At 42.4% G+C, this 57671-nt stretch carries 50 protein-coding genes, 2 tRNA genes and 3 rRNA genes (2 of these 55 cut by a window edge); 31 read left to right on the forward strand and 24 right to left on the reverse strand.

The genetic code is table 11. The annotated features are described in order from the left end of the window. The 5 genes from QYC40_RS17835 to rsgA form a co-directional block, all read right to left on the reverse strand. On the reverse strand, positions 1-787 hold the beginning of the coding sequence (locus QYC40_RS17835; RefSeq protein WP_301991591.1) for a YfhO family protein. The gene continues 1697 nt to the left of window position 1, outside the view; the window shows 787 of its 2484 coding nt (coding positions 1-787); it begins with the start codon at positions 785-787; its stop codon lies beyond the left edge, outside the window. A 579-nt stretch (positions 788-1366) separates the two neighbouring features. Continuing rightward, on the reverse strand, positions 1367-2053 hold the full coding sequence (locus QYC40_RS17840; protein ID WP_301991592.1) for a TrkA family potassium uptake protein: 687 nt from the start codon (positions 2051-2053) through the stop codon (positions 1367-1369). Positions 2054-2055: 2 nt separating this feature from the next. Next, entirely contained in the window at positions 2056-3840 is a 1785-nt protein-coding gene (locus QYC40_RS17845) for a TrkH family potassium uptake protein (RefSeq protein ID WP_301991593.1), read from the reverse strand. A gap of 54 nt (positions 3841-3894) precedes the next feature. Further along, positions 3895-5691 carry a hypothetical protein gene (locus QYC40_RS17850; RefSeq protein ID WP_301991595.1) on the reverse strand — a complete coding sequence of 599 codons (1797 nt, stop codon included), beginning with the start codon at positions 5689-5691 and terminating at the stop codon, positions 3895-3897. A 66-nt stretch (positions 5692-5757) separates the two neighbouring features. Next, entirely contained in the window at positions 5758-6678 is a 921-nt protein-coding gene (gene rsgA, locus QYC40_RS17855) for a ribosome small subunit-dependent GTPase A (RefSeq protein ID WP_301991596.1), read from the reverse strand. Positions 6679-6800: 122 nt separating this feature from the next. Between rsgA and polA the strand changes: the two genes are divergently transcribed. From polA to QYC40_RS17915, 12 genes are all read left to right on the forward strand, one after another. Then, positions 6801-9599 (forward strand): DNA polymerase I, encoded by a 2799-nt coding sequence (polA, locus tag QYC40_RS17860; RefSeq protein WP_301991597.1) that lies wholly within the window; start codon positions 6801-6803, stop codon positions 9597-9599. Between the two features lie 9 nt (positions 9600-9608). Beyond that, positions 9609-10721, forward strand: coding sequence for a toxin-antitoxin system YwqK family antitoxin (locus QYC40_RS17865; protein ID WP_301991598.1), 1113 nt, complete (start codon positions 9609-9611; stop codon positions 10719-10721). Positions 10722-10782: 61 nt separating this feature from the next. Continuing rightward, the gene (locus QYC40_RS17870) at positions 10783-11421 is read left to right on the forward strand and encodes a phosphatidylserine decarboxylase (protein WP_301991599.1); all 639 of its coding nucleotides are present in this window, start codon (positions 10783-10785) and stop codon (positions 11419-11421) included. A 32-nt stretch (positions 11422-11453) separates the two neighbouring features. Continuing rightward, positions 11454-12479, forward strand: a complete 1026-nt coding sequence (locus tag QYC40_RS17875) for a cell wall metabolism sensor histidine kinase WalK (protein ID WP_301991601.1) — start codon at positions 11454-11456, stop codon at positions 12477-12479. Positions 12480-12555: 76 nt separating this feature from the next. Beyond that, positions 12556-13203: a DUF47 domain-containing protein gene (locus QYC40_RS17880; RefSeq protein ID WP_301991603.1), complete on the forward strand. Its 648-nt coding sequence runs from the start codon at positions 12556-12558 to the stop codon at positions 13201-13203. Between the two features lie 31 nt (positions 13204-13234). Next, complete coding sequence (locus tag QYC40_RS17885; protein WP_301991604.1) at positions 13235-14251, forward strand: inorganic phosphate transporter; 1017 nt, start codon at positions 13235-13237, stop codon at positions 14249-14251. 231 nt (positions 14252-14482) lie between these two features. After that, positions 14483-15865: an OmpA family protein gene (locus QYC40_RS17890; RefSeq protein ID WP_301993717.1), complete on the forward strand. Its 1383-nt coding sequence runs from the start codon at positions 14483-14485 to the stop codon at positions 15863-15865. Between the two features lie 218 nt (positions 15866-16083). Continuing rightward, positions 16084-17490 carry a lipopolysaccharide assembly protein LapB gene (locus QYC40_RS17895; protein ID WP_301991605.1) on the forward strand — a complete coding sequence of 469 codons (1407 nt, stop codon included), beginning with the start codon at positions 16084-16086 and terminating at the stop codon, positions 17488-17490. Next, positions 17490-18236 (forward strand): shikimate dehydrogenase, encoded by a 747-nt coding sequence (locus QYC40_RS17900; protein ID WP_301991606.1) that lies wholly within the window; start codon positions 17490-17492, stop codon positions 18234-18236. The genes QYC40_RS17895 and QYC40_RS17900 overlap by 1 nt, the downstream gene beginning before the upstream one ends. Continuing rightward, on the forward strand, positions 18233-18805 hold the full coding sequence (locus QYC40_RS17905; RefSeq protein WP_301991607.1) for a gliding motility lipoprotein GldD: 573 nt from the start codon (positions 18233-18235) through the stop codon (positions 18803-18805). Before QYC40_RS17900 ends, QYC40_RS17905 begins: the two co-directional genes overlap by 4 nt. Before the next feature lie 15 nt (positions 18806-18820). Continuing rightward, positions 18821-19462, forward strand: a complete 642-nt coding sequence (locus QYC40_RS17910) for an MBL fold metallo-hydrolase (protein WP_301991608.1) — start codon at positions 18821-18823, stop codon at positions 19460-19462. Between the two features lie 4 nt (positions 19463-19466). After that, positions 19467-20696, forward strand: a complete 1230-nt coding sequence (locus tag QYC40_RS17915) for an ABC transporter permease (RefSeq protein WP_301991609.1) — start codon at positions 19467-19469, stop codon at positions 20694-20696. Here the strand turns inward: QYC40_RS17915 and QYC40_RS17920 are convergent. Both QYC40_RS17920 and QYC40_RS17925 read right to left on the reverse strand, forming a co-directional pair. Further along, positions 20693-21349, reverse strand: a complete 657-nt coding sequence (locus QYC40_RS17920) for a hypothetical protein (RefSeq protein ID WP_301991610.1) — start codon at positions 21347-21349, stop codon at positions 20693-20695. The genes QYC40_RS17915 and QYC40_RS17920 overlap by 4 nt on opposite strands. 70 nt (positions 21350-21419) lie before the next feature. Beyond that, complete coding sequence (locus QYC40_RS17925) at positions 21420-21695, reverse strand: NifU family protein (protein WP_301991611.1); 276 nt, start codon at positions 21693-21695, stop codon at positions 21420-21422. Between the two features lie 213 nt (positions 21696-21908). Between QYC40_RS17925 and QYC40_RS17930 the strand changes: the two genes are divergently transcribed. From QYC40_RS17930 to coaBC, 3 genes are read left to right on the forward strand one after another with little or no spacing between them, the layout of a single operon-like run. After that, positions 21909-22838, forward strand: coding sequence for an outer membrane protein assembly factor BamD (locus QYC40_RS17930; protein WP_301991612.1), 930 nt, complete (start codon positions 21909-21911; stop codon positions 22836-22838). Between the two features lie 29 nt (positions 22839-22867). Next, positions 22868-23194: a DNA-directed RNA polymerase subunit omega gene (locus QYC40_RS17935; RefSeq protein WP_301991613.1), complete on the forward strand. Its 327-nt coding sequence runs from the start codon at positions 22868-22870 to the stop codon at positions 23192-23194. 9 nt (positions 23195-23203) lie between these two features. Continuing rightward, entirely contained in the window at positions 23204-24403 is a 1200-nt protein-coding gene (gene coaBC, locus QYC40_RS17940) for a bifunctional phosphopantothenoylcysteine decarboxylase/phosphopantothenate--cysteine ligase CoaBC (protein WP_301991614.1), read from the forward strand. Positions 24404-24413: 10 nt separating this feature from the next. Here the strand turns inward: coaBC and QYC40_RS17945 are convergent, their stop codons facing one another. Then, positions 24414-25781: an RNA methyltransferase gene (locus tag QYC40_RS17945; RefSeq protein WP_301991615.1), complete on the reverse strand. Its 1368-nt coding sequence runs from the start codon at positions 25779-25781 to the stop codon at positions 24414-24416. Positions 25782-25836: 55 nt separating this feature from the next. On the opposite strand from QYC40_RS17945, the gene QYC40_RS17950 reads away from it, so the two are divergent. Further along, on the forward strand, positions 25837-26244 hold the full coding sequence (locus QYC40_RS17950; RefSeq protein WP_301991616.1) for an SRPBCC domain-containing protein: 408 nt from the start codon (positions 25837-25839) through the stop codon (positions 26242-26244). A gap of 381 nt (positions 26245-26625) precedes the next feature. Here the strand turns inward: QYC40_RS17950 and rrf are convergent. From rrf to QYC40_RS17975, 5 genes are all read right to left on the reverse strand, one after another. Beyond that, positions 26626-26737: ribosomal RNA gene (gene rrf / locus QYC40_RS17955) — 5S ribosomal RNA — on the reverse strand. 97 nt (positions 26738-26834) lie between these two features. After that, positions 26835-29716 (reverse strand): 23S ribosomal RNA (locus tag QYC40_RS17960). A 225-nt stretch (positions 29717-29941) separates the two neighbouring features. Next, positions 29942-30015, reverse strand: a tRNA-Ala gene (locus QYC40_RS17965). Positions 30016-30027: 12 nt separating this feature from the next. Beyond that, positions 30028-30104 (reverse strand) — tRNA-Ile (locus QYC40_RS17970). Between the two features lie 122 nt (positions 30105-30226). Further along, positions 30227-31755, reverse strand: a 16S ribosomal RNA gene (locus tag QYC40_RS17975). The 16S, 23S and 5S rRNA genes sit together here with 2 tRNA genes alongside, the layout of an rRNA operon. 1304 nt (positions 31756-33059) lie before the next feature. Between QYC40_RS17975 and QYC40_RS17980 the strand changes: the two genes are divergently transcribed. The 3 genes from QYC40_RS17980 to QYC40_RS17990 all read left to right on the forward strand — a co-directional run bounded on the left by QYC40_RS17980 (position 33060) and on the right by QYC40_RS17990 (position 35964). After that, a complete protein-coding gene (locus QYC40_RS17980; RefSeq protein WP_301991618.1) occupies positions 33060-33422 on the forward strand; it encodes a BlaI/MecI/CopY family transcriptional regulator in 363 nt (120 codons plus the stop codon). Between the two features lie 2 nt (positions 33423-33424). Next, positions 33425-35176 (forward strand): M56 family metallopeptidase, encoded by a 1752-nt coding sequence (locus QYC40_RS17985; protein ID WP_301991620.1) that lies wholly within the window; start codon positions 33425-33427, stop codon positions 35174-35176. A 170-nt stretch (positions 35177-35346) separates the two neighbouring features. Further along, positions 35347-35964, forward strand: coding sequence for a trimeric intracellular cation channel family protein (locus QYC40_RS17990; protein WP_301991621.1), 618 nt, complete (start codon positions 35347-35349; stop codon positions 35962-35964). Between the two features lie 21 nt (positions 35965-35985). Here the strand turns inward: QYC40_RS17990 and QYC40_RS17995 are convergent, their stop codons facing one another. Both QYC40_RS17995 and def read right to left on the reverse strand, forming a co-directional pair. Next, entirely contained in the window at positions 35986-37092 is a 1107-nt protein-coding gene (locus tag QYC40_RS17995; protein WP_301991622.1) for a hypothetical protein, read from the reverse strand. Positions 37093-37305: 213 nt separating this feature from the next. After that, on the reverse strand, positions 37306-37893 hold the full coding sequence (gene def / locus QYC40_RS18000; RefSeq protein WP_149527526.1) for a peptide deformylase: 588 nt from the start codon (positions 37891-37893) through the stop codon (positions 37306-37308). Between the two features lie 78 nt (positions 37894-37971). On the opposite strand from def, the gene QYC40_RS18005 reads away from it, so the two are divergent. The 4 genes from QYC40_RS18005 to QYC40_RS18020 all read left to right on the forward strand — a co-directional run bounded on the left by QYC40_RS18005 (position 37972) and on the right by QYC40_RS18020 (position 41272). Further along, positions 37972-38742 carry a hypothetical protein gene (locus QYC40_RS18005; RefSeq protein ID WP_301991623.1) on the forward strand — a complete coding sequence of 257 codons (771 nt, stop codon included), beginning with the start codon at positions 37972-37974 and terminating at the stop codon, positions 38740-38742. Positions 38743-38796: 54 nt separating this feature from the next. Next, the gene (locus QYC40_RS18010; RefSeq protein ID WP_301991624.1) at positions 38797-39969 is read left to right on the forward strand and encodes a Gfo/Idh/MocA family protein; all 1173 of its coding nucleotides are present in this window, start codon (positions 38797-38799) and stop codon (positions 39967-39969) included. Continuing rightward, positions 39948-40883, forward strand: a complete 936-nt coding sequence (gene miaA, locus QYC40_RS18015; protein WP_301991625.1) for a tRNA (adenosine(37)-N6)-dimethylallyltransferase MiaA — start codon at positions 39948-39950, stop codon at positions 40881-40883. Before QYC40_RS18010 ends, miaA begins: the two co-directional genes overlap by 22 nt. A 107-nt stretch (positions 40884-40990) precedes the next feature. Continuing rightward, a complete protein-coding gene (locus QYC40_RS18020; protein WP_301991626.1) occupies positions 40991-41272 on the forward strand; it encodes a hypothetical protein in 282 nt (93 codons plus the stop codon). Positions 41273-41334: 62 nt separating this feature from the next. Here the strand turns inward: QYC40_RS18020 and QYC40_RS18025 are convergent, their stop codons facing one another. The 4 genes from QYC40_RS18025 to QYC40_RS18040 form a co-directional block, all read right to left on the reverse strand. Continuing rightward, positions 41335-42888, reverse strand: a complete 1554-nt coding sequence (locus QYC40_RS18025; RefSeq protein ID WP_301991627.1) for an Rne/Rng family ribonuclease — start codon at positions 42886-42888, stop codon at positions 41335-41337. Between the two features lie 276 nt (positions 42889-43164). Next, on the reverse strand, positions 43165-44010 hold the full coding sequence (locus QYC40_RS18030; protein ID WP_301991628.1) for a tetratricopeptide repeat protein: 846 nt from the start codon (positions 44008-44010) through the stop codon (positions 43165-43167). A 10-nt stretch (positions 44011-44020) separates the two neighbouring features. Continuing rightward, on the reverse strand, positions 44021-44308 hold the full coding sequence (locus QYC40_RS18035) for an HU family DNA-binding protein (protein WP_149527532.1): 288 nt from the start codon (positions 44306-44308) through the stop codon (positions 44021-44023). A gap of 199 nt (positions 44309-44507) precedes the next feature. Then, entirely contained in the window at positions 44508-45578 is a 1071-nt protein-coding gene (locus tag QYC40_RS18040; protein WP_301991630.1) for an aminotransferase class I/II-fold pyridoxal phosphate-dependent enzyme, read from the reverse strand. A gap of 135 nt (positions 45579-45713) precedes the next feature. Here QYC40_RS18040 and QYC40_RS18045 point away from each other — a divergent pair, with 135 nt between their 5' ends. From QYC40_RS18045 to QYC40_RS18060, 4 genes are all read left to right on the forward strand, one after another. Then, entirely contained in the window at positions 45714-47861 is a 2148-nt protein-coding gene (locus QYC40_RS18045; RefSeq protein WP_301991631.1) for a carboxypeptidase-like regulatory domain-containing protein, read from the forward strand. A 96-nt stretch (positions 47862-47957) separates the two neighbouring features. After that, on the forward strand, positions 47958-48575 hold the full coding sequence (locus QYC40_RS18050) for a hypothetical protein (protein ID WP_301991633.1): 618 nt from the start codon (positions 47958-47960) through the stop codon (positions 48573-48575). A 5-nt stretch (positions 48576-48580) separates the two neighbouring features. After that, positions 48581-49606: a sensor histidine kinase gene (locus QYC40_RS18055; protein WP_301991634.1), complete on the forward strand. Its 1026-nt coding sequence runs from the start codon at positions 48581-48583 to the stop codon at positions 49604-49606. A 1-nt stretch (position 49607) separates the two neighbouring features. After that, positions 49608-50366 (forward strand): LytTR family DNA-binding domain-containing protein, encoded by a 759-nt coding sequence (locus QYC40_RS18060; RefSeq protein ID WP_301991635.1) that lies wholly within the window; start codon positions 49608-49610, stop codon positions 50364-50366. Between the two features lie 8 nt (positions 50367-50374). Here QYC40_RS18060 and QYC40_RS18065 read toward each other — a convergent pair whose 3' ends face one another. Then, positions 50375-50839: a hypothetical protein gene (locus QYC40_RS18065; RefSeq protein ID WP_301991636.1), complete on the reverse strand. Its 465-nt coding sequence runs from the start codon at positions 50837-50839 to the stop codon at positions 50375-50377. Positions 50840-50890: 51 nt separating this feature from the next. Then, entirely contained in the window at positions 50891-52621 is a 1731-nt protein-coding gene (locus QYC40_RS18070; protein WP_301991637.1) for a hypothetical protein, read from the reverse strand. Positions 52622-52903: 282 nt separating this feature from the next. On the opposite strand from QYC40_RS18070, the gene QYC40_RS18075 reads away from it, so the two are divergent. Further along, positions 52904-53461: a DUF4256 domain-containing protein gene (locus tag QYC40_RS18075; protein ID WP_301991638.1), complete on the forward strand. Its 558-nt coding sequence runs from the start codon at positions 52904-52906 to the stop codon at positions 53459-53461. 278 nt (positions 53462-53739) lie between these two features. Here QYC40_RS18075 and QYC40_RS18080 read toward each other — a convergent pair whose 3' ends face one another. Beyond that, positions 53740-54630 (reverse strand): phosphatidylserine decarboxylase, encoded by an 891-nt coding sequence (locus QYC40_RS18080; RefSeq protein WP_301991639.1) that lies wholly within the window; start codon positions 54628-54630, stop codon positions 53740-53742. 140 nt (positions 54631-54770) lie between these two features. Between QYC40_RS18080 and QYC40_RS18085 the strand changes: the two genes are divergently transcribed. Continuing rightward, positions 54771-55376, forward strand: a complete 606-nt coding sequence (locus tag QYC40_RS18085; RefSeq protein WP_301991640.1) for a hypothetical protein — start codon at positions 54771-54773, stop codon at positions 55374-55376. Between the two features lie 138 nt (positions 55377-55514). On the opposite strand, the gene QYC40_RS18090 is transcribed toward QYC40_RS18085, so the two are convergent. Beyond that, the gene (locus QYC40_RS18090) at positions 55515-55730 is read right to left on the reverse strand and encodes a hypothetical protein (protein WP_301991641.1); all 216 of its coding nucleotides are present in this window, start codon (positions 55728-55730) and stop codon (positions 55515-55517) included. 262 nt (positions 55731-55992) lie between these two features. Between QYC40_RS18090 and QYC40_RS18095 the strand changes: the two genes are divergently transcribed. Together QYC40_RS18095 and QYC40_RS18100 are read left to right on the forward strand one after the other, a co-directional pair. Then, positions 55993-56721, forward strand: a complete 729-nt coding sequence (locus QYC40_RS18095; protein ID WP_301991642.1) for an SDR family oxidoreductase — start codon at positions 55993-55995, stop codon at positions 56719-56721. 10 nt (positions 56722-56731) lie between these two features. Continuing rightward, entirely contained in the window at positions 56732-57391 is a 660-nt protein-coding gene (locus tag QYC40_RS18100) for a DUF6766 family protein (protein WP_301991644.1), read from the forward strand. A gap of 91 nt (positions 57392-57482) precedes the next feature. On the opposite strand, the gene QYC40_RS18105 is transcribed toward QYC40_RS18100, so the two are convergent. Beyond that, positions 57483-57671 carry the 3' end of a glycoside hydrolase family 130 protein gene (locus QYC40_RS18105; protein ID WP_301991645.1) on the reverse strand. It continues 1278 nt past the right edge of the window, so only the last 189 of its 1467 coding nucleotides appear in the window; its start codon lies off the right edge, out of view — the gene reads right to left on this strand; the stop codon is at positions 57483-57485.

A 57671-nucleotide genomic window follows, 5' to 3' on the forward strand; every position in this document is an offset into this window, starting at 1 on the left:
CGGTTTTCGTTAGATTCGATTTACCGCGGATGGTTTCTTTCGCATACTCGTAGGTAGGAAATAATACCGACGCATTAACCAATACCGCCAACACGACACCGATCAGCTGTAATACCGAGGCTTGTATGAATTTGTTGATTTTCTTATCACGGATAGCATAGTACAGCTCAAATCCTACTAAAACTAAGATACAAAGGAACAGGTAGTAAGTAATCTGCACGTGGTTTGCGCGAAGCTCCAAGGCCAAGAATAGCGCTAGGAGCGACGGTCCCCAAAAGCGGCTCCCGCGATAACATAAGATAACAGACGCTATGATAGGCGCCATATAGGCGATCGCATAGGCCCTACTGAGGTGCCCCGCTTCGACGTAAATAATATTATAGGACGAAAAGGCAATGGCTATTGCACCTAAGGCGGCGAGCCATGGCCGTATCTTCAATACACTAAATAGGAAATATCCCCCCAATAAAAAGAGCAATAACACATCCGATGGAGGAGGAAAAACCGCCCGAATCGCAGGTCCTATATGGGTCGTTAGGTTATTAGCATGATCATACCATATCTGATAAGTCGGCATACCGCCAAACATGGAGTTTGTCCACAAAGGTGTCTTCCCGTCCTTTTCTTTGTAATCGAAGATTTCCTTCTGGCTGCCTCTAGCTTGCATCACATCATGCTGTAACAACGTTTTCCCTTGCCACACCGGTGTAAAGTAGAATACAACCAACAGAAGGAAGATCCCTATGACAGATAGGTGATTCGCGTTTTCCTTAAACCAATTTTTCATTTAATGTATAGGATTATTGATATAGCCCCAAAAATATAGAATTGATTTCAATTATTGAGAACTAATTTGAGGTTAGATTTTAGACATTAGATAGGAGACATTAGCGTATGGTCGCTAGCCTGCTTGTTTCTTTTCTTGAAGTTGCGATAGATTTTAGTATAGAATCCTATGAGTCTGCTTCTGCTTAAAACCATTGTAAAGCCCTTTCAAACCCAATGCATAACCCAATCAAAGCCGCTCTGAAAGGGGTTTGATTGGGTTATGCATTGGGTAGTATATAGTAGTGAGTAGTTAATAGTTAGTAGTTAGTACTTAGTAGTTAGTAATTAGACCTAGGGCGGCAATAGTATTTAGTAGTTAGTACTTAGTAGTTAGACCCAATCCTGTCAATCCTTGCATCCTTTTTTTCCTGGTTCAAGACGAACGTTCCATTCCTTTCAAAACAAAAACATCCTTCCCTTCCTTCCAAAACAAAAACATCCTTCCTGTCAAAGCCAAACACATCTTTCCTGATTCAGACAGAAAAAACGAACAATTGTAGTCCGCTCTAGGTCTAAATACTAACTACTAACTACTAACCTAGCCTTTCTGTATCAAATTCTTGATATTGGAAAGTTCGCCGAAGAGTACGAGTAGATCATTTTCGCGCAATACGGTGTCGGATTTTGCAATTCCGGATGCTTCTTTTAAGACTTTGGTGGAGCCTTCGGCTGTGGTTCCGGTTTCGACCTGGACGGTGGTGAGGACGATAACTTTATACTTATTGGTCAAATCGGCATCTTTTAGGGTCATGCCGACGTATTTTGGTGGAACTTTGGTTTCGATAATGCTGTATTTGTCGGAGACCTTGAAGGAATCGACGATATCAATATTGTCCAAGCGCATGGCTAGACGCTCCGCCGCTTCTTCTTCGGGCATGATATATTCCTCAATATTCATTGCCTCCAGGACTGTTTTCTGCAAATCCGACACAATACGTCCGATGATACGCTTTACTTTGAGTTGCTTCAACAAAGCAACCGTCAATAAACTAGCGCCTTCCTCTTCGCCGATCGCAACAATAACGGCATTGCTGTCGCGCAAGGGCAGCGAGCTAACGGCTTCCTTATCGGTCGAGTCTAAACATACGGTATGGGTAATACGATCTTTTGTCTGCTCGACGATACTTAAATTCTTGTCTGCAGCAATCACTTCATGACCTAATTCAGTGAGGTGAATAGCCAATGATCTTCCAAAATGCCCAAGTCCCAGTACGATGTATTTCATGATTAAAACAGAATTTTTTCAGTTGGATAAATATAACTCTTGTTCTTCGTATTCTTAATAAAGGCTACCAGTAAAGTTAACATACCTACACGGCCAACAAACATGGTCAGCATCAGGATTATCTTACTCGTAGCTGATAAGGAAGCGGTAATCCCGAGTGAGAGACCACAGGTGGTGTAGGCTGATATGGTTTCGAACAAGAGCGGCACCATTTGCTGATTTGGATCGGAGAAATTCAGCAGAACAAAGCTCAGCATGATTGTCAATATGGATAATAAGATAATGGCGAAAGATTTATTGACTGACTCCGAAGCAATCTTTCTTTTAAAAATTTCGATGGATTCTTTCCCTCTAGCCAGTGCGACAATATTCATCAGAGCAATCGCTACGGTCGTAACTTTCACACCGCCCCCGGTAGATCCAGGGGACACCCCTATCCACATTAATGTAACGATCATAATGAGGGTAGGAATATTGATAAAATTGAGATCGACGCTATTAAATCCGGCAGATCTCGCGGAATTTGCCATAAATAACGAAGTGACCCAATCACCATATATGGTTTTATCGTCTATAAGGCTGTGGCTCTTCTCCAATAGAAAATATGACACTGTCCCCAACACGATAACAACTAAATTACAAAGTACGATAAAACGTGAATTGAATGAGAATACCTGCGGTTTATGTTTATAGTTTCGCTGCAGGATATATTTGCAGATCAGCGCATCGATACGCGTCTTGATCAGGGTATAGAAGTTGAATATTGTACCAAAGCCAAGGCTTCCGATGATAAACATTGAGGAAACTGCGAGCTGAAAATTATAGTTGAAACGGTAATCCTGATTGTTCACGCCTTCCTTAATAATGGTGAACCCGGAGTTACAGAATCCGGAGATGGCATGGAAAGCGGCAAAGAAAACACGTTCGCCTAAGCTGTCAAAGAGTTTCGGGTCTAAGGAGAAAAAGATAAGAAGTCCGCCGATAAACTCAAAGAGGAAGGTGATCAAAATGATGGTGATTAAGGTCGATATGACCGAATTCAATTTGTTTTCACCCAATATTTCACCGAACATCAATTGATTTTTAAAGGAGAAACCTCCGGAGAAGAAATAGCCAAAGAAGCCCGTAAAAGTCATGATTCCTAACCCGCCGACCTGGATGAGCGCCATTACAACGGCCTGTCCAAATAGTGAGAAGTTAGTAGAAATATCTGTCACCGACAGCCCCGTTATACAGACGGCACTTGTCGCCATGAAAAATGCATCGATAAAACTTAATGGTGCTTCCGTCGTTGTTCGTGGCAGCATCAGCAATACAGCGCCTAAGATAATGAGGCCCAAGAAACTGACAACAAAGAGTATGGTTGGGTTGAAATAGAAGTTATCGAAAAAAAGGCTGCTTCGGGAGAGTTCCGAGAGAAACATGATGGCTATACCCATATACAGCCATTCGTCTTTCGCGAATGTGCTGATCAGGCCTCCCGAATGCCGGGATAGTGTTACGACGAGAAAATAGGCGGTAATGACGACGCCGGAGTAATGTGAAACATTGATTTTTCTCGTTACCAATATGGAAGATACAGTTCGGATAGCTTCAAATAGAAACAAACCGTAATACATGAATACGACAATTTCTTTTGTGATATCAGCAAGAGCAGCATCCGTTATATAGCCTACGTGCAGCACCATCGTAATGGCGCAGACCAAACTTACATAGAACAGAACTTGATCGACCGCTTTGTTGTGGTATCTAAATATGAATCTGAGAAAACTAAAGATAGAGTCCATTCGCTACAAACTTAGGAATAAGCATTGAAATACAGGCTTCCTTTTCACGTGAAACTAGTTCTCTTTTTTCTCGTCTTTATCCTTTTTCTTGAAGATTCCTTTAAAGAAATTTCCTGTTTTCTTGATCACATTTTTGGATTCGTCGACAATATTCTTCGCTCCTTCAGCTGTTCCCATTAATTTCGCCTCGCGTTCTTTGCTTATTCCGGCACATTGTTTTATACCTTCCAGCAAGCTTTGCCAAAGCGTTTTAAAGAAGGTATGTTCAGGTACGCGACGGTAGTTTACTTTTCCGATATGATACTTTTCGTTGGCATCCGGATTACTATCGTTGATGAGTATCTGATTGACTAAGAATGAGGCGATACCTTTTTTCTCGTTGTCAGAACCCGGTTTATTTAATAAGCTGATCTTAAGATGGTCGTAATCGAATCTAAAGTCGCCCCAATTACGGTAATCGTTCGCTGACATGTTAAAACTAACCTTGCGAATATTGCCGGATGCGATTTCCACATTCAGTAGCGGTTTTAAGATTTTATTGAAAGCAGGAGCCTGCATCGGCCCTAATGTACCTTTATAGGTGTGTGCACCATCTTTGCTTAACATGTCGAAACCAAACTGGACGTTCAGATTTCCTGCGTTCATGATTTTTGCTGAAAGATTAGCCTTCATCTGCTTTTGCTGTTTCAGATGCAGGCTATCGTTGGTCAGATTGGTGATTGTTCCCCGAGCGTTGTTAAAGGTGATCACCCCTTCTCTGTTAAATTTTGCACTGTGCTCACCATAAAGAACATCGATATTATCCACGAAAACCGTGTCTATACGGATCAGCTTCTGCACTTTCATGAGTTGCTGATGCGGCGAACTTCCAATTTTCGAAACGCTCTTCTTTGGATATCGCTTATCATTATACAATGATACGGATCCGTTTTTAATCTGCACATGCTCAGCGATCGTCTGCTGATCATCGATAAGCTGTTTGAAATTGAGCTTTTCGAAACGAAGCGTATCAAATTTCATGACCGCCATCGTTACATTTTGCCCTCTTGTTTTAAAGTAGGCTGCTTTACTCATCTTCGGCGAGTACTCTACTTTCGTTAGCAGGACATTTTCTTCCTGGGTATTGATCTTCAAGCGGTCAAATTTCGCTTTGTAAATTCCGTTAGATAGATCGTAGGTAAAACCGGGCACATCAATTTCCACCATTTTGGTATAAAACAGGCGCGTAGAGTCGTCTATCGAGGTTTCGTCTACTAATACGTCATGTACATTAATGCCAATACTATCCAAAACGATGTCGCTTGACTTTCCTTCTTCGATCTTAGAAAATTTAAACTTGACGTTTTCGATTTTGATATCTCTTACATTGATCGCGCTGAAGACATCTTTGATATTGTCGTAAAGCGTTTTTGATTTTTTATCGACGATCGTATCGTTATAGGCATGATACTCCTGTATCATGTGAATATCCGGGGATTCAAAGTTGATGGTCTTGATAAATAGGGTTCTATTCTTTATGACATCCCAAAGATTGAAGCTTCTTACTTTTAATGCGGCCAACTTTATATGGTATCGGCTGTTTGGCGCAAGTTTATTCGCCACCATCTGCCTGTATACTGCAGAATCGGGAACCAATTCCGCATTTTTTAGTGTTACATTTCCTAACGCAACATTCAGATCCAGATCGTCATAGCGTAGAGAATATAGGCCATTTGTCGCATTTGCAACAGTTTCTTTGAGTTTTGTCTCTACAATGGGTTTCCAATTTCTACTATAATACCAGGCAACGCCCAATACTAGCAGTATAAGCCCAAGCAGCACTCCAATTATCCATTTCCAAACTGGTTTCATAATTTTCTATACGGTTTTTGCCATAATATCCTTTAGCAGAAACAATAATATAGTAAATATGTTTAGTTAGTTGCGATTATTTTCGTTGTTATAGATACTGATATAGCTATCGTAACGCGATGGTTCAATTTCTCCGGCTTCTACAGCCTGCAGTACGGCACAACCCGGCTCGTTTATGTGCCTGCAATTATGGAACTTACATTGATTGAGAAGGGCTCGCATTTCAGGGAAGAAATGTGACAATTCCTGAGGTTCTATATCGACTATTCCGAGCTCACGAATTCCTGGGGTATCGATTAATTTGCCTCCAAATGGAAGATCGATCATCTCGGCGAAGGTTGTTGTATGCTTACCTTTATCGGACCAGTCGGATATTTCTCCGGTTTTCAGATCCGCTTCCGGAACCACAGCATTGACTAAGGTTGATTTTCCTACGCCCGAGTGGCCGGAAACCAAGGTCGTTTTATCTTTTAACAAGGCTCTGACTTCTTCAATATGCTCGCCCTCCAATGCCGATACAGCATAGCAGGGATAACCAAGCTGCTCATAAAGTGCCATAAATTCTGCCAATAGCTCCAATCCTTCATCACTAAAAAGGTCGAGCTTATTGAATATCAAGACTGCAGGTATGCTATATGCTTCTGCGGTAACCAAAAACCGGTCGATAAATCCGGTGGATGTCGCTGGTGAAGCGAGTGTAACGACGAGTATTGCCTGATCCAGGTTTGCACCAATAATCTGGGTTTGTTTGGATAGGTTGACAGATTTTCGGATGATGTAATTTTTCCGAGGTTCCAATTCATTGATTACGCCGTTCTGCTGACCGGGTTCCAGTTCAAACTCCACCCAATCGCCGACGGCAACAGGGTTGGTGCTTTTGATACCATGTGTTCTAAACTTCCCTTTGATTCTACATTCATAGCGAACATTGTCGGGTCCAAGAACCTGATACCAACTACCTGTAGATTTAGTTACTAAACCGCGCATACAAAATCCCTCTTTCCTGTTAAATCTGTCATTATTCTACGCAAAAATGGAAAAAATTTATTAATCTTTACGTCTATTTGAATTTGTTAACTTTGTTGTTAGCGCATTAATAAAAAACGATTTTGAAGAAATTATTCCTTTTAGATGGAATGGCATTAATATACCGTGCGTATTTTGCATTGAGCAAAACACCTCGATTAACGTCATATGGGTTGAATACGGGTGCTATTATGGGTTTTACAAACACCTTATTGGATGTTTTAAAAAACCAGAAGCCTACCCACATTGCTGTTGTCTTTGATACATCAGCTCCTACAAACAGACATATTGAATTTGAGAGCTATAAGGCACAACGTGAGCAGATGCCTGAAGATCTTGCTGCATCAATTCCTTACATCAATCGATTAATCGAGGGATTCAATATCCCGATTATTTCGATGGATGGTTTCGAGGCCGACGATATAATCGGTACGCTTGCAAAAAAAGGAGAGCAAGCAGGATTCACCGTTTATTGCATGACCCCGGATAAGGATTTCGGACAATTGGTATCTGATAATATCTTTATTTATAAACCTGCCCGCATGGGGAATGGTGCAGAAGTGTTGGGTGTTCCCGAGATTTTGGAGAAATGGGAAATCAACAATGTGCATGAGGTTATTGATATTTTAGGACTTTGGGGCGATGCTGTGGATAATATCCCAGGTATTCCCGGTGTTGGAGAAAAAACGGCTAAGAAGCTGATCCAGGAATTCGGGTCGATTGAAAATCTGATACAGAGCACAGATAAGCTGAAAGGGAAGTTGAAAGAAAACGTGGAAAATTTTGCCGAACAGGGCTTAATTTCTAAGAAACTGGCGACAATTTTATTGGATGTGCCGGTAGATCTGGATGAGAAAGCATTGGAGTTAGAGGATCCGAATCGTGAGGTATTGGAGTCTTTGTTTGCTGAACTGGAGTTTAGAACCCTAGGCAAGCGCGTTTTTGGTGATGATTTCTCGATTGGCGAATCGCCTGTTTCCAAGTCGGCGCAGATGGATTTGTTCGCTCCACTACCAGACAATGAGCGTTCGCCAAGTCAAGCTATTGCTGATGAGGTTCCGACTACATTGAATACGATTTCAACGACTCAGCATCACTATAAGTTATTGGACCAACCCGATCAACAAAAGGAACTTGCCGAGAAACTGAATTTGGCGGAGTCTTTTTGTTTTGACACGGAATCGACGGGATTAGATGCAATGACCGCCGAACTAGTGGGTATGTCGTTTTCTATTACGCCTTTTGAGGCGTATTATGTGCCCGTATCGGCGAATCGTGAGGAGGCGCAAGCTACAGTTGATTTGTTTAAGCCAGCATTGGAGAACAAATCTGTTCAAAAGATAGGTCAGAATTTGAAGTACGACCTATTGATCCTTGCGCGTTATAATGTTCGTGTGGCTGGACCGTTATTCGACACGATGCTTGCGCATTATTTGATCGATCCGGACACCCGCCACAATATGGATCTCCTTGCAGAGACCTATTTGAAATATACACCAGTTTCTATAACCGAGTTGATTGGTGCAAAGGGTAAGAACCAAGGAAATATGCGTGATGTGGAATTGGAGAAGATCAAGGAGTACGCTGGCGAGGACGCGGATATTACTTTACAGCTGAAAGAAGTGTTTCAACCCTTACTAAGTTCTACAGAGACGCTGAAGCTTGCAGAAGAAGTAGAGTTTCCATTGGTCTATGTATTAGCGGAGATTGAAAAGAATGGGGTTAAGATTGATGAACAGACGCTAAGACAGTTTTCGGTTGATATTGAGGCTGAGGTTTCGAAGCTGGAATCAACTATTTATGAAAAAGCAGGTGTGGTATTTAATATTGCCTCGCCAAAGCAGCTGGGGGAAGTTCTTTTTGACAAACTACAATTAGATCCGAAAGCAAAAAAGACAAAAACAGGTCAGTATAAAACCGGTGAGGATGTTTTATTGGCTTTAGCCAATAAGTCGGACATTGTTAAAGATATTTTAGATTACCGACAGTTGCAGAAGTTGAAATCGACTTATGTTGATGCGCTTCCAAGCTTGGTCAATCCTGCAACAGGGTTAATCCACACCTCCTATAATCAGGCTGTTGCAGCAACCGGTCGTTTAAGTTCGACGAATCCGAACTTACAAAATATTCCTATTCGTACCGAGCGAGGCCGCGAAGTGCGCAAGGCTTTCATTCCGCGCCAGGCGGGTTGGACTTTACTCTCTGCCGATTATTCGCAGATTGAGCTACGATTGATCGCGGAATTAAGTCAGGACGAAAATATGTTGGACGCTTTCCAGCAGGGATTGGACATTCACCGTGCCACGGCGGCGAGAGTTTATGGCGTAGAACTTGAGGAGGTGACCTCGGATATGCGTAGAAATGCGAAGGCTGTGAATTTTGGGATAATCTATGGACAATCGGCATTTGGTCTATCGCAAAGTTTGGGTATCCCTAGAAAGGAAGCTGCAGCAATTATCGATCAGTATTTTGCACAGTACACGGGCATCCGTAAGTATATGGGTGATATTATCGAATTCGCAAAGGAGCGCGGCTATGTGGAGACCTTGTTAAAACGCAGACGATATCTACGCGATATCAACTCAGCGAATATGACCGTTCGAGGGTTTGCGGAGCGAAACGCGATCAATGCACCGATCCAAGGTTCGGCTGCTGATTTGATCAAGATAGCGATGATCAATATTCAAAAGGATATTGAAGAACAGGGTTTAGCAGGCAAGATGATTATGCAGGTGCATGATGAGCTTGTTTTTGATGTTCCTGAACATGAGGTTGAACAGTTTAAAGAAATAATCGCTAATCGAATGAAAAACGCGATGAAATTAAATGTTCCAATTGAAATTGAAATCGGCCAGGGAAGTAACTGGCTAGAGGCACACTAATTTTTATTCATGAGATATTTACTCGCTTTATTATTTACAATTCAGGGCATATTAGCTACTGCTCAAGAGGCAAAGTCTGTTTATTTTGAACGCACGGCTGATAGTCTCATTCGTTTCTACTACGACATGAACTATTATCTTGTTGATAAGAATTGTGAATTTAAAGCGATTGAGCGTGTCGCTGATTTTGACGTGCGTACGAGTAAATTCGTTGGTAAGCTTGTTGATTATTATCCCAACGGGCACCGCATGCTGGAAGGCTCCTATGTAGATGGCCGCAAAGAGGGTCTTTTTACAGCCTATCATCCGAATATGCAGATCAAATGGCGTGCAACTTTTGTTAATAATGTACCGCAAGGGGATTGGGAATATTTCTATCCCGATGGAAAGCCTTTGATGACGGTAAATTATAGTAGTACGGGTTCAAAGATGGTTCATTACTATGACCAACGCGGCGTGCAGCGTGTGAAAGATGGCGACGGAAGTTATAATTTTCGTGTCCCCTATCCCGGATATAATCCTTATGGTTTTCCATTTATCCGCTTTAAAGGGAAATTCAAAGCTGGTCTCCCGAATGGCTTATGGAGCATTTTCTATGAAAATGACAAAAGAAGCGAATTAGCAGCGGTTGAAAACTATCAGAATAATCGATTGGTTCGCGCTGAAGATTATTTTACTGGCGAGGTTTATAAGACTCAAAGGTTTCCGATTATTCCCATGGTGGATTTTACTCGCGCAGAAGCCATTATTTCTAAGCAGTGTAATTATGATGATTTTTCGGGATTCCTTATTTACCTCATCGATTATTTCAATAATTCTTTTTCGAACATTCAATTTCCTGCTTTGAACGAATTAAGTTTCAGCTATGAGGTTGATTTGTCTAAGGATGGCGTAAAGCGGAAAATCAAGATAATCGACAATCCATTCGCCTCAAATGAAGAGTTAGCGAATGCTTTTGAGCAGGTTGTTTCCTCCATGGAGTATTATCCGGCATCTTTTAAGCAGGGTGAATATATCGCTGATAAATTAGTGGTGAATGGTAAAATAATGATTGATGAGAATAAAACGCTTGGGTTCCATTCGATCACGATAGAACGCGAGAATGAGCAAAAGATAGAGTAATAAGTAGCCTGAGTATAGGAGAGTTGATTTGCAGATTATATATTTGCGTAAATACATATATATGAGATTTCATAAAGAAGGGTATACCAGTTTAGCGTTAGTTGTGTTGTTCTTTTTCCTAGTTAGCGCCTTTGCGCATTATTACGATGCAAGTGCTTTCGTTAAAGGACTGATCTATTGTGTCTCTGGATTACTGCTATTGTTTGTATTGTTTTTCTTCCGTAGCCCTGTGCGGACAATCAAGCTGGACAATTCACAAGTCTTTTCACCCGTTGATGGGACCATCAGTGGTATTGTAGAAACGAATCAAACAGGAGCAGGCGAAGAAAAAAGAGTGAAGTTATCCATATCTGTATCTCCGTTAAATATTCGATCAACTAAAGCTCCAATATCAGGTAGAGGGGTTTTAGTAGACAGCAAGCAGGCCGCATCTTCTAATGCTGCGATTGCGCATGAGGGTAACGGCTTAACCATCAAGAGTAAAGATGGAGCAGAAGTTACGTTAGTTCAACATGGCGGCGTGTTAGCAGGGCCGGTTTTCTATGTTGATCCGGATAAACATGATATCCAGCAAGGTCAGGAGCTTGGCTCCATTAAATTTGGTTGCCGCGTGGATTTAATCTTGCCCTCTTCAGCAGTCCTGATGGCAAAGAAAGGTGAGCAAGTGATTTCTGGAAAGTCTGTCCTTGCAAAAATTTAAATAAGCATTCAACATTTATCCGTGCGTCCATTATGAATTTCCGCACCCTCATACTGATTATTAGTTTGATATTCTCGCTTTTGCTGGCGGGAATGAACTATTATTATGAACGTCATTTACCGACTTTCGCCTTTATTGCAATCATCAGTTTTGTACTTTCCTTCTCACTTCTGAATTATGTCTTTCAGAAATTTGTATATGAGCGGATCAAAGCTGTCTATAAATTGATACATAACCTGAAACTTGGGAAAGAGTTGAAAGATGCCTTAGGAGATCATAAGTCGGATGACCCTATTGGCGATGCGGAGAAGGAAGTTCGTGATTGGGCGAAACAAAAGACGATCGAGATCGATCAGCTTAAAGCACAGGAAAAGTTTAGAAAGGAATTTCTATCCAATATCTCCCATGAATTTAAGACCCCCCTATTTGCCATTCAAGGCTATATCGAAACCCTACAGGACGGCATGATCGAAGACAATCCGGAGATGGCGGTTTCCTTTCTGAACAAAGCCGCTCGTAATCTAGACCGATTGAGCTATTTGATTCATGATCTGGACGAAATTGCAAAATTGGAGTCTGGGCAGGTCATTGTCAGCAAGGAAAAGTTCGATATTCAAACTTTAGTACGGGAAACGATCGATTATTTAGAAGATAAGGCATTGGAGAATAACATCTCCCTAAAGTTCCTTCCGAAGAACAATCATCCGATCTTGGTGAAAGCGGACCGAAAAAAAATTCAGCAAGTTTTAGTAAATTTAATTGACAACTCCATCAAGTACGGGACGAAGGGGGGCAAGACACAGATTAGTACTATTCCCCTGATCGATCAGATACTTATCGAGATAACCGACAACGGTCAAGGCATCGAAGAAAAGAACCTTTCTCGTGTGTTTGAGCGTTTTTTCCGGACAGATAAGAGCCGTTCGCGCGATATTGGAGGGTCGGGACTAGGTCTTGCGATTGTTAAACATATTATTGAAGCCCACCAACAAAACGTGCATGTTCGGAGTACAGAAGGGATCGGAACGACGTTTTCATTTACCTTAGAAAAGGCCTAAGAAAGAGCTGTTGCAGAAAACTTAACATTAACTTAACATTAAGTCCATATTTTTGCGCTACTAAAATTAAAAGTATATGTCTTTGAACAGCATTTTTCAGTATTTTGTCCCTAAGGACAAAAAATTCTTTCCGTTATTTGAGCAAGCTGGCTCAAATTTAATCGAGATGGCCAAACTCTTGAAGGAAAGTGTTCATACATCTGATTTACAATTGAGAAAGAACAATTCAAAATTGTTGGAAGATTTGGAACATAAAGGCGATAACCTAACCCACCAGATCCACCTAGAATTAGGTAAAAACTTTATCACCCCATTTGATAGAGAAGATATTCACGCATTAGCAAGCTCCCTAGATGATGTTGCTGACTTTATCCATGGCGCGTCAAACCGTATGGAATTGTACAAAGTGATTGAGACTAGCGAGCCGATGAAAGAGATTTCTAGTTTAATTCTTGAGGCTACGGAGCACGTTGCTAAGGCCTTATTTGAACTTAAGGATCTTAAGAATATTCGTAACATCACCGATTCATGTGTTCGAATTAATAGTGTGGAAAACAAAGCTGATTATATTTTCGATAAAGCGGTTGCAGAATTGTTCGAGTTTGAGAAGGATGCGATTAACCTGATTAAATACAAAGAAGTATTATCTGCAATGGAAGATGCAACAGACAAATGTGAGGATGTTGCGAACGTATTGGAAAGTATATTAGTTAAGAACGCGTAATCGCGGTTCTTCCCAACACATATTATAACATATGGATTCAATTTCAACATTATTGATTGTTGTTGTTGTTTTGGCGATTGCCTTTGATTATATCAATGGATTCCACGATGCCGCCAATTCAATTGCCACGATCGTTTCTACGAAAGTATTAACGCCATTTATGGCGGTATTATGGGCAGCCTTGTTCAACTTCGTAGCATATTTCGTTTTCACTGACCATAAAGTCGCCAATACTATTGCCAAGACGGTCATTGAAGAATATATCACCCTCGAAGTCATCTTTGCGGGATTAGTCGCTGCCATCTCTTGGAATTTATTTACTTGGTATTATGGTATTCCTTCTAGCTCGAGTCACACATTAATTGGTGGTTTCGCTGGTTCCGGTATGGCATACGCTTTATTTATGGGTACAAATCCAATTGATGCTATCAATTTAAATGCGACACTAAAGATTTTATCTTTTATCGTCCTTGCACCAATTATCGGTATGACGATCGCGATTATCATCACCCTACTTATCATCAATATCTGTAAGAAGTCACGTCCTAGCATTGCTGAGAAATGGTTTAAGATCTTACAATTGATTTCATCTGCGGGCTTAAGTTTTGCTCACGGTGGTAATGATGCACAGAAAGTAATGGGTATCATCGCTACGGCGTTGATCGCGGAGAACGTTATCCCGAATTTCGAGGCTATGCCAGGATGGGTTCCACTTGCTTGTTATGCTGCTATTGCAGCCGGAACGATGAGTGGTGGTTGGAAGATCGTAAAAACGATGGGTACTAAAATTACGAAGGTAACTCCACTAGAAGGTGTGAGTGCTGAGACTGCTGGTGCAATTACATTGGGTATCACCGAGCATTTTGGTATCCCTGCATCTACTACACATACCATTACAGGATCCATTATCGGGGTTGGTGTCGTGAAGCGCGTATCGGCGGTTCGCTGGGGTGTAACCATCAGTTTACTATGGGCTTGGATTTTAACAATCCCTGTCAGTGCGCTATTAGGGGGACTTACGCTAGCAATTATTCATTACATTCTGTAGTAAATTCCCTACATCACATCCTATTTTATTGTTAAATAATAAAGAATTAACAAAAAATTTGCGTGATAAGTAGTTTATAAGTATTTTTACGCGTCAAAACTGAGGTTTTAAGTGTATAAAATCAAGGTTTTACCAAGTTAACATTTTTTGGCATCGTTATTGTTAAGTTTTGTTAAATTGATTTTACAACTAGAAACAATTAAAAATTTTAATAACCTTAAAAAAAAGAGTATGAACTATTCTACAATTAAAAAAACAGCTGTTGCAGCTTCTTTAGTAGCCGCTTTAGGTTTCGCAGAGACTGCACAAGCACAAACCCCAACTGTATTTGGTGGTAGATCACAATACAGAACTTGGTCAATCGGTGTTCAAGGTGGTATCACTACTCCTAACACAATCTTAGGCGGTTCTAACGCGTTTGGTCAAAAAGTTGGTTACTTCCAAAATAAAGTAGGTGAGTACTATGGTTTAACTATCCGTAAACAATTCTCTCACTTATTCGGTTTAGAGTTAGAAGGTAACCGTGGTCGTATCAAAACTTACAACCATGAATTAGCGCCTAACGGTGGTGTTGAGAACAGTTTATTAGCAAAATCTGCTGAAACTTCAGTTAACTGGGCAGCTAGCTTAAATGGTGTATTCCAATTAGGTACTATCGACTTCATGAGAAGAGAAAACGCTGTTAATTTCTACGCTAAAGTTGGTTTAGGTGTTATGGCTCATAACCCAGTTCAATTTGCTAACAATGACTTCACAGGTACTGAAGTTTTCAACAAAGAAGGACAATGGGGTGAAGAAATCTTCGGAGATCGTGAAGCTACTGGAGATCGTGACAACCGTTTAACAGGATTTATCCCAGTTGGTGTTGGTGTTAAATTTAAATTATCTGAAGTTGTTGCCTTGAACTTAGGTTACACAATGAACTTCACTGATGATAACTTATTGTACGGACCAGCTAGATCTGACTACAAAGGTAAATTCTCTAACGTATACGGTGGTTTAGAGTTCACTCTAGGTTCACGTGATAAAGAAAGCTTAACTTTCACAAACCCAGTTGCTACTTTATATGATGAGTTAAAAGATCCTTCATTACGTAACGAAGTTGAAGCATTGAAACAACGCGTATCTACTTTAGAAGGTACTGTTGATCAATTAAGCAAAGACTCTGACGGTGACGGTGTATCTGATAAATTTGACAAATGTCCAGGAACTCCTGCAGGTACTGTAGTTGATGGTTCAGGATGTCCAATCAAATTCCCAGAAGCACAACAATTAACTGAGACTGGTTCAGGTTACTACGCTCCAATTCAATTCGAATTTGATAGCTCAGTATTAAAAACTGAATCTTACTCAACTTTAGATAAATTAGCTAAAGAATTGCGTGACAACAACGCATCTGTAACTTTAGATGGTTATGCATCTGCAGAAGGTACTGAAGCTTACAACTTGAACTTATCTAAAGACCGTGCTAATGCAGTAAAACAATACTTAGTAAACGCTGGAGTATCTGCATCAAGCATTTCGGCTAACGGAAAAGGCGAGTCTAACCCAGTAGCATCAAATGATACTGAAGAAGGTCGTGTTCAAAACCGTCGTGTTGAGATCAAAAAATAATTGTTAATAACAATTATTAGACGATAAAGAAAGCCGATCCTTTTGGATCGGCTTTTCTATTTTACACACATTTAACAATTATAAGATTACCTTTGCTAGCTAATTAAGTCCAATGTATGTGGATATGTTGAAAATAAATTAAATCATTGATGTTAAAAAACATTATTTTCATCATAGATTAGTGGTAATTGGTTGAATAATATAAAGAGAGGAGTATAATGGAAGAAGATTTTGAATTTGGATCACCAGAAGAGCAAAAGATTTCTGTTGATCGTTATGAAGAAATGCTGCGGAATGAGGACCAATATTTTTTCGACGCAAAAGCATTTGAAAGCATCATCGACTATTATATCACTAAAAATGATCCAATAAAAGCCCTACAAGTAGTAGAATTTGCTGCCGCACAACATCCGTTCGAAACGATGTTCTTACTGAAAAAAGCACAGTTGCTGGCCAGTACGATGCAATTCGAACCGGCGTTGGAAGCACTATCCAAGGCAGAATTATTGGAACCATCAGAGTCAGACATCTATTTAATTAGAGGAACGATTCTGTCATCTTTACAAGATCATAGTCTTGCTGAAGAGAATTTTTTTAAAGCGCTGGAATTAAGCGATAGTCCTGATGAGATCTATTATCAGATTGCAGGTTTATACCAAATGCAAGGATCTTATCAAAAAGCTATTGATTATCTTCAAAAATGTCTAGCATTGAATCATGAAAACCAAGATGCGCTATATGAAATCGCATTTTGTTATGATGTCTTAGAGAAGCAGGAAGAAAGCGTTGCGTTTTACAACAAATACATCGATTCGGACCCCTATTCATTTACGGCTTGGTACAACTTGGGAAATGCCTATCACAAGTTAGAGCAATTTGATGCGGCCATCGATGCTTACGATTATTCTATTTTAATTAAGGATAATTTCTCATCCGCTTATTTCAATAAAGGGAATGCATTGGTTAATCTTGATCGATATCATGAAGCTATCGAAGTGTACAAGCAAACCTTTGAGTATGAACCTCCTACTGCAGACACGTATTGCGCAATCGGCGAATGCTACGAAAAGTTGGAACGCATGGACGAAGCACGTCAGTATTACAAAAAGGCCGTTAAACTGGATGCTAATCAAAGTGATGCATGGTTTGGAATTGGAGTGACACTGGATTTCGAAGAGCGTTATTTTGAGTCTTTGCATTTCTACAAAAAAGCATTGGAAATCGACGATGAAAATCCTGATTACTGGTTTGCCATAGCGGATGCACGTTATAAGTTAAAACAATTTGACGAGTCAATCGAGGCTTATTCGAAAGTCGTAGAACTGAACAGTACGGACATCGAAGCATGGTTGGATTACTCATCGCTACTGTATGAGCAGTCAAAATTGAACGAGGCCATCGAAGTCATCTCTGAAGCTATTAAATGTAACCCTGACGAAGCGTTATTGTATTATCGTCTCGTTGCTTATCTATTCGCAGCAGGGCAATACAACGAGGCTCTGAATTTTCTAGAGCTTGCATTAGACAGCAACCCGGAGAAACATCATATCTTATTTGAATATCTACCGCAGTTGCAAGGAAATAAAGTAATCTTAGATATCATTAAGAAATTCACAGAAAAATAATGAAGAAACTAGGGTTAATAGGATATCCGCTGGGACATTCCTTTTCCAAGAAATATTATTTAGAAAAATTTAAGAATGAAAATATACAGGGTATAGATTATGATCTATACCCTATTTCTACTATTGAAGAGTTTCCTGCGTTATACAGAGGCGACTCAGCCTTTTATGGGGTTAATGTGACTATTCCCTATAAGCAGGCCGTCATCCCCTATTTGGACGAACTCTCTCCAGAAGCATCGGCAATTGGCGCGGTGAATTGTATACAGATTATTCAAGCGCCAGGAGAAGATCCTTATCTAATCGGCCATAATACGGATGTTATCGGATTTATGAATTCCTTGGCGCCATTACTGACAGAACAGCACAAGAACGCATTGATCCTTGGAAATGGAGGAGCAACAAAAGCTGTTGCTTATGCGTTGGAAAAATTGGGCATCTCGTATCAAATCGTTAGCCGCTCAAAAACGGCAGATCATATTACTTATGAAGACTTGAGCACTGATACCATTCGCGATCACAAGCTTATTATCAACTGTTCACCCGTTGGAACAGCTCCAAATATTGAGCAGTGTCCGAATATCCCGTATGAAGGCATCGGCAATAGTCATTTGCTGTATGACCTAATTTACAATCCTACAGAGACACTTTTCTTGAAAAATGGTAAAGAGCGTGGTGCCGCAATTAAAAACGGTCTGGAAATGCTGATCTTGCAAGCCGAAGAGAACTGGAAAATCTGGAACCAATGAGGTACTTCTTCGCCATATTCCTTATCCTAGCTCTAACGGGATGTAAACGACAGGATTATAGCCCTAAACCGCGAGGATTTTATAGGATTGATTTTCCGACCAAATCCTATCAGGAAGCTCAAACAGGCTGTCCATTTATTATTGAAATACCCACATATTCCCAAATGTTGGATGACCCCAATGAGGATGCAAAGGACTGTTGGAAAAATGTCTACTTCCCCCAATTCAATGCGACTTTACATCTCAGTTACTTCCCAATAAATAAGATCACGAATTTCCAACAACTAACGGAAGATGCTCGAACATTCGCTTTCAAACACACTGCGAAGGCGACCGCCATCGACCAATCGCGCATTAGCATTCCGGACCATCAGGTCTATGGAATTCAATATTTAATAGCGGGCAACACGGCATCCAATTATCAGTTTTTTGTTTCCGATAGTACACGGCATTATCTTCGTGGAGCATTATATTTCAACGAAAAGCCGCACCTAGACTCTATCCAACCCGTTCTCGACTTCATCAAGTCGGATATAAAACATTTAATACATAGCGTAAAATGGAAATAATTTCTATTTTTGACCATGTTGCAAATTAAAACCTTTGTATTTAATCCCTATCAGGAGAACACTTACCTCATCATTGATGAAAACAAGGATTGTATTATCGTTGATCCGGGTATGCATAATTATCTTGAAGAGAAGCAGTTTTCGGATTACATCACAGAAAATCAATTAAAACCTATTTATTTGATCAATACACATGGGCATATTGATCATGTGTTGGGCAATAGATATGTGGCGGATACCTACGGGTTAATCCCACAATTTCACGAAGGCGAACTTCCATTAGTTATACAGGTTCAAAATTATGCTCCGCAAATGGGTATTCGTTATGAGCCATCGCCTATTCCGGAAACTTTCCTTACGGAGAACGATACGATTACAATCGGTGAAGAAACCATACGTCTGATATTAGCTCCGGGACACTCTCCTGCACATCTGTGCTTGTATAGTGAGAGCAACAATTTCCTGATCGGAGGCGACGTATTATTTAAAGGAAGCATCGGTCGTACCGATTTGCCAGGAGGAAATCACCAACAGCTACTCAACAGTATCGCGACGAATATCTATACCCTACCAGAAGACACCGTCGTATATCCTGGGCATGGTCCGACGACGACCATTAAGGAAGAAAAGCAAAGTAATCCATTTATTAGAGGATAAATCCATGAGGTTAGCACTATTTTTCGCCAAACGCTATCTGTTTTCTAAAAAGTCCATCAATGCAATCAACATAATCTCGTCGATTAGTGTTATCGGAGTTTTGGTAAGCACAGCAGCGTTGGTCATCGTGCTATCCTTTTATAACGGATTAGAAAAGTTTATCCTCTCTCAGTATAGCATATTCTCTCCCGAGCTGCGTATAGAGCCGGCGAAGGGTAAGGTCTTTTCGACCAAAAGCGAGGCTTTCAAAACCCTACGCACAAACCCCAAAATCAACTCATACACCGAAGTTCTAGAGGATAAAATTCTTGCAGAATATAATCATCAGCAATTCATCGGTCGCATAAAAGGAATAGAGCCCGAAAGCATCCACAGCCATGCTTCGCAAGACATGCTCTTTGCCGGAAAACTTGATGTAAGAATCGACAGTTCCGATTACGCTATTTTAGGCGCCCAGGTTCAAGCCAATCTACAGGTACCACTTCAGGGCTATGACAACCGCTTAAGCCTTCATATCCCCGACAAAAATGCGTCCGCGAGCAGCATTAATCCATTAGATGACATTCGGACTCGGAATATCCCGTCCAGTGCAATATTAAAGTTCCAGCCGGGCTTTGATGACCTTATTTTGGTGCCGATTGATTTTGCTAAGGATCTCTTGAACGAATACGATCATATCTCTGCCATAGAACTCTACGGTGCAAATGATAATTCAACTGCCTTACAAAAGGAAATCCAACAGTTAGTGGGATCTGACTACATCGTTAAAAATCGCGAACAGCAAAATCCGACACTATATAAGACCGTTCGTTCCGAAAAATGGATCGTATTCTTCATCGTCACGATCATTGGTATCATCGCCATTTTCAACATCATCGGATCACTAACCATGTTGGTAATTGATAAGAAACAAGATATGCTAGTGTTAAATAGTCTAGGTGCTAATAAAACACTTATACAGAATATTTTCTTTTATCAAGGTGTATTGATTGCATTGATAGGAAGTATTGTGGGCGGTGCATTAGGATTAGGGTTCTGTGTATTGCAAGAAAAGTATGGCTTTGTCCAAACGAACGAAGGATCGCTGTTCGATGCATACCCCGTAGATATACGTTATTCCGATATCTTGATCATCTTCCTCACGGTACTACTAGTTTCCATCATAGTTTCCTATGTGGCATCAAAACTAAGTATCAAAGGATTTAAGAAAGTTGAAGAATTGGATTCAAATTAATATTTCAGGCGCTCGCGACTAAAGTCTCCCCTTTTAATTTGATTGATCAGCTGACCCCAAGCAAATGGGTTCAACAATGGATTAGCAAAATTCTGATTGATTGCTTTATTAGACATGTTGATATGTCGTTGGAAATTATTGAAAGCTTGGATCTCTTCAGCACTTCTAGGCACCACCTTCGACAGAGCAGCTAAAGCCTGTGGAGAAAGATTACGCTGAGCCGAAAGAATGTCATCATATCCAACATTCATCGCTAAAAACTCTCTGTTAAATTCCTCAATACTTGCCCAAGGCAGCGGACGACCAATCGTTACGACCGGTAATTCCTTCGCCAAAGGCGTCATTTCGATATTTAAGGTGTATTTGTCTCCGGCGACTTGCGGAATAGTAATCTTTATATTAGCATACCCGATGGAGGAGAGCTCGATCTCATCCCCTACATGAGCGACAAAAGTAAAGTAACCTTCGTGGTTTGCGGTGAACGTTTCGTTCGCATAGGAAGTGTTGCGCAATGTGACGTAAGGTACTGCAACGTCGGTATTAAGAGCGGTGATAATCCCTGAAAACTGAACAATACGTTTCTGCTGCGCAAAAGTCGTGAGACTGATACACAGAAGAAAAGATATGCTTAAAATTTTCAGATATAATTTCATTTACTCACAAAACTAATGAAAATGAGGAAAGGACGCTGTTAAATTGTGTTAACTGCATCTATCATTTTAATTACACTTGGTTCGGAGTAATGGCGTTTGGATCATTAATGTCTGTCAGGTTGATAGCGACCACAGAAACGATTTCAGGAACAGCCTTCTTTATAGCTTGTTCTAACCCTGCTTTAAAGGTCATGATGCTCATGGAACAATTTGCGCAAGTTCCAAGAAGCTTCAACTTCACTACATTGTCTGGTGTAATTTCCTCTATAGAAACGTTTCCTCCATCAGTTTCCAAGTACGGTCTGATTGAATCCAAAGCCTGCTCTACTCTCTCTAATAAGGTCATTTTTAAATAGCTAATAAAATTTATAAGTAAATATAGGTATTTTTTCCACAAAAGATTCGGGAAGTCCGAGATTTCAACATTTCGCTGACTTAAGCATTTTCTTAGTTAAAGATTGTTAAAACCGTGAAAACAAAGCACCTTCTACAGCGAATTGCAGTATTTTAGCGCGGAATTATAATTGAAAATTAGTTTTAATTGACGTATCTTTGTGGAATGTTTTTAAAGAATCATGTATTTTGCCTAATTGTCGGTGCTTCTTTATTATTTGTTTTTGGTAGTTGCAAAAGCAAGTTCGAGAAATTACGCGCCAGCAATAATATACAAATGAAGTATCAGGAAGCTATCAAATACTACGAAAATGAGAAGTATTCGAAAGCACTGACTTTATTTGAAGACCTGTTAACACGCTATCGAGGCACTTCCGACGCGGAGGACCTTGCTTACTATACTGCCTATGCAAGTTATCGACTAAAGGATTATATTTCCGCTCGATACCACTTCAAACAGTTTGCATTAAATTATCCGAATAGTCAGCGTGCCGAAGAATGTCGATTCATGTCGGCTTATTGTTTTTACCTCGATTCGCCAAGATCAAATCTAGATCAGGAAAACACACGTAAGGCAATCGAAGAATTACAATTATTTGTCAACCTATATCCGGATTCGGAGCGAGCAAAGGAGGCATCAGACCTCATTCAAAACTTGCGCGATAAACTGGAGAAAAAAGCGTTCGACAACGCGAAGTTATATTATAATATGGGGCTTCCTGATGATTATCGCGCAGCTGTAATCGCATTGGAGAATGTGTTGAGACAATACCCGGATACAAAACATGCAGAAGATGTAGAATATCTTTTGATCAAGTCGCAGTATCTATTTGCGGACAACAGCTATCCTCATCGCCAGGAAGAACGCTTCAACCAAATGTTGGACTACTACGAGACCTTCCAGGAGCACTTCCCAGAGAGCAAGTACAGCAATGAGCTAAAAGGCCTCAGATCAAGTGCGGAACGTAAGGTAGCCATTGCTATTAAGCGTGTCGAAGCAGATAAAAAACTCAGAAAACAACAAGAAGAAGAGTTAGGTATCTCTACATCTACTACGGGAGAAACCCAATCTGAAGAAAGTAAAGCAAACAATTAATCATCTTTGTACATAATATCATTTTAAATATGAGTCAAAATAAAAATTCAATTCCAAATAGTACGGTAACACGCGATTTAAGAGATTTGGATAAAGGTACTGACAACCTATACGAGTCAATCGTGGTAATCAGCAAGCGTGCAAATCAAATTGCGGTTGATATTAAAGAAGAATTGAACCAGAAGTTATCTGAATTTGCGAGCAGCAATGACAATTTGGAAGAAGTATTTGAAAACCGTGAGCAAATTGAAATCTCAAAACACTATGAGCGTATGCCGAAGCCTACGTTAGTAGCGATCGATGAATTCTTACACGATAAAGTATACTTTAGAAACCCTTCTAAAGAGCAAGAATAGGTTTATCCCATGTCCTTGCAAGGAAAACATATTGTAATTGGTGTAAGCGGCAGTATTGCCGCTTACAAGATTGCAACATTAGTTAGACTACTGCGCAAGGAAAATGCTTCTGTACAGGTCATCATGACCGAAGAAGCGACCTCATTTATCACTCCGCTCACGCTTTCTACGTTATCCAATAACCCCGTTTTAGTCGACTATTACGACGAAAACAGCGGGGAATGGAATAATCATGTCCATATTGCCGAGTCGGCAGACCTTATCTTAATTGCTCCAGCTTCAGCGAATACCTTATCCAAGTGTGCTCTAGGCCTGTGCGATAATATACTGCTTGCTACCTACTTGTCTGCAAAAGGTCCGGTTTATTTCGCTCCTGCTATGGATCTTGATATGTGGAAACATCCTGCTGTTCAACACAACATCTCGCTTTTGAAACAATATGGTCATCAGATCATTCCTCCGGGAAATGGGGAATTGGCTAGTGGTCTTATTGGCGAAGGTCGTTTAGCTGAACCCGAAGACATCTTACTGTACATACAGCAACATCTGGGACAGCCTAAGCCGCTGTGCGGGAAGAAAGCCTTGGTTTCTGCAGGACCGACTTACGAAGCAATAGATCCCGTACGTTTTATCGGGAATCATTCAAGTGGTAAGATGGGCTATGCGATCGCTAAAAGATTACAAGAGCTTGGTGCTGAGGTTACCTTAGTAAGTGGCCCTACGGCCTTATCTACACCCCAGGGAGTGCAACGAGTGGATGTTACTTCCGCTAAACAGATGCTAGACGCTTGCGAGCTTTATTTTCCCACTGCAGATATAATAGTGATGAGTGCTGCTGTAGCTGACTACACGCCTGAGGAAGTCGCGACACAGAAGATCAAAAAGAAGGAGGAGCATTTCTCTATTCCATTGACGAAAACAACCGATATTCTCGCAACACTTGGACGCACGAAGAAAGACAATCAGTTATTGATCGGTTTTGCACTTGAAACGAACAATGAAATCGAGCATGCGAAAGATAAGTTGCAGCGTAAGAATCTAGACTTTATTGTTTTGAATTCTATGCAAGACAAGGGCGCAGGATTTGCCTACGACACCAATAAAGTGACGGTAATAAACCGTTCGGGCGACACAGAAAGCTTCGCACTGAAATCTAAAGATGAAGTTGCAGTTGATATCTGTAACCTGATCATCCGGGAGCTCAAATAAGCCCCTTCTACTATAGATTGGCTATCCTGACTTCTCTTGGATAGTAATTATTCACCCTATTTCCTAAGACTTTAATCCATCCTATAGGCAGGTTCTTATACTTCACTATACACCAACCTTTCTTCACACCTTCAAAAAGCTCTTGAGGCATGGCTTCCTTCCTCAAATAATCCTGTGCTAAATCTAAAGTGAGCTCTATAGCGTTTATCGAGCCGTCAAGATGGACACTGAGTGCTAAATCATGATTAGGCACCAATTCCTTCCCCAACCACTTTCCTACGGCTGTACCGGCATTCTTTAGATAAAGGACTTGTTGAAAAGCTTTTATCGCCAACTCATGCTCTTTAACGAAAATATGGATCGTATCATGATGAACAAGGGTTGCGAAGCGCGAATAATCTTCCACCCATCCCTTTAAAGCATCTTTTGGTATTGGTGATTTCTCCACTTTCAGTTTCTTTAGGGAAAATGATGGCTGAACTTGTTTCATGCGTAATACAGCCACAAAAAAGCCTTCTCCTTTCACACGGTGCGGATAAAATCGAAAACCCGTTGCCGCATGTTTTGCCGAGCTGGACTTTACAATTCCCCAATCCTCTTTCAAATCTACATCTACGGTCTGCATTTCAAACTCATCTATCAGCCAGTCGAGGATCGCTTCATTTTCTTCTTCCGAATAAGAACAAGTCGAATAAATGAGATATCCGTTTGTCTTAAGTGCAGGCAGGACTTCAGAGAGAATCCGCTGCTGACGCTCACTACATAATTTGACGTTTGCTTCAGACCATTCATCAATCGCATCTTCATCCTTTCTAAACATTCCAGAACCCGAACATGGTGCATCAACGAGGAGTAGATCAAAAAAACCAGGTAAGCGCCGGAACGCTGATGGATCATTATTGCTAACAACCACATTTGGAGCCCCCCAACGTGTTAAATTTTCTTGAAGTATAATAGAGCGGCTCTTAATGATTTCATTCGATAGCAGCAAGCTATCGGGGTGCAAATAAGAATTGAGTAATGTTGACTTCCCTCCTGGCGCAGCACAAACATCAGCAGCAAACAAAGCTTCCTTATCGAGTCCTAAGGATTGAATAATATGTGCAATAAACATCGAAGATGCTTCCTGTACATAATATGCGCCGGCATGGAAGAGCGGATCCAAGGTAAACTGAGGTCTATTCTCCAAATAATATCCGCTATCGCACCATTGCACCTGCTCAGAAAGATAAAAATCCAATTCAGTAGGTTTGAATGGATTTAATCGGATGGAAGTTATTTGGATTCCATCTTCGTGAGCAGCAATAAACGCATCTTTGTCGAAGGTCGGGTTGACGCCTAATCGTTGTAACAGTGAATTTGGGAGGAAATTACTCATGCTTTGCTAATAAATCTGCGTAAATTTACGGAAATTGTCTTTTTTCAAAACAACAATGAAAAATTTTAAGAAATATTATATTATCCCGGCTAGCCCAGAGGAGCTCTATCGTGCACTGACGACTGAAATTACTATACGTTTGTGGACAGGAGACCTTGTCACAATCGATCCAACAGTTGGTGGCGAGTTTTCACTTTGGGATGGCGCGATAGAAGGTAAGTTCATCGCCCTGGAACCATTTAGCAAGATTGTACAGCAATGGTATTTTGGAGAGCAAGAAGAACCATCCATAGTGACATTAAAACTCCATGAACATAAAAAAGGAACTTCATTTGAAGTCAACCACGTAAATATCCCTGATGAAGCCTATGACGATATTGTAGCCGGATGGACAGAAACTTATGTAGAATCGTTGTTGGAGTTCTATGAGGATGAGGATGAGGATACTTCTAGTAGACATTAGATATAAGACGTAAGACATTAGAGTATTGTCTGAACCAGGAAAGAAAGGATATAAAGATTGTCAGGATCTAGCTAATCTTGTCATCCTTCCTTTCCTGGTTCAGACAAACTTCTTAGAAAAACGGTAAGTGTGCTTGATCCTGCAAATCCTCAAATCCTTTCTTTCCTGGTTCAGACAAACTTTCCTTTCTTCCCCGCTGCAAGACAAACATCTAAAAATCAAATGATCATCTTTCCTTTCTAATCCTTCCCTTTCACGCAAAAACAACCCATTAAAAAAGGCGCCTAATACGCGCCCTACTCTAATGTCTCAAATCTTATGTCTAAAAGTCTAAATACCAAAAAAGCCCGTCATCTTTCGATAACGAGCTTTTCGTATAAAAATAGGCGCCGACCTACTCTCCCACCTGTTACGGCAATACCATCGGCTCTGGCGGGCTTAACTTCTCTGTTCGGAATGGGAAGAGGTGGACACCGCCGATATAGGCACCTGAATATCTTATTGTTGAATTACCTGCTCTTGCAAGTACCAACATTGACATGTTATTGGAAGAAAAGATTCAAAAAGAGAGAGGACAACAGACTATCTGCATTGGAAAGCTTCGGGCTATTAGTATCACTTGGCTTTGGTCTTTCAACCTTTACACCTATGACCTATCAACGTCGTCATCTACAACGACCCTATAAGGAAGTCTCATCTCGTGGCTAGTTTCGCACTTAGATGCTTTCAGCGCTTATCTATCCCGGACGTAGCTACCCTGCCGTACACCTGGCGGCATAACAGGTTCACCAGCGGTCCGTCCAACCCGGTCCTCTCGTACTAAGGTCAGATCCACTCAAACTTCCAACGCCCACAACAGATAGGGACCGAACTGTCTCGCGACGTTCTGAACCCAGCTCGCGTGCCACTTTAATGGGCGAACAGCCCAACCCTTGGGACCTTCTCCAGCCCCAGGATGTGACGAGCCGACATCGAGGTGCCAAACCTCCCCGTCGATATGAGCTCTTGGGGGAGATCAGCCTGTTATCCCCAGAGTACCTTTTATCCTTTGAGCGATGGCCCTTCCATACAGAACCACCGGATCACTATGTCCGTCTTTCGACCCTGGTCGACTTGTAGGTCTCACAGTCAAGCAAGCTTATGCCATTGCACTCCTCGTACGGTTACCAAGCGTACTGAGCTTACCTTTGAAAGCCTCCGTTACCTTTTTGGAGGCGACCACCCCAGTCAAACTACCCACCAAACAATGTCCTCGGCACGGCCGAGTTAGAAACCGAATACAGAAAGGGCGGTATTTCAAGGTTGTATCCACGATTCCTGGCGAAACCGCTTCACATACTCCCGCCTATCCTACACATCCTGTACCCAATTTCAATGTTAAGCTATAGTGAAGGTTCATGGGGTCTTTCCGTCCCGTTGCGGGTAACCGGCGTCTTCACCGATACCACAATTTCACCGAGCTCATGGCTGAGACAGCGCCCAGATCGTTACACCATTCGTGCAGGTCGGAACTTACCCGACAAGGAATTTCGCTACCTTAGGACCGTTATAGTTACGGCCGCCGTTTACTGGGGCTTCGATTCAATGCTTCTCCTTGCGGATGACATCCCCTCTTAACCTTCCAGCACCGGGCAGGTGTCAGGCCTTATACTTCATCTTTCGATTTCGCAAAGCCATATGTTTTTGCTAAACAGTCGCCTGGGCCTTTTCACTGCGGCTTCTCCATCGCTGGAGGAAGCGCCCCTTCTCCCGAAGTTACAGGGCCATTTTGCCGAGTTCCTTAGCCATGATTCACTCGAGCACCTTAGGATTCTCTCCTCGACCACCTGTGTCGGTTTGCGGTACGGGTGTTGATAACCTGAAGCTTAGCGGGTTTTCTTGGAAGTCTGCTTACCTGCACTATCAGCGCCCCCGAGGGTTTGCTGTACTATCAGATTTCAGCTAGACCGGCGGATTTGCCTACCAGTCCAATACCTACGTCCTTCAACGAACTATTCCGTCAGTTCGCGGCAGTGTCACTACTCCGTCACCACATCGCAGTTATCAACAGTACGGGAATATTAACCCGTTGTCCATCGGCGTTCTCCTTTCGGATGAGCCTTAGGCCCCGACTAACCCTGATCCGATTAGCGTTGATCAGGAAACCTGGGTCTTTCGGTGGGCGGGTTTCTCACCCGCCTTATCGTTACTTATGCCTACATTTGCTTTTCTATAAAGTCCACCACAAGTCACCTTGCAGATTCACCCCCTATAGAATGCTCCCCTACCAGTGCAATAAATTGCAATCCATAGCTTCGGTAGTAATCTTGATGCCCGTTTATTATCCACGCCCGGTCGCTCGACTAGTGAGCTGTTACGCACTCTTTAAATGAATGGCTGCTTCCAAGCCAACATCCTAGCTGTCTGGGCAACCGGACCTCGTTAGTTCAACTTAGACTACATTTAGGGACCTTAGCTGATGGTCTGGGTTCTTTCCCTCTCGGCCTTGGACCTTAGCACCCAAAGCCTCACTGCCGGCCATATCTAACAGCATTCGGAGTTCGTCTGGATTTGGTAGGATTTGACTCCCCCGCACCCAATCGGTAGCTCTACCTCTGCTAGACTCAATGCCGACGCTGTTCCTAAAAACATTTCGGGGAGTACGAGCTATTTCCCAGTTTGATTGGCCTTTCACCCCTACCCTCAGGTCATCCGGAAACTTTTCAACGTTTATCGGTTCGGTCCTCCAGTACGTGTTACCGCACCTTCAACCTGCCCAAGGGTAGATCACAAGGTTTCGCGTCTACCTCATCCGACTATGCGCCCTATTCAGACTCGCTTTCGCTTCGGCTCCTTGACTTAATCAATTAACCTTGCCGGACAAGAGTAACTCGTAGGCTCATTATGCAAAAGGCACGCCGTCACGGAATCGCTCCGCTCCGACCGCTTGTAAGCACACGGTTTCAGGTTCTTTTCACTCCTCTGTTCGAGGTTCTTTTCACCTTTCCCTCACGGTACTGGTTCACTATCGGTCTCTCAGGAGTATTTAGCCTTACCAGATGGTGCTGGCAGATTCCCACAGGATTTCTCCGGTCCCGCGGTACTCAGGATACCACTATGCCTGTATTCTTTACCTGTACGGGGCTATCACCCATATCGCGCAGTTTCCCACCTGCTTCCAGTTCATAGCACAGTACAATGTCGTGGTCCTACAACCCCCATATTGCCGTAACAATATGGGTTTGGGCTCTTTCCCGTTCGCTCGCCACTACTTGGGAAATCATTATTATTTTCTCCTCCTACGCTTACTTAGATGTTTCAGTTCGGCGCGTTCGCGTATTATACAATATACCTTCAGTATATTAGGTTGCCCCATTCGGAAATCTACGGATCGAATCGCATTTGCCAATCCCCGTAGCTTATCGCAGCTTATCACGTCCTTCATCGCCTCTGAGAGCCTAGGCATCCCCCGTGTGCCCTTATTTACTTTCTTCACGCTATCACCCCTTTTGCTAAGTGATAGGTTGCTTTCGCTTATTCTACAAGTAGAAAAAGCTTCTGTTGTCTTCTCTTGTGTCTCTTTTCTTCCAATATGTCAAAGAACTCTTTGTCTTCTTTAGATAATAGATGGTAGATATTAGATGGTAGACCCTAGTGCGCCATATAGGCTCTAATGTCTGTTGTCTGATGTCTCACATCTGTCATCTTCGATGACTTGTGGAGAATAACGGATTCGAACCGTTGACCCCCTGCGTGCAAGGCAGGTGCTCTAGCCAGCTGAGCTAATTCCCCATCGTGTCATTATGGTAGTCCCGAGCAGATTTGAACTGCTGACCCCTACATTATCAGTGTAGTGCTCTAACCAACTGAGCTACGGGACTAGCTTAAATTCCTCATCTTCTCAAGATACCATGCCAACTTACGCTGGGCAGGTACTTTCTTCTAATGTGTTTCTTATCTTAACGATCAAATGTTGCGCAGACGAGCCGGAATCAGGCTCTAGAAAGGAGGTATTCCAGCCGCACCTTCCGGTACGGCTACCTTGTTACGACTTAGCCCCAATTACCGGTTTTACCCTAACACGCTCCTTGCGGTTACATGCTTTAGGTACCCCCAGCTTTCATGGCTTGACGGGCGGTGTGTACAAGGCCCGGGAACGTATTCACCGCGTCATTGCTGATACGCGATTACTAGCGAATCCAACTTCACGGGGTCGAGTTGCAGACCCCGATCCGAACTGTGAATGGCTTTTCGAGATTGGCATCATATTGCTATGTAGCTGCCCGCTGTACCATCCATTGTAGCACGTGTGTAGCCCCGGACGTAAGGGCCATGATGACTTGACGTCGTCCCCGCCTTCCTCTCTGCTTGCGCAGGCAGTCTGTTTAGAGTCCCCACCTTAAATGCTGGCAACTAAACATAGGGGTTGCGCTCGTTGCGGGACTTAACCCAACACCTCACGGCACGAGCTGACGACAGCCATGCAGCACCTAGTTTCCTGTCCCGAAGGACGGATGCGTCTCTGCATCCTTCAGTAACTTTCAAGCCCGGGTAAGGTTCCTCGCGTATCATCGAATTAAACCACATGCTCCTCCGCTTGTGCGGGCCCCCGTCAATTCCTTTGAGTTTCACCCTTGCGGGCGTACTCCCCAGGTGGATAACTTAACGCTTTCGCTTGGACGCTTACGGTATATCGCAAACATCGAGTTATCATCGTTTAGGGCGTGGACTACCAGGGTATCTAATCCTGTTCGATCCCCACGCTTTCGTGCATCAGCGTCAATAACGGCTTAGACAGCTGCCTTCGCAATCGGTGTTCTGAGACATATCTATGCATTTCACCGCTACTTGTCTCATTCCGCCGTCTTCAACCGCATTCAAGCACTTCAGTATCAAAGGCACTGCGACAGTTAAGCTGCCGTCTTTCACCCCTGACTTAAAGTGCCGCCTACGCACCCTTTAAACCCAATAAATCCGGATAACGCTCGGATCCTCCGTATTACCGCGGCTGCTGGCACGGAGTTAGCCGATCCTTATTCTTCGAGTACATTCAGCTATCTACACGTAGATAGGTTTATTCCTCGACAAAAGCAGTTTACAACCCATAGGGCAGTCATCCTGCACGCGGCATGGCTGGTTCAGACTTCCGTCCATTGACCAATATTCCTTACTGCTGCCTCCCGTAGGAGTCTGGTCCGTGTCTCAGTACCAGTGTGGGGGATTCTCCTCTCAGAGCCCCTAGACATCGTCGCCTTGGTGAGCCGTTACCTCACCAACTAGCTAATGTCACGCGAGCCCATCCATATCCTATAAATATTTAACTACTTGATGATGCCATCTCGTAGTCTTATGCGGTGTTAATCCGAATTTCTTCGGGCTATCCCCCTGATATGGGTAGGTTGCTCACGCGTTACGCACCCGTGCGCCACTCTCACCAAATGTTAGCAAGCTAACACCTGGATCCCGTTCGACTTGCATGTATTAGGCCTGCCGCTAGCGTTCATCCTGAGCCAGGATCAAACTCTCCATTGTAAAATGAAGTGTAAGATCAAGACTATTTATAATAAATAGAATTGTCTTTATTTAAATATCTGTTTCCCTGGTTCCGATCTGGTTGAATTGATTTAAAAAATCTTCTTGTTCAACTTTCGACTTGCGTCTACTCGCTGCGCTACATGATCATTATTTCTTAAAGAACTTTTCGCTTCCGCATCTCGCTTCCGCTTTTCTTATGTTGTGCGCCTTGTTTCCGTAGCGCTCAAGCTTTCAGTTTTTCAAGCTTCGAGCCTTGCGCTCTCAGCCGTTCCCCGTAGTTGGGACTGCAAAGGTAGAAGGTTTTTTTTAATCTCCAAAATTTATTTTAAAATATTTTTTGAAGATGTTTTTTGAGGTCGAAATCTCTTGCTTATTAGCAGCGGATATCTTGCTCTTTCCTTCCCGATGTCATGGCCGTTTCGGCCGTCCCTCCCTTGCGGAGTGGTGCAAAGATAGGGACAAATAACCCATACTTCCAAGACCTGCAAACGAATATTTTTAGCAGGATAGCGTAACTCGCTAGCAATGTGAACAATAATTTACCAGAGAAATGTTGGGATAGGCTTGTTTTGGGCTGATTTGGGGGCTGCAAGGGGAAAATGACGGGCTTAGGGCAGAAAGAAATGAGGCTTTCTTCGAGAGAAGACGGGGTACGCGTCAGGGAAAACCTAATGCAGACCTCATGCACTCCCCTTTCATAGCCCTCCCAAAGCGGGTTTGATTGGGGTCTGTATTGGGTTTGCATTGGGTTTGAAAGGGCTTTAAGCTATCGAATAGTTGTTAGTATTTAGTAGTTAGTAGTTAGTATTAAGACCTATGGCGCTAGATACTGCTCACACCTTAAATCCTTCCTTTCGTGTAGTAGTTAGTAATTAGTAGTTAGTATTAATACCTATGGCGTAATATCCGCTACAATATATGATCCTGTCAATCCTTTCATCCTTCCTTTCGTGTAGTAGTTAGTATTTAGTACTTAGTATTAAGACCTATGGCGTAATATCCGCGACAATACATGATCCTGCTCATCTTTAAATCCTTCCTTTCCTGGTTCAAAACAATAACATACTACCATCCTTTCATCTTTCCTTTCCTGGCTCAAGACAATAGCATACTACCCATCCTTTCACCTTTCCTTTCCTGACTCAAGACAATAACATACGACCCATCCTTAAATCCTTCCTTTCTTGGTTCAAAACGATACCCACCAGCTATTTTCAAAAAAAATGTTAAAATATTTTGGATTTACGAAAACCTTCGTACATTTGATTACGAAATGATTCGTAGATGTAACCAAAAGAGATATGAAACCGACAGATAGCGAAATGGAAATCTTACAAGTGCTTTGGAAAAAGGGACAATCTAGTGTCCGCGAAGTATTTGAAAGCTTAGAGAAGAAAGATGTTGGCTATACGACCATCCTAAAATTAATGCAGATTATGCATGATAAAGGCATGGTGGATAGAGATACTTCATCCAAGACCCATTTATATGTTGCGAAGATCAATAAAGAAGATACGCAAAATCAATTCTTAGATAAAATGATTGATACGGTATATAATGGTTCGACGGCGCGTTTAGTGATGCAGGCTTTGGGAAATGAGCGCACCAGCAAAAAGGAGATCGATGAGATAAAAGCATTTTTAAAGAACCTTGAAAATAATTAACCATGGAAGCCTTAATCTATCAAATCACAACGGCGGTCGGTTGGAGCATGCTCCACTCGCTCTGGCAGGGAGCAGTACTTTATATATTGTTATGCCTGGCGATGATGGTCTTTCCAAAAATGCATGCCCGTGGAAAGCATAATCTAGCATTCCTTTTTCAAATGGTATTGACAGCAGGTTTTGCTTGCAGCTTTATGTATTATTATCAGGTTCCGTTTGAGCAAACGGATAGCCTACCGATAAACGTAGAAAATATGGCGAAGCATATAGGCTATATCCCGGAGAATCATTTTCAATTGGAAAGCCTTTTCCCTTATCTGTTTACTATCTATAGTATCGGGATCCTATTGCAGACTGCTATCCTCTTTAATAGTTTTCTCAAATTGCGTCGCCTTAAATATAAGAGTCTGCACGGAAGCCCGTTGGAATGGCAGGCGAAATTTGAACATGCAAAAGCCATCTTAAATATTAAAGGCTATGTTCCATTATTCTTGTCGGAGCGTATATCCGTGCCTATCACCATAGGCTTCTTTAAGGCGGTCGTATTGTTCCCGTTCGCCTATGCGAATATGATGGAGCTTGAGCAGGTCGAATCAATCCTATTACATGAGCTCGCACATATCAAGCGTAAGGATTACTTGTTGAATCTGATTAAGGTGACGATCGAGACCATTCTCTTCTTTAATCCCTTTGTTTGGGCATTATCGAAAATTATGGAACGCGAACGCGAGCATGCCTGCGACGATATGGTACTTGAGCATGTGGAAAAGCCGATAACCTATGCACATGCTTTGGTCGAATTAGAAACCCTGCGCCAGGGGAATAGCCATCCATTGAGCATGGCGGCGACGGGAAGAAATAGTTTATTTAAACGAATTAAAAGAATCACCAAAATGGAAACAAATTACATCAGTGTAAAACAGCAGCTTATAGCGTTGTTAATCAGCTCTGTTGTGCTAGTCACAGTCGCTTGGTTAGTTCCGAACAACGAAGCGAAAGCAGAAGAGTCCGAAAAAGTGCAATTGTTGGAAATTCCAAAAGCATTGGCCGCCCTACCTCCCCTTGCAGTACAGCAGGATACGACAAAGAAGAAAAAACACAGCCGTAGCGTTATCACATCGCTGTCTCAGCAAGATTCGACCAAACTACCTGCGGAGGTTCAGGCACATCTGGATGCATTGCATGCAGAATCGGCCAGCGTGAATGAGTATTTCAAATCGCCTGAATGGAAGCAACAAATGGAGTCCATACAATCGCAATCCAAGTCGATCAATGAATATTTCAATTCGCCGAAATGGAAGCAGAAGATTGAGGATTTAAATGCGAACGTTAAAAAACAATTCGATTCTCCGGAATGGAAAGCAAACGTGAAGAAGATGGCAGAATCGGGTGCCGATATGGCTAAATACTACGAGTCGAAGGAATGGAAAGATATGTTGAAGTCTATTGAAGCACAGAGCAAAGAAATTGAACAATATTTTGAGTCGCCGGAGTGGCACGAAAAGATTGCCAAATTAGAAAAGGATGCGTCTAAGGTGGATGAGTATTTCAACTCGCCGGCATGGAAAGAGAAAATAAAAAAGATCGAAGACCACGGTAAAGAAATTGAGAAATATTTCGATTCTCCGGAGTGGAAAGCGAAAGTAAAGGTTGAGGAGGAATTTCGCAGCAGTTCTGAATTCAAAGAAATTGACAGGAGATATAAGGAAGATCTGGATGCCTTGCGTAAGGAAAAAAATCCGGGAAAGAATTAGCCCATCCTCATTCGAGGATAACCCATCAACTATCGTTGTTTAGTTTGTTTAGTAAGGAGCCCTCTCAAGGCTCCTTTATTTGTATAGCTGAAGTTTATAAAGCAAAGACAATTCCTTACTTAGGGGTTTAATAATTTTTGTATCATTGTAGGCGTAAAAGCAGGCATTGCATGGAATTTATATACTTTATAGACCTCTTAGGAACGATGGTCTTTGCAATCTCGGGCGCCATGGCGGCAAACCGAAAGGTTATAGATGTGTTTGGAGCTACATTTATGGGCTTCGTGACTGCCATTGGTGGAGGTTCCCTCCGCGATGTGTTTTTAAATATCCGCCCAGTTTGGGTTGAGGATGGCAATTATTTGATTGCAATCTTCGTTGGGGTAACTATCTCCATTCTCTTCAATAAACGATTAGACAGCTTTGCCCGCACCCTTTTCCTATTTGACGCGATCGGTATTGGTTTCTTTACGGTGGTAGGAGTTCAGAAGTCCTTAAGTTACGAAAGCAGCGCTATTGCTGCCGTTATGTTGGGTATGTTTTCAGCGAGTATGGGCGGTGTTATTCGAGACACCTTGATGAATGAGACCCCGCTGATCCTGAGAAAAGAGATCTATGCCTCGGCCTGCTTAGCGGGTGCCATTTGTTATGTTCTATTGCAAATGACACCTATTTCGGAAAATATCAATGCATTTGTGAGTGCGAGCATGGTTTTTATTATCCGCTTTCTATCGGTTCGCTATAATCTTTCCCTTCCTTCGGTTCCTATGGTCGAGAAGGAAGAATAAGGTTCAAGCTATTCAGTCCCTTTATGGCATAATAAAGTCTGTCCATGTTAAGATCTTTTGGGAATCATCATTGCTCAATTGCTTATACCAGTTACTTCCAGTGCCAACATATCGCCCACCCTTCAGCACAATAGTATGGCCTGCAGATACTTCAGCTGTCAAGCCTTTCACGTCGTCAGCGACTTGGATAAATCGGAAAGACTCCTTTGGACCGGCAATTCCCATCTGCCCTTGGTGATTAGAGCCTGAAGCCCAAAGTGTGCCATTTGTTTTTAAGAAATATGAGCAGAAGCTGCTCGTGTAGACATTCGCCACCTGCTCGCCGATTTTGTGCGGGTAAGTCGGGTCTTGACTTTTCGTGCCAATTCCTTGTCCGCCATTCACATTGTCACCAAAACTCCAGGCCTCATCTTTATTATTAATCATCATCACAGCATTGCCTCTAGCACGCACTAATTTAATTTGATTGGCTACCTTCTTGAACGTAAGTTGGTTTCCGTCGGTCTTATAGCCTAACTTACCGTACAAATCATCACCGGCGGACCATAAGGTCGAATCCGTTTTCAAAAGGTAGATATTAGAGAATCCTGTAGCAATCTGTGACACATTAGAAGCGATCTTGGTCAATGGAAGTTTGTCATAGGTTCTAGAACCTATCCCAAATTCTCCGTGCCCGTTTTGACCAAAACCCCAAACTGTACCATCAGCCTTTAGAATAGCAACAAAGTAATTCCCTGCCGAAATATCCATCGCACCATCGGCAATTTTCTCCAGTGGTTTATTATCTTTCACATCCGCCAAATCTTGGACATAGTATCTATCAGACCCCCACACCGAATTATCCGTTTTTTGGATATATAAACTGCAGCAGTTGCCTTCAACCTTTTTCACATTCTGTTCGATCATCTTATAGCCCTTGTCCTTGGCACCTACCTCTGCAGTGAATATCCCTCCGCGTGCCCAAAGCGAATTATCTGGTTTAATAACATAGGTTACATCGTCTATTGCATAGACGCGCAACTGGTTCACGCCTACCCCCCATTCAAAATAAGGTTCGTTCTTATCCTTCTTGCATGCTGACAATAGGCAGAAGCACAGCAATCCAAATATTAGCTGATATCTTTTCATGGTATCCGGTTTTGAGTTCGATAATCGTTATTGACTCAAAACAAGCAAAATAAATCGATATCGGGAGGATGATTGGGGCGTTGGTCGAGCGGAATTATATAATTGCAATAGCGATTAACAATCTTAAAGTAGGTTTAAGTAGAAAGAGCCGCAAAATTGTTGCGGCTCTCAAATGATTATATAAGTTATGTTTCAGCAATCTGCTGACACGTGCTATCTACCTTTTTTCATCAAAGGGAAAGACATTTTGTAAGAAACGCGAACTTGTCCTTTTGAGATAGAGTCTAGTTTGCCCTTCAACATCGCCTTTTTCAAGGGGCTAAGCTTATCTATAAATAGCTTTCCTTCGATATGGTCATATTCATGCTGAACTACACGAGCAGCTAGTCCGGTTAGCTCTTCTTCTTGCTCTTCGAAGTTCTCGTCTAGGTAATTGATGATAACATTTTCCTGGCGCATCACTTCCTCATTGATATGTGGAATACTTAGGCAGCCTTCGCTAAATGCCCATTTGTTACCCGATTCTTCCACCAAAATAGGGTTGATGAATACGCGTTTAAAGTCTTTTGCGGTAGGATCTCCTGGTCCATCTTCATCATCCTCACCAAATGGAGACGCATCGATCACGAATAAACGGATAGGAAGGCCGACCTGTGGTGCTGCTATTCCTACGCCATTTGCCGCATACATGGTTTCGAACATGTTCGCGATGGTCTCTTTCAAATTTGGATAATCCTCATCAATCTCTTCGGTTTTCTTCCTCAAAACCGGATCTCCATATGCAACTATAGGTAACTTCATCTGAATAATTTTACGGTACAAAGTTATTAATAATTTAGGATTGCCGCATATTGTTGTTAAATAGAGTAATTTTGGCGCATGGCAAACGCGGGAATGATCGGATTATTGAACTTCATTGGTTATGGGCTAAAGCTCAGCCCCGCGATGACGGAATATGCAGGCTATACGCTGATTACAGCGGAGGGAATGGGTTTTGCGATACATTATTATGCAGATGTTTCACAAGGAACGACTCCGGGATCGGGGGAAAAGACCATCCATATTTCTGAAGATCAGCTACGTCGCGATTCGAAAAAGATATATAACCGCCTGAAGGTGCAAGCGGGACGTGCCGAAAAAGTCTATGCCCGTTCGACCGTAGCCGCTAGAATCGAAAAGCGCATCGCCTTAGCATTTCTCAAAGAGCATCATCTGCAGGTGGCTCTGCCTGGCAAGTATCGCTATGGTTTATATCATCAGGGAGAGTTGGTATCGCTAGCCGTATTCAGTGCTGGTCGAAGAATGCACGATAAAGCCGAAGATTACCGGTCGTTTGAGTTGATCCGGTTCTGCCATAAGAGCGATATCATTGTTATAGGCGGGCTCTCTAAACTGATACAGGCATTCATTAAAGATTTTAAGCCGAGCGATATCATGACTTACGTGGATGCGGATTGGACACAGGATTCCAGCCTGCAGAAGATAGGTTTTGAAGTGGTTAAAACAATGCCTGGACAGCGATTCTGGATTACTGCCGATCAGCAAATCCCGATACATGAGGATGAAGACCTATCAGTCTATAAAGAAAAGTATAATGAGGGCTATCTGCACGCCAACAGTGGCAGCACAAAATTGATTCTTCCGCTTTAATTCCTTTAGGATTTTACTATATTTAATCTTTAATCAATCGAAATACACTCATTTATGAAACGAAAACTTCGCATGGGCATGGTCGGTGGTGGAAATGATGCGTTTATTGGCGCCGTTCACCGCATTGCTGCCTTTATGGATGGAAAAATAGAATTAGTATGTGGTGCCTTCAGCGTTAATCCGGAGATTTCTTTGCAATCGGGCAGGGATTTATTTGTTGCTGATGACCGTGTTTATGCAACATACGAAGAAATGATTGAGAAGGAAGCACAGCTGCCGGAAGGCGAGCGTATGGACTTCGTTACGATCGTTACGCCTAACTTCTTGCACTTTGCTCCTGCAAAACTGGCTTTGGAAAAGGGCTTTGATGTTGTTGTGGAGAAGCCGATGACTGTTTCTTTAGAAGAGGCACAGGAGCTTCAGGCTGTTGTTGAGCGCACAGGTCGCACCTTGTGTTTGACACATACTTACTCCGGCTATCCGATGGTAAAACAGGCGAAGGCGATGGTGAGAGAAGGGCATTTCGGAAAAATCCGTAAGATTGTTGTCGAGTATCCGCAGGGATGGTTAAGCCGTCTGAGCGAGCGCGAGGGCAATGCTGGTGCCGCATGGCGCGCAGATCCGAAGCGTTCGGGCAAGTCTTTAGTAATGGGTGATATCGGTACGCATGCTGCGCATTTGGCAGAGTATGTTACTGGATTGAAAATTCAAGAGGTTTGTGCAGATTTGACAACGTTTGTTGAAGGTCGCTTGTTGGATGATGATGGTTCGGTATTATTGCGTTTTGAAGATGGTGCGAAGGGTGTGTTGATGGCGTCGCAAATCTCTGCAGGCGAGGAAAATGCAGTTCGCATTCGTGTATATGGTGAGAAGGGCGGATTGGAATGGGCGAATGAAGATCCAAATAATTTAATCATTAAGATGCTGGATCAGCCTAGACAATTATACCGTACGGGTAATGCTTATGCTGACCCATTTACATTAAGCAGCTTTGCAACGCATAATACGCGTATTCCTGCAGGACATCCGGAAGGATTGTTGGAGTCTTTTGCAAACATTTACCGTAACTTTGCATTGACTGTATCGGCGAAGAAAGAAGGCGTAACGCCATCTGCTGAAGCACAGGACTTTCCAAATGTTTACGACGGTGTGCGTGGAATGGCCTTCATTGATACGGTTGTAAAAAGCAACGATAGCAACGAGAAATGGACAAAATTTGTGATCTAAGAACGACACAAGACATTGTAAAATACATTAATCGGGCGAAAGAAACACTTTCGCCTGATTTGCTTTTGATCCTGATCGGCCCCACGGCTTCAGGCAAAACGAAGTTAGCCGTCGAACTGGCGAAGGCACTCGATGGGGAAATTATTTCTGCCGATTCCAGGCAGGTTTACCAAGGATTAGATATTGGAACAGGCAAAGACTTGAAAGAATATGATGGCATCCCCTATCATCTGATTGATATCGTATCTCCAACAACGCAATATTCAGTTAAGGAATTCGTGAAAGACTTTGAGATTGCTTATCAGGATATTATCCATAGAGGAAAGTTTCCGATACTCTGCGGCGGAACGGGGTCTTATGTTCAAACGCTATTGCAGCCTCAACCCTATAGCTCGATTCCGAGGGATGAGGCATTTCATGTGGAACATGCTGCATTATCGAAAGAAGAACTGATCGCAATGATTCAAGTAGAGGATATCCCATCTGACTTTCAGATCGACTGGGATAGCCATAAGCGCTTGGTCAGAGCGTTGGAAATTCTGCGCTATTTGAAGACAAATGAGCTACCAATAGATACCGCTCATCAACCATACCCCCACCTTATCATGGCATTATCGCCTCCCTTGGAGACCCGACGCGGTAGAATCGATAAGCGTTTGTCGGCAAGAATGGAAGAGGGTTTGATTTCGGAGGTTCAAGGCTTATTGGAAACCGGTCTTAGCCACGAGCAATTGCAATGGTTTGGATTGGAATACAAGTATGCTTCCTATTATCTTTTAGGCGAACTAACTTTAGCAGAGTTTCATGATAAGCTTCGAACAGAAATCCATCGCTTCGCTAAACGACAGATGACTTATTTCCGGAAAATGGAGAAAGATGGCCTAGCGATCAACTGGCTTGTTAATTATCGTTAAAGCATACTCAATCAGCAACTTAACCCTTACTTTAGACTAAGCTAGCACAGTCTAAGATGTTTAAATTCTACAAGAAGCCCTTCAAAAGCCTATTTAAAATTAGCACCATGGCAAGCAGCATCTTATTGCTGAGCTCCTGCGAAATCGTCATAAAGAAGATCTTTGGATTTCAAGATATTGAAAACTTTGATCAGGAAGCCTACCAGAAAGATGATTACCCGCTCAAACTTTATGTCAATACAGATAAACTCTATGTGCCGGAAAACAAGAATGCAATGACCGAGGAGTTTATTCAGCATGTGCTTTCTCCAGCAGAGCTAGAACGCTATAACAAGCGATCTGCCGACAATAAATTGACAGGATCCAATGTCGAAGATGAAGATCTGTAGTTGTTTAGGAATAATAATCTAGTATGCCATAAAACGAAAAGAGGCGGCCAAGGCCGCCTCTTTTAGAGTTTAATTTCTTCGTCTTTGGCGTTAAAGAAGTGGAATTCCGTCAGGTAATATGAGGACATTTCCTTCACTTTAATCCATTTTCCATATTTGAAAAACCATTTTAATCTTCTCGAGACAAAACCTCTTGTGATGTAGGCCGCAATATAAGGGTGTACACATAAAGTAACTCCCTTCTCGTTTTGCTCTTGGAGTATGAAGCTTAAATTGTTCTCAATATCGTCCAGTAAGACGATGCTGGATCTAATTTCGCCGGTACCATCACAAGCAGGACATTTTTCGTTCGTCACAATGCTCATTTCCGGTCTTACCCGCTGCCTAGTAATCTGTACTAATCCAAACTTACTAGGAGGAAGAATCGTATGTCTCGCACGATCGCTCGCCATACATTCTTTTAAGAATCCATACAATTCTTTTCTATTGGTCGCCTTGTGCATATCGATAAAATCGATTACCACAATCCCGCCCATATCCCTCAGCCTAAGCTGTCGGGCAATTTCTTTCGCAGCTTCTTTATTTACTAAAAGCGCGTTATCTTCTTGATTTTCTTTATTGGCAATGCGATTTCCGCTATTGACATCAATTACGTGCAGTGCTTCAGTATGCTCGATTACGAGATATGCACCACCCTGCAAATTGACCGTCTTGCCAAAAGACGCCTTAATTTGCCTTTCTACACCGAAATGGTCGAAAATAGGTTCTTTACCTTTATAGTGTTTAACTATCTTTTCTAAATCGGGAGAAATCTCCTGTATATATGATTTTACCTCTTCAAAGATATCTGCATCATTAACATAGATATGAGAGAATTCATCGGTAAGAATATCGCGCAATATAGTCGACGCGCGATCCATTTCACCTAATACTTTTTGAGGAGGTTCAGCTGTTTTAAGACGTTTGGTAAATAGTTCCCACTTAGAAATCAGGTCGAGTAGATCTTTTTGCATTTCTTCTACTCCTTTGCCTTCAGAGACTGTTCGAATGATTACCCCAAAATTAGCGGGTTTAATACTCTCGACTATTTTCTTCAGTCTGTTTCTTTCGGCACTACCTTTAATTTTCTTGGAAATGGAAACCGAACTTGAGAAAGGGACCAACACCACAAAACGGCCAGCGATAGATAAGTCGGAACTTAACCTTGGGCCTTTTGTGGATATCGGTTCTTTTGCAATTTGCACTGGCAACAGCGTGTTACGGCTAAGAATATCCGATATTTTTCCAGCTTTGTCAATGTCCTTTTCAAGTTTCAAACTATTGAGCAGTTTCTCTTGATAACTGCCATTCTTTACCACTCTGGTAAGTTTAAGCAAGGACTGTACTTGAGGTCCGAGGTCAAGGTAATGCAAAAATGCATCCTTTTCGTAGCCTACATCTACGAATGCAGCATTCAGACCGGGCATGATTTTCTTTACTCTTCCTAGGTAAATATCTCCTACCGCGTAGTTATTGTCTGCTTGCTCTCGGTTTAACTCAACCAGTTGCTTATCCTGTAGTAAAGCAATAGTCACCCCCTTATCGGGGACTGAATCGATAATTAATTCCTTTACCAACAGCTACTGAAATTAAGGACTATTGTGGACTCGCTCCACAACATAAATTGTCCGGTTAAACAAAAAACCGTTTAATGAAAAAAACAATCTATGATGCTTATACCATCATAGATTGTAACCACATATTTTTTAAAATGAACGTTAAACGTTATTTTTTCTTGTGTCTATTTTTTCTTAAACGTTTTTTGCGCTTGTGAGTAGCCATTTTGTGTCTTTTTCTTTTTTTTCCGCTTGGCATAGCTTTAATGTTTTTAAATGATTATTACTAATTGTTAATTACTTACTTAGCTCATCAATACGTCTGTCGATGAACTGGGAGAGACTTGGATCGGCAGCTAACTCTTTACTTTTTTGAAAAGCGGCGATAGCTTCGTTCTTCATCCCTATATTTTCATAGCCAGTGGCTAAATAGAAGTACGATTCAGCATCAGGGCTTTGCTCAATTACCGTCTTGAAGCGCTCGATAGCTTTATCGAACTGTCTAGATTGTAAAGAGAATAAACCTAATGTTTTATTAGCTTCTAGATTCTTTGGTTCGGCTTTTACTACCTCTTGCAGTAGCGCAATACCGGCCATCGGGTTGTTTGTTCCGGTTACCATTGCGGCTCCCAGTCCTGTTTTAGCGTCCAAACTTGCACCGTTCAACTCGACAGCTTTCTCATAAGCCGCAATAGCTTGTTGATTCAACGCTTTCGCGGTTGTTGTGTCTTGAAGGTTAGTGTAAGCTTTACGGTAGGCATTTCCAGCTTTCAACCAAAGGTCGAATTTAGGTGAAATTTTTGCCATTTCCTCATACAATAATGCTTGAGGGGCAAATTTTTCCACATCATTCCACTTATCAGCTAATTGTTGGTAGATCGCTACTTTCTCATCTCCATCCGCTTTGTCGGCTTTTGCTTCCAAATCAGTGATTTCGTTTAAGATAGCAGGATTAAGGCCACGCTTGGCAGCTTCAGATGCTGCGCTCAGGGTAATTTGATTTGCAGGAGCCTCTGTGGTAGCAGCTCCTGCAGTATTTTTCTCTTGATCAACCAAGCCTTTCACAGGTCGTAGAACAAGGAATCCCATGATTAGGACAACTACTGCTACGACGATGATTTGGATTTGCTTGGTATTTTTCATGAATTAATACTTATTTTTTGTTCCCGTTTTTAACTTTTTCTACAAAAACTTTTGCAGGTTTGAAACTTGGCACAAAGTGCTCAGGGATAATAATAGCTGTGTTTTTGGAGATGTTACGAGCTGTTTTCTCTGCTCTCTTCTTCACTACAAAACTACCAAAACCTCTCACATACACATTCTCACCGCCAACCATTGCGTTTTTTACCACTTTGAAGAATGCTTCTACGGTTTCCTGTACATCAACCTTCTCTAAACCAGTTTTGTTAGAGATTTCTGCAATAATTTCTGCTTTAGTCATATCTATATTTACTCTAATTAATCTAAACCCTTGGCATCTTTGCCCTTTTGGGGATGCAAAAGTATTCTTTTAAAATGAGTAATGGAAATAATTTCATGTTTTTTTACAGACCAAATATCTACTATTCAAGTATTTAGTCTTATTTCCCCCAATTTTACATTTCAAAAGGCTCGCAAAGTTACAATTATTTTATTGACAATCAAAGTTTTAATCGATGTTGCGACATCAAAATTTCTGCTAATTGCGATATATCACTTTCCTCATGCAGAGCAGATACCACAATTCGGTTGAGTAGCGGGCTCGTGGGTAAAGGATATGGAAAACTGGAAATTAGCACCTGATGTTGCACTAAGTAACGATATAAATTCGGGTCATGCGATGTGAAAACCGGGAAATTAGCGATGTTATGATAGCCATCTAAGGATGAAAAAAGTGACTTAGCGATATCAATATTCTGATGCAGTTTATCGAAAGCAGCTTCATAAATCCTATTGCCGTGTACTAAAGCAAACAGAGCGGCCGGCGAGCTTGGCGAAGCGCCCATGTAAATCGGGTGCTTCCTGATTTTATCGAGGGTGGCAGCATTTCCAAATACAGCACCCGCATCGGTTCCCAGCCCTTTTGCCAAGGAAGCCAAAACAACCAGTTCGATGTTTTTAGCAGACTCCAAAGCCGTCAAATCTGTGGAAAGCGCATTCTTGTTCAACACGCCTATTCCATGAGAATCATCGAGTATGAACAATACATTTTTATCTTCGGCAAGATATTGAAAATCAGAGAAATCAAATAATTCAGGTGTTAGGTTGTCAATCGCATTCGAGATGATTGCGAAATTCGTTTCCGAGCTGTTATTTATCTCATCAATCACCCTTGTTTTCCATGCAGAAAAGGGCAAGTCAACCTTCGGGCCTTCTGCAATCCAGAGGGAAGGGTGTGCGCCAGGGGCATAATAAACACGACGATTTTCGACTAAGGCTTTTACCGAAACCTGAGCCGCAAGATATCCCGAAGAGAGCAGCACCGCATCCTGGAATCCAAATCTGCTCGCCATGAAACTCTCGGCTTCAGCATATATTCCCAACTGCACATTATTCGTTCTCGAAGTCCCGTTATTCAACCCATATCGGTCAATTCCCTCCTTAAAAAGTTCGATATAGTCCTTATTGTCGAGCAGCCCTAAGTAGGCAGTCCCTCCAAAAAAAAGATATGATTGTTCGTGAATATGGATAGTACGTCCGGTTGGCTGCGAAAGATTACGAAAATTTGTCATGTTGGTTATCTGAACTACAAATGTACAAAATGAAAGCATACAGCAATCAACAGTTCATCCCGAGAAAACTACAGTTCGGCGACAATAAATTCGCCATGGCAAGCATAGACCATACTTTTACCGAAAACATAAGCCATGCGAATATTATCCATTCTAACCTTTCTACTCATTCCTATTCTCAACTTTGCTCAGGAGTCGACAATAAGCGGAATCGTCTTATTGAAATCCAAAAAACCGATCTTTAACGCTAATGTCTTTATCGAAGGCAGCTACGACGGCGCAAATACCGACAGCCTGGGTCGATTCAGCTTTAAAACCAGTCTTTCTGGAGCGCAACAAATCAACGTGACGGCCATAGGTTATCAGTCCAAACAGCAGCGTATTCAAATCCACGATTCACTCTTTCTGGAAATCATGCTTCAGGCGGACGAGCGGGCAATCGAAGAAGTTGTCGTGCGTGCGGGCCAATTTAAGGTCGGATCGCAAGCAAACGCTGTGTTAACTCCCTTAGATATCGTCACAACCGCCGGCAGCATGGGCAATATTATCGCGGCATTGGACAAATTACCGGGCGCACAAATCGCTGGCGAAAATGGACGATTGATGGTCCGCGGTGGCGATCCATCAGAAACACAAACCTATATCAATGGCCTGCGTGTCGCCCAACCCTATACCGCCTCTGCCAACGGTATGCCCGTGCGTGGCCGCTTCTCCCCCTTTCTATTCAAAGGAACGAGCTTCTCAACCGGAGGTTATAGCGCAGAATTCGGAAATGCCCTCTCCAGCATCCTCAACCTCAGCACAGATTTGAACCTCGCCGAAGCCAAGTCAGATATCTCCATCTCCACGGTAGGACTAGGCTTAAGCAATACGCAGCGCTGGAAAAATAGCTCCCTAAGCTTTAATGGCACATATACCAACCTCGCCCCCTATCTCAAAATAATCGATCAGCGTTTAGAATGGATCAACCCCTATCAGCAAGCCAATGCTGAGGCCATTTTCCGTAACAAGGGCGAAAAACATTTCTTCAACCTCTATGGCGCATTCACCTTCGAGAAATTCGCATTTAAGGATTACGACCTGAACTACGATCAACAGGTAAGAACGGGAATCAAAGAGAAAAACATCTACGTCAATAGCAATTACTTACGCTATTTACCGCAGAACTGGAAATGGGAACTCGGAGGAAGCTTTGGCTATTCCGACAAGAACTTAGCTTATTACAATTTCGAGATCCCCACAGAGGAATACAGCAGTCATATCAAAACCGTTCTTCGCAAGAAGAAAAGCAGCCAATTACAGTATAGCTTCGGCGCTGAGCATTTCTTTCAAAAAATCGACGAGCAATTCCACAATCCGGATAATCATTTCGCTTACGGATTTGATCGACAGCTCTTGTCGGGCTTTGCAGAAACACAATACACAGCCTTCTCCAAGCTATTCTTGACCTTGGGTGCCCGATACAGCAGCGACGTTAAAAAGCAGCAATCCCTCGAGCCTAGAGCCGCCTTAGGATATGAAATCAACGCCAACCATCAAATGTCGATTTCCTATGGGCTATTCCACCAACAGACGCGAGAAGATATCGCCAAATATCGCGCAGATCTGCCTTGGCAACAAGCACAGCACTACATCTTCAACTATACCTTCCTCAGAAAAAATCAGTTGCTGCGCTTGGAGCTCTTTCAAAAAGACTATAGCCAACTACTTCAATACGATAGTCCGCTCCCCACATACAGCAGCCACTACCAAAGCAATGGTTACGGCACGGTTCGCGGAATCGACTTCTTTTGGCGCGACTCCAAGAGTTTTAAGAACTTCCAATATTGGATATCCTATTCCTATACCGACGCAAACAAGCTCGAACGGAATTATCAGGGTGCCGTGCAACCCGACTACGTCGCGAAACATTATTTCTCCATCGTGGCAAAATACTGGTATGCTCCGATCCGTTCACAACTCAGCCTGACGAACAGTTTTATTTCCGGTCGCCCCTACCATGATCCAAACCTCGCAGGTTTTATGCAATCAAAAACAAATGGCCAAAACGACCTTTCATTCAGCTGGTCCTACCTGCTGAGCCAGCAGAAAATTCTATTCTTCTCCGTGACCAATATTTTAGGAAACAAGCCTGTTTATGGCTACCAATACCGATCAACGCCCGATCAGGATGGCCATTTTGCATCCAAAGCCATACTTCCCAACGCGAAGCGCTTTGTATTCCTGGGCTTCTTTTGGACCATCAGCAAGAATAAAAAAGACAACCAACTGGACAATCTGTAGAAAACCATTCATCCATGAAAATCAACAGTTCATCGCTATTCATTTTCAAAAGCGACGTATCCTAGCGAATTTTAATCAACACAAAAAAAGAACAACATGAAAACACTATTGATCAGTTTATTCAGCCTGCTTAGCATTGTATGCTACGGACAAGGCAACTATGAGAAAGCCATGGGCGACGCCCTACAAACCTGGCAGAACGGGAAAAACAGCGAAGCCATGTCGAAATTCGAACGCATTGCACAGGCCGAAAAGAGCAACTGGATTCCGCGCTACTACCAAGCCTTTGTCGCGGCTACATCGTCTTTCCAAACGCAGGACAGCGACGAAAAAGAGCAACTTATACAAGCTGCCATTAAACTTATACCAACAAAAACGGAAGATTTGAACGCCGAATGGCATGTCCTGAAAGCACTCGCATTGACCGCTCAATTAACCATAGACCCGATGTCTAGAGCGATGCAGTTATCCCCGGAAATTATTCATAATTACGAACAGGCGCTACAACTGGAGCCTAACAATCCCAGAGCCTTATCGGGGCTTGCCGACTTCCAGATCCAGTCTAAGAAATATATGGGTGGCAGTACCGAACAGGAGTGCAAAGATTTAGAAAAAGCAGTATCTTTATTTGCTACAGAGAAGCATGATACGCCATTCTATCCAACTTGGGGCAGGGAAAGAGCTGAGGCAACGTTAGCAACTTGTAAGAAATAAACAGCATGAAATATTTCCTAAGATCCTTACTGTATACTGTAATCATCACCTCTGTGATCTATTTCGTCTTCTCGATCTACTATATGATTAAAAGTGGCAACGAAGCGATAGAAAACGGAACAGAAAGTGCGCTTCTCGCCACGATTGCTTACAGTATCCTATTGGGTCTTTCCGGAACATATACAGCCGCTTTTTTACAACGCATCGTCCCTGGCAAGAACAAAATGCCGAAACGCTTTCTGCTCTATGTACTCATCACACAGATTATCGCGCCAGTAATCGTATTTATTACAACCGGCTTTTTCCAGGTAATCATCTATAAAAAGACCTTTGCGACCTTTGTCTCCCAAATTTATTGGGTCAATTACATCATGCCCACTGTTATTGCGATGCTCATCGGTGGCGGATTTTACCTCTTCGGCATGTATATGGAGCGCAAAAACGCCCAATTAGAAAAGCAGAAACAGATTGCCGGGGAGGCAACAGCACAACTGGAGACCCTAAAAAATCAAATCGACCCCCATTTTCTATTCAATAGCTTAAACGTGCTCATTGGGCTGATCGAAGAAAACCCCAAAAATGCAATAGCCTACACCCAATCCTTGTCACGTATCTATCGATATATACTCGAAAAGAAAGATCATAGCCTCGTGCCGATCAGCGACGAGCTGGACTTTGCAAAGAATTATATCGCTTTGCTCAAACTCCGTTTCGAAGATGCCATACAGGTAGAAATCGACGCGGAGGAGGTTACGGATGACATGAAAACCATTCCGCTGGCGCTTCAACTTTTGCTGGAAAATTGCATACAGCACAATAAAATAAGCGATGAACAACCCTTATTTATTCGTATTTCCATTCAAAACGGCGAATTGAATGTGGAAAACAATCTGCAGCCTAAGCCACAGCAGGAGTCATCGACCAAAATCGGTCTGAACAATATCCGTGAAAGATATCATATTATTGGTTCAAAAAACATCGAAGTAGTTCAGAATAATGACAGCTTCCGCGTTGCACTACCTATTCTATAGCATGAAAGACACTCTTGTAGTCATTATCGAAGACGAACGCCCCGCTGCCCGCTCCTTGCAAAGAAAGCTGATGAAGTTGGGCTACTCCCATATCACGCTTCTCCACTCGGTAGAGCAGGGCAAGCAGTGGTTTAAAACTCATCCAGAGCCCGACTTGCTGTTCCTTGACATCCAACTTTCCGATGGTCTATCTTTTGAAATTCTGGATGAGCTTGCGCTAGCCTGTCCAATTATTTTTACCACGGCTTACGATGAGTTTGCATTAAAAGCTTTTAAGGTGAATAGTGTAGATTATTTGATGAAACCCATTATCGAGGAAGAACTGGAGGCTGCGCTCGCCAAATACGAGAAAAACCACGCCAGCAAGCAACCCTCGCTTGATATGACAGAATTGAAAGCCCTTTTCGCACCAACGCGAACTAGCTATAAATCACGATTTAGCATTAAGATCGGCCAACAGATCAAACTCATTACGATCGATGAGATCGAATGCTTCTTTTCCGAAAACAAGGGAACTTACGCCTTCTGTTCAGATGGCAATCAATATCTCCTGGATTTTACCCTCGACCAGCTGGAAAAACTGCTCGACCCCGCTATATTCTTCCGCATAAGCCGCGGATTTTTGGTGCATATTAAAGCAATTAAGAGCATTGCCGTGCACTCCAACTCCAGATTGAAGCTGTATTTTCATCATTATGGAAATGCAGAGGTCATCGTTAGTCGGGAGCGAGTAAACGATTTCAAAGCGTGGATCGAATAATGAATGCCTTAGTAGAGATGGAATTTTAACGGGATATTGACGCCAACCGAGAAGGTAAATCCATCGATCGGCTTAAAGTCTTTTTTGGTATTGATATCAAACCCATAACCGGCAGCAAATTCAAGCAGATTGAATACCCCAATCCCAGCCTTGGCAGTTGCCGTATAGGGGGTTATCTCTCCCTTTAGGAAAGGCCATACCGCAACATTATTTAAATAATAGGTTGCTCCAAATTCGGGGATGACCGTCGTTTTGTCCATCATCCAGGTAAAATTGGCTCCCCCATCTAACTTGAGATATTGTGATTGATTAAGGGCAAACAAGCCCCAAGCCGAAGCCTTCAGAAAACTGCCGCTTTGATACTGATACCCCAACGATGGGCCAAAAATCCATCCGTTCGCTCGTTGTTCTTGGGCATTCAGTTGCACGCTCGTGCTAAGCAATAATATTAGAAGGTAAAACGCTCTTTTCATACTCAGTTGACTTTATTGCAAGATAGAATTTTTAGCTTGAAATCAGATAAGCTATATAATCTCCATCACACGATCATATTTGTCGCCCAGCTTTTGCTTCAATCTTTGCTTGTTCTTTTTGATCGCCTCCAGCGATATTCCCAGGATATTTGCCGTTTCGGCAGGCGTAAGCCCTAGTTTTTGCAACATAATAAAGCGGATATTGTTTTCCGTAAGCTCCGGAATACCCTTTTTTAACTGATTATAATAATTTGGATAAGCCTCATCAAAGGTCATTTTAAAATTTTGCCAGTCATCCTCCGTCAATATATGTGACTGTAACAACTGCTTTAACTTGCCGTTTTTTTCTTCAATTTCAGCAAGCGCTGATTTATTGATACGGGCAATTTCTCTTTGCAAGCTTTCAATCTGTTTGTTTCGGTCTGTTAGGAAACGTAGGTGATCTGCCAGGGTCCTATGCGCCTGTTCGAGCTTCTGATCGAGCAAGGTTTTTTCGAGGCGATAAGCCAACACTTTCTTTTCATAACGATGGTGGCGCGCAAACATCTTGCGGCGAAAGTCGATATAGGAAATAATCACTATTCCGATACCCAAGGCGAGCACGAGTAAATACATATTCCGTGCAAAGCGGCTCTGTTGCACCTTGAGGTTAATTATGCTCGCTTCATTCAGATAGCGCTCCTTCGCGGCCAACACTCTTGCTCGCTGGATTACTACTGCACTCTCTCCATAGATCGAACTGTCCTTCAGCTGCCCAAGGCTTCGACGAATGGCAAGCTCCATATCCGGGTCTCCTTTATGCTCCGCAATTTTCAGCCTCAATTCTTCTACATCAAGCAGGAAATCAGTTTTTGTCAAGTTACCTTTCAGATCTTTTTTCAAATGCTCCAGCAATACTTCCGCAGATTGCATATCGCCCTTGCCCATGAGCACCTTTGCTTTGATAATCTCTGCATGCTGCCGATTGGCTTTATCGCCACTCTCTTCACTAAGTTTTACATCCTGATCTACGAAATGCAGGGCGGAGTCCAGCTCCCCCCTCCCTAAACTGACCATCGCTAGCATCCCGTTCACCCGAGCGAGCCTAGCCTTGGCATCAATCTTCAACGCAAGCTCTTTCGCATCGTTTAAGTAGGCCATAGCCACCGAAGTGTCCTTATCCTCCAAATGGCACATGGCAAGGTTATCTAGTATGGAAGCCTTCATTTCGGAGAGGTCCGGTGCCAAAAAGGCCGCCTCCTTCAAACAATTTATAGCCTCCTTATACTCGCCGATTGTAGAGAAAAAGAAACCCAGGGATCGGTAGGACTCGTCCGGATTGATCTGATCCACATAAGGGATATCGTCAATTTTGAATGATGCCGTCATGAAATATGGCAGCGATTGTTCCAATAAGTTAAATTGGTAATAGTATTTTGCTAATTCAATCTGAACCCACAGTGCAAGCGCTTCATCATCAAACTTGATTGCCAGGTCGTTAGCTTTCTCAAAATAAGTTGAACTAATCGTATTGATCTGCCCTATCTTGCGGCTTGTTCCTCTGCCCATCAAGGCATAATAGACCGCCGTTTGCTTATTGGCATCACCTTTCAAAACACGTTGCCGCAGCGGCGTTAAAAATTCCCTCAACGCAATTGTATCGGATCCGAAGCTCTTTTCTTTCTGAATAAAATAAGTCAATGAGGCATTGTTGTTGTCCTTTTTTTCGCGCGCATGGAGCACAAACATAAAGGTCAACAATAAGGATAGCATGAGATATCTTAATGAAGATTTTACAGCCATAAGTTTGAGGAGCGAGAAGGCTTCGCTTAGTATTTTCGTGTGATTCTAAACGCTAATATACAACAAATGAACATGTTCGATTCTGCACGAGTTCGAATAGCCCTGTTAAAAAAACATTTGTAAATGAATTTCTACATGTGTTTGGCACCTACCCAAAAAGATTGCCGCATTTCGATAACCCCAATATGCAAGCGCTAATTTCCCGCAACCAAACACTAGCATTTAAAAAGGCTTTTTTGTAAATTCGTTGTCTGTGTTTACACACATCAACCACTATAAACTATGGAAAATCTATCAGCAGAACGTAGTGAGGAACTACTCGGCATCTTAAAAAAACGTTTCGAGAAGCATATGGATCGACACCTCGGCTTGGACTGGGCAGAGGTGGAAAGTAAACTGAAGAAATCTCCGGCAGCGCTGTCCTCCCTTCATCTGATGGAAGAAACCGAAGGCGAACCCGACGTTATTGGCTACGACAAAGCTAAAGGCAGCATTACTTTTGGCGATTGCAGTGCGGAAAGCCCAAAAGGCCGACGCAGCATCTGCTACGACCAAGCGGCTCTAGATTCGCGCAAAGAACATAAACCTAAGCACAGCGCAATAGGTATGGCTAAAGAAATGGGCATCGCGCTGATGGATGAGGAACAATATGCGGCCCTGCAGGCCTTGGGGAAATTCGACAGCAAAACTTCTTCTTGGCTTAAAACGCCTGAGGCAGTTCGCAAACTCGGAGGCGCTATTTTTGGCGATTACCGCTACGACCGGGTATTTACTTATCATAATGGTGCTGAATCATACTATGCAGCGCGAGGATTCCGCGGGATAATTGAATTAACTTAAAGCCCTTTCAAAGCCCTTTCAAACCCACTGTAAAACCGTATCAAAGCCGTTCTGAAAGGGCTATGCATTGGGTTTGAAAGGGCCTTGAAAGGGAAGTGACTGAATGCGGTCCAGCTTTGTATAGGGAGTCTAGTACGCGTACCTAGGCAAATGTGTTAAAATTGACGGCAGGCTACCCGATGAAATTCATCGCGCTGCTGATGGGTCGCTAAAATTATTCCGGCTTAAAGGGGCCAAATTGGAGATATGGCGATTTGTATTTATACGATGACTACTAGCTAGGCCTTTACCCCTACTTTTTCACCAATTTTCACCAGAGTTTCAATACGTTTTTCTGAATGTTCGATGATGTCGGCGTCCGGCTTGATCGTACCTTTCTTAAAGATCTGCACAACCGTAGAACCACCATACTCAAAGTATCCTTTTTCTTCACCGCGACTGAACGAGCAGGCATCGTAATTCCGTTGCACAATCTTGCCAACGAGTAAAGCCCCTACTTCCAGGTGCAAAACATCGCCGAAGTTCTCGGTATGCAGCACCGTTAGTTCACGATAATTCTTGGCAATCAAAGCTCTGGTTTCAGCCAATGCAAGGGGATGCACGGAGTGTAAAACGCCTTTAATTTTGACTACAGGATCTTGTGTACCATTGTCGATATATCCATAGCGGTGGTAGTCGTTGGGCGCCAGTCTATACACAAAGCACCAACCGTCTTTATATTGTTCGGCTAGTTCCTTATCCTTCAATAGCGCTTCTAAATTGTACCAATAGCCCTTTACGGGAATACTGCTGACTTGAGCCAGGTCAAAAATCATTAATCTAGAGTCTGCCGGCGATATGAGGTGTTCAGGCGTTTCATCTATCGGGCGAGCACCGTCTTTGAGTTCGCGGATAAAAAACTCGTTAAAGCATCGAAAAGACTGTATAGGCTCTTTAATTTCGTCCACATTGATGTTGTAATGCTCGATAAATTTCGGAATCTGTCCTAAGCTTTTCGGCGAGTTTACATGGCGCGCGTAAGCTTTGGACACCATCTTTTTATTGAGTAAAGACTTCGTCAAGGCCCTGCCTAAGGTATTTTTATATAAGAACGCTAAACCGTTTACTTTATACGTATTCTCGTATTCAATTTCCTTAGTTTGTCTATTATATAGCTGCGGAACCTTCATGTGATTTACAAATTAAAGCCCAAATTTAATAAATCGCATTCAATTGTGGGTATTTCAGCAAAAGTCTTCGCTCCATGTAGTTTTACTGTAGCGATTATAAGTTTTGAATCGTATAACTTATATCCGATAAAAATCAAGTTATGAATCAATTAGCAAAGTTCAATTTTCTTCTCCTCATCACATTCCTATTGGTTTCCTGTTCTAAATCCGACCTCGAATTTGAGGATCAATATGAGAGAAGCCTTCGCAAGTGGGAAGATTTTAAGAGAGAAAGCCAGAACAGTTACAGCTACAGCACTTATTCGGGTAGCTGGACAGGCTGGTCGTCAGAAATGACTATTAAGATCGAAAACGGGAAGATTGAGCAGGTAAGCTATATTGTTCCCTCCATTGCGCCGACGAAACGCCCCGAGAATGGCTGGACCAAGGAATCATTTATAGAAGCAATGAGAAAAAAAGGCTACTCTGAAGAGGAGCTCAAGAAAGTCGAGGAGCAACTTGTTTGGGAGAAAATGGAATGGACGGAGGATAAATCGAATCTGGGAAGCCACGGCGATTATTATCTGCTAACGTTGGACGATGTGTACCGTTTAGCGAAGGAGAATTGGCTAGTTAAAAGCAAAGGCGTAACGAACTATTTAGAAACGGAACATGATGGACTAATTTCTAAGGTCGGTAAAGTTGAGGAAAACTGTGCCGACGACTGCTTTATTGGCGTGCAAATTAGCGCGATTGAGAAGAAATAAGCTGTATAAAACTTTCAGGGATCCGAAGATTGATCTCCAATCAAAACAGATCTCTTCAGAAAAATCAAATACATAAAAAAAAGCATTGCCGCTTGGTATCAATAATTCCAAGCAGCAATGCTTTATTCATTTTCATTCTTATTTTTTCCCGCCTCTAAGTATTGCTACTAAAAGTAGGATGAACACTGCGGCCCCAATAACCCACACCCAAGGTCTCGTATAAAAGGCTCCACCATCTCCTTTATCGATATCTACATTGATATCCAAGCCTTTTTCCTGTGCAAATGACTGCGCCGACATCAGAATAAACATGATGAATGCTACAGGGCGCATATTAAACATTTCTTTTTTCATAGTTCATGTAATTAAGTTTATTGGATTATAAACAAGAGTGCTCGCTAAATGTTTGGACACGGATTTAGTTTTTCGATAGGTACTTTTCGCAAGATTAGGAAACTCAATACCCAAACGATCCGGATTAATACGCAAAGCTTTTTGAACCTCAACCAAATAGTGCATGGAATGTTCCCTTTATAAAATCGACAAATGAGGATGAATATTCCACGAATTTGTCCCGTGCATTGACGAATGACATCACATTATAAATCGGAAATTTATGCAAAGAACAAAGATTTTCTTAACTGGTGGCACATCCGGAATAGGGCGAGCAGCGACCATACATTTACTGCGCCAAGGATTTGAGGTATTTATCATCGGACGAGATGAAGATAAGCTTAAGGAGCTTTTACAGGAATGTCAAGCGCTAGGAGTTGAAGGTCGCGTAGCGTATGAGCTTCAGGATCTAACCGATCAGCCGGCACTTCAAGCGTTGTTAGCGCGCGTTTGGGATTCCCATGGTCCTTTCGATGTTCTTATCAACAATGCAGGTGTTGGCTTTCGGAGTGTTGTCGAGGGCGATCCGCACGACCTCGTTTATATGACCAAGACAAACTTAGATTCGTACCTCCTATTATCGAGTTTTTTTGCTGAAAAGATGATCGCGCAGAAGATTGAAGGCGATATTATCAATATTGGATCAATGAGTTCGGATACGCGGGATGCGGGTAGTTCGGGCTATGTGGCTAGCAAAGCAGGCATACAAGGATTTACAGAAGCACTGAGAAAGGAGATCAATCCACATCACATTCGTGTTTCGCTGATTGAGCCCGGAGCGGTGGCGACGGATATGCCCTCCACAACTGCAGAGGAGGAGGCAGAGCTACAGGAAAAACATGAAATGTTAAAAGCAGAGGATATAGCCCGATTGATCAGTTTTGTGCTAGCACAAGATAGAAGAGTAAACATTGCAGAAGTTAAGATTAAGCCTTTACGGCAGGTTATTTAAATAGAAATATATGCGAAAAACGTTTTGGTATAGAAATAGTCTATCGATTGTTTTTATTACGCTGTTCGTTTTGGCGATGATGGCGCAGATTTATTTTGGCTGGAAAGAGCAAGCATTGCTTTATGAGGAGCAAGGCTCATTCTTAGGGTTCGCGACTTATTTGACAAGTGGACATTTTTTGTCGGCAACCTTCGAGAATTTTCAAAGTGAGTTTTTACAGATGGCGATGTATGTGATCCTCACCATTTCTTTGCGCCAAATCGGTTCGGCGGAATCAAAAAAGCTTTCAGGCCAGGAGGAGGTGGATCGAGAACCTGTTGCACATCGAGACGCTCCTCGGCCGGTAAAACAAGGCGGATGGCGCCTCTTACTCTACAAGAATTCCCTTTCGATCGCATTCATCGTTCTTTTCGTGTTTTCTTGGATAGGACATTTATACGGCAGTTTTAGGAATGTAAATGAAGAGCATGCATTAAAGATGGAGCCATTGGTTGGGTTATCAGAATTTATAAGAGAACCTACATTTTGGTTTGAAACTTTCCAGAATTGGCAGAGCGAATTTTTATCCGTCGCTTCTATTGTTATTTTATCGATCTACTTACGCCAAAAGGGCTCGCCGGAGTCAAAACCGGTTGATAGCCCACATATGGAAACAGGAAAGGGCGGCTAATCTGCCGCCCTTTATTTTCCTGAAAGTATCTGTTTCTAAAAGTTATCAAGAACTTTTACGCTAATGCTGTCCACTTGGCGTCAGGAAAGTCTTAATCAACTAGATTTTTCAATAATTCATCCAAACATACCGTTGCATAGGTTGACTCCTGATCGGAATAAGCATATGGCAATATCAGATGGTTGTTATGGATAATCTGACCACATGAATAGAGGACATTTGGCACATATCCATTACGCTCCGTTTCATTTGCGAACAAGAGCGGTTTTTTCAGTTTTCC

The sequence above is a fragment of the Sphingobacterium sp. BN32 genome (genome assembly GCF_030503615.1).
Taxonomy (GTDB): domain Bacteria; phylum Bacteroidota; class Bacteroidia; order Sphingobacteriales; family Sphingobacteriaceae; genus Sphingobacterium.

Coding starts and splice junctions, on each gene's coding strand:
- QYC40_RS17840 (WP_301991592.1), bottom strand. CDS start 2,053: ATGAAATACATCGTACTGGGACTTGGGCATTTTGGAAGATCATTGGCT.
- QYC40_RS17845 (WP_301991593.1), bottom strand. CDS start 3,840: ATGGACTCTATCTTTAGTTTTCTCAGATTCATATTTAGATACCACAAC.
- QYC40_RS17850 (WP_301991595.1), bottom strand. CDS start 5,691: ATGAAACCAGTTTGGAAATGGATAATTGGAGTGCTGCTTGGGCTTATA.
- rsgA (WP_301991596.1), bottom strand. CDS start 6,678: ATGCGCGGTTTAGTAACTAAATCTACAGGTAGTTGGTATCAGGTTCTT.
- QYC40_RS17865 (WP_301991598.1), top strand. CDS start 9,609: ATGAGATATTTACTCGCTTTATTATTTACAATTCAGGGCATATTAGCT.
- QYC40_RS17870 (WP_301991599.1), top strand. CDS start 10,783: ATGAGATTTCATAAAGAAGGGTATACCAGTTTAGCGTTAGTTGTGTTG.
- QYC40_RS17875 (WP_301991601.1), top strand. CDS start 11,454: ATGAATTTCCGCACCCTCATACTGATTATTAGTTTGATATTCTCGCTT.
- QYC40_RS17880 (WP_301991603.1), top strand. CDS start 12,556: ATGTCTTTGAACAGCATTTTTCAGTATTTTGTCCCTAAGGACAAAAAA.
- QYC40_RS17885 (WP_301991604.1), top strand. CDS start 13,235: ATGGATTCAATTTCAACATTATTGATTGTTGTTGTTGTTTTGGCGATT.
- QYC40_RS17890 (WP_301993717.1), top strand. CDS start 14,483: ATGAACTATTCTACAATTAAAAAAACAGCTGTTGCAGCTTCTTTAGTA.
- QYC40_RS17895 (WP_301991605.1), top strand. CDS start 16,084: ATGGAAGAAGATTTTGAATTTGGATCACCAGAAGAGCAAAAGATTTCT.
- QYC40_RS17900 (WP_301991606.1), top strand. CDS start 17,490: ATGAAGAAACTAGGGTTAATAGGATATCCGCTGGGACATTCCTTTTCC.
- QYC40_RS17905 (WP_301991607.1), top strand. CDS start 18,233: ATGAGGTACTTCTTCGCCATATTCCTTATCCTAGCTCTAACGGGATGT.
- QYC40_RS17910 (WP_301991608.1), top strand. CDS start 18,821: ATGTTGCAAATTAAAACCTTTGTATTTAATCCCTATCAGGAGAACACT.
- QYC40_RS17915 (WP_301991609.1), top strand. CDS start 19,467: ATGAGGTTAGCACTATTTTTCGCCAAACGCTATCTGTTTTCTAAAAAG.
- QYC40_RS17920 (WP_301991610.1), bottom strand. CDS start 21,349: ATGAAATTATATCTGAAAATTTTAAGCATATCTTTTCTTCTGTGTATC.
- QYC40_RS17925 (WP_301991611.1), bottom strand. CDS start 21,695: ATGACCTTATTAGAGAGAGTAGAGCAGGCTTTGGATTCAATCAGACCG.
- QYC40_RS17930 (WP_301991612.1), top strand. CDS start 21,909: ATGTTTTTAAAGAATCATGTATTTTGCCTAATTGTCGGTGCTTCTTTA.
- QYC40_RS17935 (WP_301991613.1), top strand. CDS start 22,868: ATGAGTCAAAATAAAAATTCAATTCCAAATAGTACGGTAACACGCGAT.
- coaBC (WP_301991614.1), top strand. CDS start 23,204: ATGTCCTTGCAAGGAAAACATATTGTAATTGGTGTAAGCGGCAGTATT.
- QYC40_RS17945 (WP_301991615.1), bottom strand. CDS start 25,781: ATGAGTAATTTCCTCCCAAATTCACTGTTACAACGATTAGGCGTCAAC.
- QYC40_RS17950 (WP_301991616.1), top strand. CDS start 25,837: ATGAAAAATTTTAAGAAATATTATATTATCCCGGCTAGCCCAGAGGAG.
- QYC40_RS17980 (WP_301991618.1), top strand. CDS start 33,060: ATGAAACCGACAGATAGCGAAATGGAAATCTTACAAGTGCTTTGGAAA.
- QYC40_RS17985 (WP_301991620.1), top strand. CDS start 33,425: ATGGAAGCCTTAATCTATCAAATCACAACGGCGGTCGGTTGGAGCATG.
- QYC40_RS17990 (WP_301991621.1), top strand. CDS start 35,347: ATGGAATTTATATACTTTATAGACCTCTTAGGAACGATGGTCTTTGCA.
- QYC40_RS17995 (WP_301991622.1), bottom strand. CDS start 37,092: ATGAAAAGATATCAGCTAATATTTGGATTGCTGTGCTTCTGCCTATTG.
- def (WP_149527526.1), bottom strand. CDS start 37,893: ATGAAGTTACCTATAGTTGCATATGGAGATCCGGTTTTGAGGAAGAAA.
- QYC40_RS18005 (WP_301991623.1), top strand. CDS start 37,972: ATGGCAAACGCGGGAATGATCGGATTATTGAACTTCATTGGTTATGGG.
- QYC40_RS18010 (WP_301991624.1), top strand. CDS start 38,797: ATGAAACGAAAACTTCGCATGGGCATGGTCGGTGGTGGAAATGATGCG.
- miaA (WP_301991625.1), top strand. CDS start 39,948: ATGGACAAAATTTGTGATCTAAGAACGACACAAGACATTGTAAAATAC.
- QYC40_RS18020 (WP_301991626.1), top strand. CDS start 40,991: ATGGCAAGCAGCATCTTATTGCTGAGCTCCTGCGAAATCGTCATAAAG.
- QYC40_RS18030 (WP_301991628.1), bottom strand. CDS start 44,010: ATGAAAAATACCAAGCAAATCCAAATCATCGTCGTAGCAGTAGTTGTC.
- QYC40_RS18035 (WP_149527532.1), bottom strand. CDS start 44,308: ATGACTAAAGCAGAAATTATTGCAGAAATCTCTAACAAAACTGGTTTA.
- QYC40_RS18040 (WP_301991630.1), bottom strand. CDS start 45,578: ATGACAAATTTTCGTAATCTTTCGCAGCCAACCGGACGTACTATCCAT.
- QYC40_RS18045 (WP_301991631.1), top strand. CDS start 45,714: ATGCGAATATTATCCATTCTAACCTTTCTACTCATTCCTATTCTCAAC.
- QYC40_RS18050 (WP_301991633.1), top strand. CDS start 47,958: ATGAAAACACTATTGATCAGTTTATTCAGCCTGCTTAGCATTGTATGC.
- QYC40_RS18055 (WP_301991634.1), top strand. CDS start 48,581: ATGAAATATTTCCTAAGATCCTTACTGTATACTGTAATCATCACCTCT.
- QYC40_RS18060 (WP_301991635.1), top strand. CDS start 49,608: ATGAAAGACACTCTTGTAGTCATTATCGAAGACGAACGCCCCGCTGCC.
- QYC40_RS18065 (WP_301991636.1), bottom strand. CDS start 50,839: ATGAAAAGAGCGTTTTACCTTCTAATATTATTGCTTAGCACGAGCGTG.
- QYC40_RS18070 (WP_301991637.1), bottom strand. CDS start 52,621: ATGGCTGTAAAATCTTCATTAAGATATCTCATGCTATCCTTATTGTTG.
- QYC40_RS18075 (WP_301991638.1), top strand. CDS start 52,904: ATGGAAAATCTATCAGCAGAACGTAGTGAGGAACTACTCGGCATCTTA.
- QYC40_RS18080 (WP_301991639.1), bottom strand. CDS start 54,630: ATGAAGGTTCCGCAGCTATATAATAGACAAACTAAGGAAATTGAATAC.
- QYC40_RS18085 (WP_301991640.1), top strand. CDS start 54,771: ATGAATCAATTAGCAAAGTTCAATTTTCTTCTCCTCATCACATTCCTA.
- QYC40_RS18090 (WP_301991641.1), bottom strand. CDS start 55,730: ATGAAAAAAGAAATGTTTAATATGCGCCCTGTAGCATTCATCATGTTT.
- QYC40_RS18095 (WP_301991642.1), top strand. CDS start 55,993: ATGCAAAGAACAAAGATTTTCTTAACTGGTGGCACATCCGGAATAGGG.
- QYC40_RS18100 (WP_301991644.1), top strand. CDS start 56,732: ATGCGAAAAACGTTTTGGTATAGAAATAGTCTATCGATTGTTTTTATT.